Origin of the sequence: Brassicibacter mesophilus (genome assembly GCF_050433385.1) — a bacterium.
Taxonomy (GTDB): Bacteria; Bacillota; Clostridia; order Tissierellales; family Proteiniboraceae; genus Brassicibacter; species Brassicibacter mesophilus.
Genome location: NZ_JBNPXI010000022.1, coordinates 1 through 57,671 on the forward strand (window position 1 = coordinate 1; position 57,671 = coordinate 57,671).

At 30.3% G+C, this 57,671-nt stretch carries 40 protein-coding genes, 1 rRNA gene and 1 riboswitch; of the genes, 38 read left to right on the top strand and 3 right to left on the bottom strand.

Annotated features, from left to right (window positions below):
- From rrf to HNR33_RS18245, 20 genes are all read left to right on the top strand, one after another.
- Positions 1–90 (top strand): 5S ribosomal RNA (rrf, locus tag HNR33_RS18150); the annotation flags it as partial.
- 290 nt (positions 91–380) lie between these two features.
- A complete protein-coding gene (locus tag HNR33_RS18155) occupies positions 381–881 on the top strand; it encodes a thioredoxin family protein (RefSeq protein WP_429086117.1) in 501 nt (166 codons plus the stop codon).
- Positions 882–1,086: 205 nt separating this feature from the next.
- The gene (locus HNR33_RS18160) at positions 1,087–3,420 is read left to right on the top strand and encodes a vitamin B12-dependent ribonucleotide reductase (protein WP_429086120.1); all 2,334 of its coding nucleotides are present in this window, start codon (positions 1,087–1,089) and stop codon (positions 3,418–3,420) included.
- Between the two features lie 312 nt (positions 3,421–3,732).
- Positions 3,733–5,169 carry an SIR2 family protein gene (locus HNR33_RS18165; protein WP_429086123.1) on the top strand — a complete coding sequence of 479 codons (1,437 nt, stop codon included), beginning with the start codon at positions 3,733–3,735 and terminating at the stop codon, positions 5,167–5,169.
- Between the two features lie 92 nt (positions 5,170–5,261).
- A complete protein-coding gene (locus HNR33_RS18170; protein ID WP_429086125.1) occupies positions 5,262–5,951 on the top strand; it encodes a TIR domain-containing protein in 690 nt (229 codons plus the stop codon).
- A 281-nt stretch (positions 5,952–6,232) separates the two neighbouring features.
- Positions 6,233–7,708: a type I restriction-modification system subunit M gene (locus HNR33_RS18175; RefSeq protein WP_429086128.1), complete on the top strand. Its 1,476-nt coding sequence runs from the start codon at positions 6,233–6,235 to the stop codon at positions 7,706–7,708.
- A complete protein-coding gene (locus HNR33_RS18180) occupies positions 7,701–8,894 on the top strand; it encodes a restriction endonuclease subunit S (protein WP_429086131.1) in 1,194 nt (397 codons plus the stop codon). Before HNR33_RS18175 ends, HNR33_RS18180 begins: the two co-directional genes overlap by 8 nt.
- A 17-nt stretch (positions 8,895–8,911) precedes the next feature.
- Positions 8,912–12,316 (top strand): DEAD/DEAH box helicase family protein, encoded by a 3,405-nt coding sequence (locus HNR33_RS18185; RefSeq protein ID WP_429086134.1) that lies wholly within the window; start codon positions 8,912–8,914, stop codon positions 12,314–12,316.
- Between the two features lie 74 nt (positions 12,317–12,390).
- Entirely contained in the window at positions 12,391–13,086 is a 696-nt protein-coding gene (locus HNR33_RS18190) for a hypothetical protein (protein ID WP_429086137.1), read from the top strand.
- A 655-nt stretch (positions 13,087–13,741) separates the two neighbouring features.
- On the top strand, positions 13,742–15,610 hold the full coding sequence (locus HNR33_RS18195) for a TnsD family Tn7-like transposition protein (protein ID WP_429086139.1): 1,869 nt from the start codon (positions 13,742–13,744) through the stop codon (positions 15,608–15,610).
- 317 nt (positions 15,611–15,927) lie between these two features.
- Positions 15,928–16,743: a TnsA endonuclease N-terminal domain-containing protein gene (locus tag HNR33_RS18200; protein ID WP_429086142.1), complete on the top strand. Its 816-nt coding sequence runs from the start codon at positions 15,928–15,930 to the stop codon at positions 16,741–16,743.
- A complete protein-coding gene (locus tag HNR33_RS18205; RefSeq protein ID WP_488167844.1) occupies positions 16,736–18,880 on the top strand; it encodes a hypothetical protein in 2,145 nt (714 codons plus the stop codon). Before HNR33_RS18200 ends, HNR33_RS18205 begins: the two co-directional genes overlap by 8 nt.
- Positions 18,880–20,367 (top strand): AAA family ATPase, encoded by a 1,488-nt coding sequence (locus tag HNR33_RS18210; RefSeq protein WP_429086147.1) that lies wholly within the window; start codon positions 18,880–18,882, stop codon positions 20,365–20,367. Before HNR33_RS18205 ends, HNR33_RS18210 begins: the two co-directional genes overlap by 1 nt.
- A 125-nt stretch (positions 20,368–20,492) precedes the next feature.
- A complete protein-coding gene (locus HNR33_RS18215) occupies positions 20,493–22,343 on the top strand; it encodes a TnsD family Tn7-like transposition protein (protein ID WP_429086150.1) in 1,851 nt (616 codons plus the stop codon).
- Complete coding sequence (locus HNR33_RS18220) at positions 22,333–22,554, top strand: hypothetical protein (protein WP_429086153.1); 222 nt, start codon at positions 22,333–22,335, stop codon at positions 22,552–22,554. Before HNR33_RS18215 ends, HNR33_RS18220 begins: the two co-directional genes overlap by 11 nt.
- Positions 22,555–22,708: 154 nt before the next feature.
- Complete coding sequence (locus tag HNR33_RS18225; RefSeq protein ID WP_429086156.1) at positions 22,709–23,740, top strand: dCTP deaminase domain-containing protein; 1,032 nt, start codon at positions 22,709–22,711, stop codon at positions 23,738–23,740.
- 4 nt (positions 23,741–23,744) lie between these two features.
- Entirely contained in the window at positions 23,745–24,173 is a 429-nt protein-coding gene (gene dut, locus HNR33_RS18230) for a dUTP diphosphatase (RefSeq protein WP_429086159.1), read from the top strand.
- A gap of 548 nt (positions 24,174–24,721) precedes the next feature.
- Positions 24,722–25,462, top strand: coding sequence for a hypothetical protein (locus HNR33_RS18235; RefSeq protein ID WP_429086162.1), 741 nt, complete (start codon positions 24,722–24,724; stop codon positions 25,460–25,462).
- 604 nt (positions 25,463–26,066) lie between these two features.
- Positions 26,067–31,907, top strand: a complete 5,841-nt coding sequence (locus HNR33_RS18240) for a tandem-95 repeat protein (protein WP_429086270.1) — start codon at positions 26,067–26,069, stop codon at positions 31,905–31,907.
- A 405-nt stretch (positions 31,908–32,312) separates the two neighbouring features.
- Complete coding sequence (locus tag HNR33_RS18245; RefSeq protein ID WP_429086273.1) at positions 32,313–32,501, top strand: GNAT family N-acetyltransferase; 189 nt, start codon at positions 32,313–32,315, stop codon at positions 32,499–32,501.
- A 215-nt stretch (positions 32,502–32,716) separates the two neighbouring features.
- On the opposite strand, the gene HNR33_RS18250 is transcribed toward HNR33_RS18245, so the two are convergent.
- Together HNR33_RS18250 and HNR33_RS18255 are read right to left on the bottom strand one after the other, a co-directional pair.
- The gene (locus HNR33_RS18250; protein ID WP_429086165.1) at positions 32,717–33,475 is read right to left on the bottom strand and encodes a protein-glutamine gamma-glutamyltransferase; all 759 of its coding nucleotides are present in this window, start codon (positions 33,473–33,475) and stop codon (positions 32,717–32,719) included.
- Entirely contained in the window at positions 33,472–34,464 is a 993-nt protein-coding gene (locus HNR33_RS18255; RefSeq protein WP_429086168.1) for a hypothetical protein, read from the bottom strand. The genes HNR33_RS18250 and HNR33_RS18255 overlap by 4 nt, the downstream gene beginning before the upstream one ends.
- A 231-nt stretch (positions 34,465–34,695) precedes the next feature.
- Positions 34,696–34,784: riboswitch (cyclic di-GMP riboswitch) on the top strand.
- Positions 34,785–34,895: 111 nt separating this feature from the next.
- Between HNR33_RS18255 and HNR33_RS18260 the strand changes: the two genes are divergently transcribed.
- The 10 genes from HNR33_RS18260 to HNR33_RS18305 all read left to right on the top strand — a co-directional run bounded on the left by HNR33_RS18260 (position 34,896) and on the right by HNR33_RS18305 (position 48,430).
- A complete protein-coding gene (locus tag HNR33_RS18260) occupies positions 34,896–37,427 on the top strand; it encodes an ABC transporter substrate-binding protein (RefSeq protein WP_429086170.1) in 2,532 nt (843 codons plus the stop codon).
- Between the two features lie 163 nt (positions 37,428–37,590).
- On the top strand, positions 37,591–38,592 hold the full coding sequence (locus tag HNR33_RS18265; protein WP_429086172.1) for a hypothetical protein: 1,002 nt from the start codon (positions 37,591–37,593) through the stop codon (positions 38,590–38,592).
- Between the two features lie 76 nt (positions 38,593–38,668).
- Positions 38,669–39,256 carry a signal peptidase I gene (gene lepB, locus HNR33_RS18270; protein ID WP_429086175.1) on the top strand — a complete coding sequence of 196 codons (588 nt, stop codon included), beginning with the start codon at positions 38,669–38,671 and terminating at the stop codon, positions 39,254–39,256.
- Between the two features lie 323 nt (positions 39,257–39,579).
- Entirely contained in the window at positions 39,580–40,515 is a 936-nt protein-coding gene (locus tag HNR33_RS18275; protein ID WP_429086178.1) for a DnaJ C-terminal domain-containing protein, read from the top strand.
- Positions 40,516–40,526: 11 nt separating this feature from the next.
- Positions 40,527–43,118, top strand: a complete 2,592-nt coding sequence (gene clpB, locus HNR33_RS18280) for an ATP-dependent chaperone ClpB (RefSeq protein ID WP_429086181.1) — start codon at positions 40,527–40,529, stop codon at positions 43,116–43,118.
- Positions 43,119–43,445: 327 nt separating this feature from the next.
- Positions 43,446–44,408, top strand: a complete 963-nt coding sequence (locus HNR33_RS18285) for a glycerophosphoryl diester phosphodiesterase membrane domain-containing protein (RefSeq protein ID WP_429086183.1) — start codon at positions 43,446–43,448, stop codon at positions 44,406–44,408.
- A gap of 20 nt (positions 44,409–44,428) precedes the next feature.
- Complete coding sequence (locus tag HNR33_RS18290) at positions 44,429–45,097, top strand: hypothetical protein (protein WP_429086186.1); 669 nt, start codon at positions 44,429–44,431, stop codon at positions 45,095–45,097.
- Positions 45,081–46,145: a hypothetical protein gene (locus HNR33_RS18295; protein ID WP_429086187.1), complete on the top strand. Its 1,065-nt coding sequence runs from the start codon at positions 45,081–45,083 to the stop codon at positions 46,143–46,145. The genes HNR33_RS18290 and HNR33_RS18295 overlap by 17 nt, the downstream gene beginning before the upstream one ends.
- On the top strand, positions 46,109–47,074 hold the full coding sequence (locus HNR33_RS18300; RefSeq protein WP_429086190.1) for an AAA family ATPase: 966 nt from the start codon (positions 46,109–46,111) through the stop codon (positions 47,072–47,074). The genes HNR33_RS18295 and HNR33_RS18300 overlap by 37 nt, the downstream gene beginning before the upstream one ends.
- 42 nt (positions 47,075–47,116) lie before the next feature.
- Positions 47,117–48,430, top strand: a complete 1,314-nt coding sequence (locus HNR33_RS18305) for a DUF58 domain-containing protein (protein WP_429086193.1) — start codon at positions 47,117–47,119, stop codon at positions 48,428–48,430.
- Here the strand turns inward: HNR33_RS18305 and HNR33_RS18310 are convergent.
- The gene (locus HNR33_RS18310; RefSeq protein WP_429086196.1) at positions 48,427–49,377 is read right to left on the bottom strand and encodes a stage II sporulation protein M; all 951 of its coding nucleotides are present in this window, start codon (positions 49,375–49,377) and stop codon (positions 48,427–48,429) included. The two genes, HNR33_RS18305 and HNR33_RS18310, sit on opposite strands and share 4 nt — an antisense overlap.
- Positions 49,378–49,449: 72 nt before the next feature.
- Here HNR33_RS18310 and HNR33_RS18315 point away from each other — a divergent pair, with 72 nt between their 5' ends.
- From HNR33_RS18315 to HNR33_RS18350, 8 genes are all read left to right on the top strand, one after another.
- Positions 49,450–50,160 carry an RDD family protein gene (locus tag HNR33_RS18315; protein ID WP_429086199.1) on the top strand — a complete coding sequence of 237 codons (711 nt, stop codon included), beginning with the start codon at positions 49,450–49,452 and terminating at the stop codon, positions 50,158–50,160.
- Between the two features lie 146 nt (positions 50,161–50,306).
- Positions 50,307–50,909, top strand: coding sequence for a TetR/AcrR family transcriptional regulator (locus HNR33_RS18320; RefSeq protein ID WP_429086202.1), 603 nt, complete (start codon positions 50,307–50,309; stop codon positions 50,907–50,909).
- Positions 50,910–50,990: 81 nt separating this feature from the next.
- Positions 50,991–51,842 (top strand): ABC transporter ATP-binding protein, encoded by an 852-nt coding sequence (locus HNR33_RS18325; protein WP_429086205.1) that lies wholly within the window; start codon positions 50,991–50,993, stop codon positions 51,840–51,842.
- Complete coding sequence (locus HNR33_RS18330) at positions 51,842–52,546, top strand: fluoroquinolone export ABC transporter permease subunit (RefSeq protein WP_429086207.1); 705 nt, start codon at positions 51,842–51,844, stop codon at positions 52,544–52,546. Before HNR33_RS18325 ends, HNR33_RS18330 begins: the two co-directional genes overlap by 1 nt.
- 1 nt (position 52,547) lies before the next feature.
- Positions 52,548–53,267 (top strand): ABC transporter permease, encoded by a 720-nt coding sequence (locus HNR33_RS18335; RefSeq protein WP_429086210.1) that lies wholly within the window; start codon positions 52,548–52,550, stop codon positions 53,265–53,267.
- Between the two features lie 142 nt (positions 53,268–53,409).
- On the top strand, positions 53,410–54,198 hold the full coding sequence (locus tag HNR33_RS18340) for an ABC transporter ATP-binding protein (RefSeq protein WP_429086211.1): 789 nt from the start codon (positions 53,410–53,412) through the stop codon (positions 54,196–54,198).
- Between the two features lie 2 nt (positions 54,199–54,200).
- On the top strand, positions 54,201–55,877 hold the full coding sequence (locus tag HNR33_RS18345; protein WP_429086213.1) for a hypothetical protein: 1,677 nt from the start codon (positions 54,201–54,203) through the stop codon (positions 55,875–55,877).
- A gap of 320 nt (positions 55,878–56,197) precedes the next feature.
- The gene (locus HNR33_RS18350) at positions 56,198–57,292 is read left to right on the top strand and encodes a GerAB/ArcD/ProY family transporter (RefSeq protein WP_429086216.1); all 1,095 of its coding nucleotides are present in this window, start codon (positions 56,198–56,200) and stop codon (positions 57,290–57,292) included.
- Positions 57,293–57,671: the final 379 nt, after the last annotated feature.

A 57,671-nucleotide genomic window follows, 5' to 3' on the forward strand; every position in this document is an offset into this window, starting at 1 on the left:
CCTGTTCCCATACCGAACACAGAAGTTAAGCCTTCCAGCGCTGATGGTACTTGGGCGGAGACGCCCTGGGAGAGTAGGACATCGCTGGTTCTTTTTATTTTTTGGATAAGTATTATTAGGATAGTAATTACTTGAACTAAGAGATGTATATAAAATATTGAAAGCATAAAAATATAAACCCTAGCATAATCCTTGATTTCGATAGGATATTGCTAGGGTTTTCATTTTCCATTCCCACTTTATACAAGTTGTAATTAAAAAATATATATATTATAATTTAAGAAAATACTTAATACAATTAAATAGAAGATAATAATTACTATTATATAAATATCAAGAATATAATTGGTCTTGCATTATTGAAAATGGGGGTGTATTTTATGGATATTTATGAATTGTTTAAGAGCGGACTATCTTTTGATGCTTTTGTGAGTACAGATACTGGATCATATAGAGATAGAACACTAGAGATATTTAATCAAATTAATTTTGATGAAGAATATATACATAAGATAAAAAACATAAATAGAAAAATAAATGTAATCATTTGTGCTGAAATGTGGTGTCCAGATTGTATGATAAATGTCCCGGTTTTAGAAAAAATGAGAAAATATAATGACAATATCAATATATCTATTGTAGGAAAAGAAGGAAATGAAGAGTATTTTAAAAAATACGCACATGGTGAAAGTGTAAAAATACCAACGTTTGTTTTTTATGATGAAGATTTTAATGAAATAGGAAGCATAATTGAGCATCCTAAAAAAATAAAGGATATAATAGCAAACGGTAATCAACCAAACATAATAGTGGCAATGAGAAAGTATAGAAAAGGTGAATATGCACAGGAAACATTAAAAGATATATTAGAAATTTTATAGGGCTTAAAGGCCCTTTTTATTTTTGGATTTTTAAATTTATCATAAAACAATACTACTAAAAGAAAAAATCAATATAATTCGTTTATAGGACTAATAATTATCGAAATCAGACATAAATGACTTTGACACTTGCATATGTTAATGATACAATATATCGTACCGAACATAAATGACAACACTAAATATAGTTGCTGGAGGGGTATTAATGCAGTTAAATGATAATGCAGTTAAAGTATTAGAGAGAAGGTATTTGACTAGAGATGTCAATGGCAATGTTATAGAGACACCTGAAGAGATGTTTAGAAGAGTGGCAAATCATATTGCTAAAGCAGATAGCTTATACGAAGAGAACTCAGATATTAATAAAACAGAAGAAATGTTTTATAACATGATGACTAATGTTGAATTTATACCGAACTCACCAACATTAATGAATGCAGGTAAAGAGTTAGGACAGTTATCAGCATGTTTTGTACTTCCTATAGAAGATTCAATGGAAGGAATATTTGATGCTATTAAGAATGCAGCACTTATACATAAAAGTGGCGGAGGAACAGGTTTTAGCTTCTCTAGGCTTAGACAAAGGGGTTCAACAGTTAGATCAACAGGTGGTGTGGCATCTGGACCAATAAGCTTTATGAAGGTATTTAACTCTGCTACAGAGGCAGTAAAGCAAGGAGGTACCCGAAGAGGTGCCAACATGGGAATATTAAGAGTAGATCATCCAGATATAATGGAATTTATAAGCTGTAAAAAAGATACATCTGAAATTACTAATTTTAATATTAGTGTTGGATTAACTGAAAGATTTATGGAAGCTGTAGAAAATAATAAAGATTATGAGTTAATTGATCCTCATACAAAAAAAGTAATTGGAGAATTAAATGCTAGAGAAGTATTTAATCATATAGTTGATATGGCTTGGAATAATGGAGAGCCAGGTATAATTTTTTTAGATAGGATAAATAAGACTAATCCAACTCCTGCATTAGGAGAAATAGAAAGTACTAATCCTTGTGGTGAGCAACCACTATTACCTTATGAATCATGTAATCTTGGTTCTATAAATCTAGCAAAGATGATAAAGAAGATAGACAATGTATACGAAGTGGACTATAATAAGTTGAAATCAACAGTAGAGAAATCCGTTCATTTTCTTGACAATGTTATAGATGTAAATAAGTATCCTTTAATTCAAATAGATGAAATGACTAAAAGCACTAGAAAGATTGGTCTAGGGGTTATGGGATTTGCGGATTTACTATTCTACCTAGGATTGCCATATAACTCAAAAGAAGCAGTTGAGTTAGCAAATAATATAATGAAATTCATAGATGAAGTATCTAAGAAAAAATCAACTGAATTAGCTAAGCAAAGAGGAGCATTTCCTGAATATGAAAAGAGTATCTATAGAGAGAAGGGAATACTTTTACGAAACGCAACAACAACTACAATAGCACCTACTGGAACTATAAGCATTATTGCAGGTGCTAGCAGTGGTGTAGAACCATTATTTGCAGTTTCGTTTGTAAGAAATGTAATGGATAATGACAAGCTTTTAGAGGTTCATCCATACTTTGAAAAAGTTGCTAAGGAAAGAGGCTTCTATTCAGAAATATTGATGGAAAAAATAGCAGAGGAAGGGACACTAGCTCATATAGATGAGATTCCTGAAGATATAAAGAAAATATTTGTTACTGCTCATGATATATCTCCAATATGGCACATAAGGATGCAAGCTGCTTTTCAGAACCATGTTGACAACGCAGTTTCGAAAACAGTTAATTTTAAAAATGAAGCAACAAGAGAGGAAGTTGAGCAGGTATATACATTAGCATATAAGCTTGGATGCAAGGGAGTAACAATTTATAGAGATGGTAGTAGACAAAATCAGGTTTTAAGCACTGTAAAGAAAGAAGACAAAGCGAATGAAGCTGAAGCAAGAAATACTTTAGCAATTAAACCAAGGATGAGACCTGAAGTTACTGAAGGCATGACAGAAAAGGTTAGAATAGGCTGTGGAAACCTATATATAACAGTAAATTATGATGAAAACGGAATATGTGAAGTATTTACTAATGTAGGAAGAGCAGGAGGATGTCCAAGTCAAAGTGAAGCTACAAGTAGACTTATTTCAATCGCACTAAGATCTGGTATGGATGTAAAATCGATCGTAGAGCAATTAAAAGGTATAAGATGTCATTCAACATTACGTCAAAGAGCTACTAACAAGGATATCAAAGTATTATCTTGCCCAGATGCAATTGGCAAGGCTCTAGAAAAAGTCATGAATGAGTATGTTGATGTAGATAACTCATCTGTTAATGATATAGTTATGGAAATAGAAAGAGAAGTGAAGGAAGTATTAAGTCCGCAATGCTCTATAGATGAAGAAGTAGAAATAAGTAGTGAATTATCAGCTAGCTTAGAAATTCAGGTACCAGCAGGTAAAAATATTTGTCCTGAATGCGGCAATAAGGTTGAACATGAAGGCGGATGTATGATTTGTCGCAATTGTGGATTTTCTAAGTGCGGTTAATGTTTTAGCAAAATAAAGTTGGGAAGAGTAAAATAAAGTCGGGAAGAGATAAATAAAGTTGGGAAGAAAATTTACAACTTTTAAAAGAATAAAATACCAAGATAATATCTAAATAGAAGAAATTTTCATAATAAATGTCTAATAAGTCATCTAGGGAATATTCACAATAATATAATCCTAGATGACTTATTTAATTTGGATTTGGGACAGGTTTACTAAACAAAAGAAGTTTAAAGGGTATAAAATGATCAAGTTGATATTATTAAATATGAAACAGTTATTAGAAATGAGACTATAATAGGGAGGTAATACATGAGTAGTATTAGCATACAAGAATTTGAAAGAGAGTACTTGAAGGCACTTAAGAACGAAAGTGCTGCGGTGTTCGCTGGGGCAGGAATGTCAAGAGTTTCAGGTTATGTTGAATGGAAAGAATTGCTTAGGGAATTTGCTGAAGATATTAATCTTAAAGTAGAAAAGGAAGATGATTTAGTATCCCTTGCACAATATTATTATAATCAACGTGGTGGAAACAGAAGCATAATATCAAATAAGATAATTGAAGAATTTACTAAAGAGACTAAACAAAATGAAAACCTTGAAATTTTGACATCATTACCAATAGAGAAATACTGGACAACTAATTATGATTCACTAATTGAAGATACCTTAAAGAATTATTCTAATAGAAAAGTTGATGTTAAGCGTACAGTTGAAAATCTTACTACTACTTTACCAGGTCGAGATGCAATTGTTTATAAAATGCACGGTGATATAACACAACCTCATAATGCTGTTATTATAAAAGATGACTATGAATCATATAACGAAAAAAGACAACTATTTACAACAAGTCTTCAAGGTGATTTGGTATCAAAAACTTTCTTGTTTATAGGGTTTAGCTTTGAAGACCCTAATTTGATTTATATCCTCAGTAGAATAAGGATTCTATTAGGCGAAGAGCACAATAGGATGCATTATTGCTTCATAAGGGAAGTAAAAGAAAGTGAGTATCAAAACCATGAAGACTTTATTTATGACAAGACTAAACAAGAACTCCGTATTCAAGATTTAAAAAGATATGGGATATCTGCAGTTCTTGTTAAGGAATACTCTGAAATAACTGAATCACTCAGAAGGATTCAGTTCAAGCATAATCTTAATAGTATTCTAATATCAGGTAGTGCTGAGATATATGGGGATATGGATGAGGATAAAGCAGGACAGTTTATTTATACGTTATCCAATCAACTTGTAAAGAGAAATTTTAAGATAGTTACTGGATATGGTAAAGGGATCGGAACATATGTTGTTTCGGGTGTCTTAGAAGAAGTGTATGAGAATAAGTATGGACATGTAAGTACTTATTTAACCCCAAGACCATTTCCGTTTATTCACAAAGGAGATATAGATATTCAAGAGATAGCAAAAAATTATCGAAAAACTATTGTTGATGAATGTGGTGTTGTAATATTTATTTTTGGCAACAAGACAGATAAGGAGACTGGAGAAATTGTAAATGCATCTGGTGTTTATCAAGAATTCAAAATAGCTAATGAAAAAGATAAGGTTATTATTCCAATTGGTTCAACTGGGTTTATGTCGAAAAAAATTTTAGAAGAAGTTGAAAACGATTTAGAAAAATATTGGTATTTAAAGGACTCAATAGATGTTTTAATGGATGAACTAGATCCGGTAAAAGTTTTTGCGGAGATATCAAAAGTAATTACAAAAGTAAAAGGAGCATAATTATCGCTATAAGAAGCCGCAAGTCTTGTAGGAAAGAGTTGCTCTCCTAGATATTTGTTATTAAATGATAGAAGGGGTAAGGAGGTTAAAATATGGGATATAAAATATTTATATCTTATAAATATGCTGATAATGATGTTAATCATATAGTTGGTGAGTGGTATGAAAATAATACAGTGCGAGATTATGTTGATAAACTTGAAGAGTATCTAAATGACAAGTCAGATCATATTTATAAAGGTGAATCGGATGGAGAAGATTTGTCTAAACTGAGTGAAGATTCTATATGGAAGAAGTTAAAAGACAGAATATATGATAGTACATTAACTATTGTAATGATATCAAAAAATATGAAAGAGTCGTGGGAAGTAGATAAAAATCAATGGATACCTTGGGAAATATCATATTCCTTAAAAGAAGTATCTAGGAAAAATAGAAGCGGTAATTCTGTTTCAAGTAAAACTAATGCAGTGATAGCAATAATTATACCTGATTCAAACAATTCTTATGAATATTATACATACAATAAGAATTGTTGTGATAGTGGTTGTAGAATGCTTATGACCAATACCCTATTTGGAATATTAAAAAATAATATGTTCAATATGAAAGATGCTGAAACAAAAGAATGTTCTGACGGGTCAAAAATATATTATGGAGATAGTAGTTACGTAACTTCAGTAAAATGGGATGATTTCATAAATAATATAGATGCATACATTGATAAAGCATATGAACTACGTGATAATATTGATAATTATGAAATATTTAAAGAAGTTTAGTTTTTATGTAATAATCTACGACTAACTAATATATAGTTCAATGGTAAAAATAGAGAGATACTAAGAATTAAGATTAGCAGTGAAAATTTAAAAGTGGGTCAAGGTTAATTAATTGGAGAATTAATTAATCTTGACCTCTAATTATGCCCATTGTTTTTATTTAACAGTTATCCTTTGTATCAACAAAAGAAGGAATTGTAGAGGTGTTTGTGGAATTATTTTAGATATCGATCTACTAAATATAGCAATAAATCATAATGCAATTAAAAGGAGAATCATAAATGATAACAGGACAAATTAAGAATAAAATAGATAAGATATGGACTGATATATGGGCTGGAGGAATTACGCAACCCCTTACAGTAATCGAACAATTGACATACTTAATGTTTATTAGGTCATTAGACGAGAAGGAAATGGAAAATGAGAGCATAGAGAATTTAGGTGGCGAAGTTCCTAACAAGATATTTCCACAGACTCCTGATGGTAAAGATATGCGTTGGTCTAAATTTAAATATAAGGACGCTAGGGAAATATTCGAAATTGTAGGACAAAAGATATTCCCATTTATCAAATCTATGAATAATAATAAAGAATCTGCATTTTCTAGATACATGGAAGATGCTATATTTCTAATTCCAACACCACAGGTTTTACAAAAGATCATAACTGGATTAGATGATTTATATGATCATGATATAAAGGACTTAGACATGCAAGGAGACTTATATGAGTATATGCTCGGCAAGCTATCAGTCGCAGGTCAAAATGGCCAATTTAGGACACCAAAGCATATTCGTGATATGATGGTTAAATTAGTGGCTCCTATACCAGGTGATAGGATTTGTGACCCAGCTTGTGGAACAGCGGGGTTTTTGGTTTCATCAGCTGAGTACATCAGAAGAAAATATGAAAGTGAAATGACAGCAGAACAGTGGGAAAAGTTTGAGGGAGATGCTTTTTCAGGGTTTGATACAGACCGAACTATGCTTAGACTTTCTGCTATGAACTTGATGCTACACTCAATTTCTAATCCACATATAAACTACGCAGATAGTGTATCAAAGCAAAATGAGATTTCTGATGCTTATGATGTTATTTTAGCTAATCCACCATTCACAGGAAGTATTGATAAAGAAAGTATTCACGATAACTTAAAAGCAATATGTGATACCAAGAAGACAGAACTACTTTTTGTTGCATTATTTATCCGTATGCTGAATATGGGTGGAAGATGTGCTTGCATTGTGCCAGATGGAGTATTGTTTGGTTCAACAAAAGCCCATAAAGCACTAAGGAAAGAACTAGTTGAAAATCAAAATCTACAAGCTGTCATTTCCATGCCTACTGGTGTATTTAAGCCATACTCAGGAGTTTCCACTGCTATACTAGTATTTACAAAAACAAATGCAGGAGGAACAGAACAAGTCTGGTTTTATGATATGAAGTCTGATGGATTTTCTTTAGATGATAAGAGAAATAGTTTAGGTAATGAAGGAGATATCCCTGATATAATTAGTAGATTCCATAATCTTTCAGATGAAAAAGATAGAAAGAGAATAGGGCAAAGCTTCCTTGTAGATAAGGAAGAAATAAAGAACAATGAATATGATTTGTCTATTAATAAATATAAAGAGATAGAATATGAAAAAGTAGAATATGACACACCAGAGGTAATTATGGCTCGTCTTGATGAATTAGCCTTGGATATAAGTTCCAGTATGAACGATTTAAGGGGGCTATTAGTGAATGAATAAATGGAAAATGGTGAAACTTGAAGAAGTATGTTCCTCAATTATAAGAGGCCCTTTTGGCAGTGCTCTGAAAAAAGAATTTTTTGTACAAAAATCTAAAGATTCTTATAAAGTATATGAGCAAAAACATGCAATAAAAAAAGAACACGAAATAGGTGAATATTATATAGATGAACATAGGTATAATCAATTAAGCCGATTTAAGGTGAGACCGAATGATATAATAATAAGTTGTTCAGGTACAATAGGTGAAATGTTTCAGTTGCCACAAGATTGTGAAGAAGGAGTAATAAATCAAGCACTTTTAAAACTGACTTTAAAAGATACTATTAATAGTAGTTTTTTTCAATACTTTTGGAAGTCTTCTATTAAAACATTGAATAGTAGAGGAAGTGGTATCAAAAATATTTCATCAGTAAAGCATATTAGAAAAATGAAAATTCCATTGCCACCACTTAAGGAACAAAAACATGTTTCAGATATTTTAGATAAAACACAAGAAATAATAAATAGTTATAAAAGACGATTTGAAGAGCTAGATAAATTGAATACAGCTATTTTTAATGATATGTTTGGTGATATCAGAGATAACAAATTTAAGAAGAAGACTTTGCCTAAATTAGTGAAGAATAGCAAATATGCAATTAAAAGAGGACCATTTGGAGGTTCACTTAAAAAAAAGGATTTTGTTGAGAGTGGATATTTAATATACGAGCAAAGGCATGCTATACATAATGACTTTGAATATGAAAAATATTACATAACACAGGAAAAGTACGATAATATGATTGCCTTTATGGTTCAGCCTAGAGATTTAATTATTAGCTGTTCGGGAACATTAGGAAGAATTGCTGAAATACCACCAAATGCTAAGAAAGGTGTAATTAATCAAGCATTATTAAAGCTAACATTAGATGAAAATATTATGAATAATATATTCTTCATGAATTTATTTCGTCACGATGTAATGCAGGATATTATATTTGGTATTAGTTGCGGAAGTGGCATAGCAAACTTTCCTTCAATGAAAATCATTAAGAACATAGATTTTATTACACCACCTATAGAACTTCAAAATAAATTTGCAGCAATAGCAACCAAGATAGAAGAACAAAAATCAATTGTAAAACAATCTATTACAGAAAGTGAAAACCTATTTAATAGTCTTATGAGTAAATATTTCGATTAAAGAAAGCAGGTGATTATATGGCAACAAATTTTGGATTTCTTAAGAACTCAACAGAATATCAGCTCTTTGCCAGTGCATGTATTGATGCAGAGAATGTATTATCAACTTCCCCTGCTATGTCAGCGGTTGGAAGCAGAAAAGCATTTGAATTAGCTGTGAAATGGGTGTATTCTGCGGATTCAACTGTAAAAATGCCATATAAGGATAACCTGCAAGCTTTAGTTCATGAGGAGTCATTTAGGTATGCTGTTAACCCTTCAACATGGAACAAGTTGCAGTACATTATAAAGATTGGAAATATCGCAGTACATACAAGTAAAGCCATTTCCAAGAATGATGCGATTCTTTCATTATCTATCTTATTTGAATTTGTTGAATGGATTGACTATTGCTATGGTATGGACTATGAGGAAAGGAAGTTCAATGAAAGGCTAATTCCAGAAGCTAGCCATAACCAACAGTTAGCAAAGAAAATTGAAGCTAGATTATTGAATGAATTAAAGAACTTTAAAGAAGAAACTAATAAGTTAATAGATGAAAAGGATAAGGAGATTGCAAGACTTGTTGCAGAGCTTCAAAAGAAAAGTGAAGGAATTACAGCTAATAAAGAAGAACACAAGGCAGAAAGAGAGTTTACACCAGAGGATTTATCTGAATATGAAACAAGAAAAAAATATATTGATGTAGACCTAAAAGCACTGGGATGGAGATTCTCTCAAAGTAAAAGAAAAGATTGTGTAGAAGTAGAAATGCCTGTTGTTGGGATGCCTAAGGAATTAGGTTCAGGTGAAGGTTTTGTAGATTATGTACTTTGGGGAAAAGACGGAACACCTATTGCTTTAATTGAAGCAAAGCGAACCTTCAAAGACGCAAGAAAAGGTACTCATCAAGCTTGGTTATATGCAAACTGCATTGAACAAATGACAGGACATAGACCTATTATATTTAATACTAATGGATATGACTATTTTATTTGGGATGATAAGACAGGACCACAAAGACGGGTAAGCAGTATATTTTCAAGAGATGACTTACAAAGACTGTTTAATAGACGGTTTACAAGAAAGAAACTTAGTGAAATAGAAATTGACGATAGAATTACAGATAGATACTATCAGAAACAGGCAATTAGAGTTGTGTGTGATAATATTGAAAGAGGGCATATGAGATCTCTTTTGGTAATGGCAACTGGAACAGGTAAAACCAGAACTTCTTCAAGTTTAACTGATGTTCTATCAAGAGGTGGATATATAACGAATACTTTGTTTTTAGCAGATAGAACAGCTTTAGTAAGACAGGCAAAGGATGATTTTAAAAACTATCTTCCTGATATGTCCCTTTGCAACCTTTTATCTAATAAAGATGATAAAAACGCTAGAATAGTATTTTCAACTTATCCGACTATGCTAAATGCTATAGATAGAATTAGAAATGCAGATGGTAGTAGATTCTTTACACCTGCACATTTTGATTTGATTATTGTTGATGAAAGTCATAGAAGCATCTTCAAAAAGTATAAGGCTATTTTTGACTATTTTGATGCATATTTAGTTGGTTTAACAGCAACCCCAAGATCAGATGTGCATAGTAGTACCTACGAATTCTTTGAGGTTGAGAAAAATGTACCTACCTTTGCTTATGATTATGACACAGCTGTTTATAAGGATCATGTATTAGTACCCTTCCACAATATAGAAGTTACCACTAGGGTTTTGTCAATCGGGATTACCTATGATGATTTATCAGAAGAAGATAAAGAAAGGTATGAAGAAGACTTTACAGATGAAGATGGAGAAATGCCAGATGAAATCCCTGCACCAGAGATTAATGAATTTATTTTTAATCAAAAAACGGTTGACAATGTGATTAATGATCTTATGACAAATGGATTGAAGGATGGGAGTGGGAATAGATTAGGAAAGACTATAGTTTTCGCTCAAAATAAAAATCATGCACAGTATATTGTGGATCGTTTCAATAAACTATACCCAGAATATAAAGGAGAGTTCTGTAAGCGAGTTGTATGTGATGATGATTATGCTCAGGACTTAATTACACAATTTAAAAATCCATTAAAAGAACCACATATAGCAGTATCAGTAGATATGTTGGATACAGGGATTGATGTAAGAGAAATAGTAAACCTAGTATTCTTTAAGCGTGTGAGGTCGAAAATTAAGTTTTGGCAGATGATTGGCAGAGGCACAAGGATAAGACCAGACTTATTTGGGAAAGGGAAGCACAAAACTTGTTTTTATATTTTTGATTATCTGAAGAATTTTGAATATTTCAGAGAAAAAAAGAATGGTATCGAAGGAAGTTCAAATATCTCAACACATGCCAGTATTTTTACTAAAAAAATAAAATTAATTTTTCATATGCAAGATGCAGCTTTTATAAATGAAGAATATCAAGATTTTAGAAATAAGTTAGTAGATGATGTTTCTGAACAAATCTCAAGGCTTACAACTGATAGAATAGATGTTCAGATGAAAAGGAAATATATAGATAAATATAGAGAAAAAGAAGCATTTATCTGTCTTACTGAACAGGACAAATCAAACCTGATAGACAATATAGCTAATCTTGTAACTATGGATGATAATGATGATAAAGCTATTGGATTTGATAATTTAATGTATGGATTAATGCTATCTCAGTTAGAAGGTAGTAAGGGTTTTACAAGATTAAAAAATAATACTATTTTAAAAGTATCTATACTTTTAAAGAAAACTACTATTCCACAGGTTAAGGCAAAATTACCTATACTAAAAGAAGTAATTGAAGATGAGTTCTGGGATAAATCAGATATTTTAAACTTTGAAATAATCCGTATAGACCTTAGAGACTTAATGAAGTTTGTAGTAACAGATGGTAGAAATATAGTATATACTAACCTTGAAGATGTAGAAACTGAACGTACTGAACTTAAGGAATTTGAACTTAACTATGACTTTGAGGATTATAAGATGAAAGTTAATAAATATATAGAGGAACATAAGAATAATATAGCTATTCATAAATTAAGAAACAATATTCCCCTTACTCAAGAGGATTACAAAACTTTAGAAAAGATATTTACAGGTGAACTTGGAACCAAGGAAGATTATGAAAATAACTTTAAAGACACTCCTTTTGGCTTACTTGTACGAAGAATTGCCAAAATGGAGAGAGATGCAGCTATGAAGGCGTTCTCAAGTTTTATTAATGAACATAACCTTAATGCTAATCAGATTGTATTTGTAAATAAAGTGATTGACTACATAGAGCAGAATGGCTATGTTGAGAATGTAGGTGAACTTACTAGACCACCCTTTGATAAGCCTCAAAGCTTCATTAAATTATTTGACCCTGAGAAGCAGAAGAAGTTTGTTAATATAATAAATAAGGTAAAAGAAAATGCAACCAAAATTATAAGCTAATATTAGAGTCCTAGAATAAGCATATAGCATATCTAGGACTTGTATTATTGAATAAAACAATAGGGAGAATTTGTATGTTATCTACTTACGATATTAAAAAAATGTGTGCTCCACCAACAGATAATAAAGCTTACTACAGACCTATTCTATGTAAGGGAGAAATATCAAAAGTTGACATATTGTTTGTAGGAACTAATCCAGCTACTCCTATATATCCTAAAGACATGGATTTAGATACTTATGTTGATTTACTAATGAATTATGAAAAGTTTATTAATTATTATAAACAGTGTAGAATTAAGGACGGAAAATCAGAAATTTCTAGGACACGCATAGGAATGGATTCGTTTTTAGGTTGCCTATCAAATATCACAGACTCTGTAATCGCTGAAACTGAGGTGATTCCGTATCCTACTAAAAGTCTAAAATTACTGAAGAAAGAACCTTTAGATATAATTGAGAGAGGCAAAGAAATGTTTTATGAATTACTTATGGAACTTAAGCCTCGATTATTGATTCTACATGGTAAAAAAACGGTAGAGTATGCTAATGAAATATTAATACAAAAAGGAGTTCTATTTGAAGATAGTATTAATTTGGATCAATCTATTGAAGTAATGGAAAAACAAATACCACTTTGTAGTTTCAGATATAATAATGAAAAGATAGCAAATATTATGGCTTGTAGGCATTTTATGTATTATGGTTCTAAGGGTAACTCCTTTAAAGTATTTAGAGAAAACATATTAAATATACTACAAGATAATTAACAGAAGAAAACTTTATATGATCTAAATATAATAACATGATTAATATTGATTAGTCAGCAAAACAAGGAAGTGGAGTTAAATTTAATTCCACTTCCTTGTTTTTTTAATCCTAATTTGTGATAGTTAGATATAAATGCTTATTCCTTTAAAAGTTTATTATCAGCTGTAAGTGTTGCAATTACTTAATATAAAAAGAAGTGTTGTAATAGAAAGAAGTAATCATTTTAGATTAATCCCAAAGTGTGATTTCAACTGCAATAAAATATTGTTCCGTATGAAATATACTTTGAAGACTATGCAATAATTTCAACTCAAATTATTAATTTTGCTAGTAATATACTAAATGCTATTACAATAAGCCCTCTACCTATAAAAAGTAAACCTCTATGACCTTTCATAAATACCACCCCATGAAATCTTATAGTATTTTTTCTATATATATTACATTAAATTATATAAATTACTCTAATATAGTAGGTTTAAAATAATTTAGTATATTAGTAAGCCTAGTATTTTGAAATTTCGTATACTATCAAGATAATTGTTATTGTATTAGTGATTCATTAGAAATATGGATTAAATTGGTATATTTTATGAAATATAACAAATAATAGTTTGGATTTTATATTCAAAACACCAAGAAGAAGGGATTAGTATGATTTCAATATTTCCATCACCATACCCAGATGAAATAATAAATAATATTTTTTATAGATACCACATAATTAGTGGAAATACATCAATTGAACAAAGTCTTAATGATTTGTTCGCGAGACTATCCTATACTCACCTATCAGATTTTCCAGCTAATACTGGAAATCTATGTCTTCAACTTAATGAACTCTACACTCCTGAAGAATTTATATATAATTATACCCCATTTCCTATATTCACAGTTTTTCTGTCTGAAAAAAAAGTTTCAAGTTATATTTCACAGACGAAGTCAAATAAAGCTTGTAGTTTGAAGATGAAATTATATGATGAGTCAAAGCTAGTTACTAAAAGAAAATATATTAAGATATGTAGAAAGTGTATGGAAGCAGATAGAAAAGAATATGGAGAAGCATATCCCCATAGAATTCATCAAATTGAAGGTAATTATATTTGTCATATTCATAACGAAATACTAGAATATTATATAAAACCTAAAAATAAAAGTAAATGGGCTTTTATAGATATTAATGATGTGGATTTAATAAAAGAGTCCATTGACATTACAGGAATAGAAAAAGAAATACGAAATATATCTAATGATATTTTGTTTATTATTAAAAATTATAGAAGTTTTCCAAGTATAGATGATATTCTTAAAAAATACAAAATAGCTTTGTATAAAGCTGGATATATTAGCTATAGTGGGAAAATAAATCAAATGAAACTTAGTGCAGATTTCTTGCAATATTATTCTAAGAAATTTCTTGATTTATTATATTCAAATATAGAAATTGAGGATAAACGAAATTGGATAAGAAAGATAACTGGAAGTTCTATATCTAAGTACAAAGTCCATCCAATTAGACATATATTATTGGTAAGATTTTTGTTTGGAAAAGCAAATAAGCTTCTTTCTTATAACGAAAAAATACATACATTTGGAGAAGGACCTTGGCCTTGTTTAAACCCATCGGCTTACCATTATAAGGAGAAAGTTATTTATGATTTTAAACTTAGCAAATATGGTGAATTGACTAACCCTATAGAAGTATTTACGTGTAATTGCGGGTATGTTTATTCCAGTAAAGAGATAGATAAAGAAAACTTACCCATAAAAAATAGAACACTTCAATATGGATATGTATGGGAGTTAGCATTAAAAGAGTATTTAATAACCAGGAATTATAGTATTACAGAAATAGCTCAAATGATGGGATGTCAAAATCCAACTATAAAAAAAATAGCATGTAAATTAGGTCTTGATATTTATTTAGATAATCAAGTTAATATAGAAAAATATAAAAATTCTTCTATTGAAAATAGAAATAAAAATATAGAGTTAGAAAAAGAATACATAAAAACAATAACCGAGTATATTAAAATGACTCCAAATGTTACAAGAAATGAAATTCATAATAAGTTTAGAAGTGAATATATTTGGCTGTCTAAAAATCATAGAGATTCCCTAGAAAAAATATTACCTAATCCTGTCCCCCGAAAAAAGAATAAATGCATAATTGATTGGGAAAAACGTGATAGGGACTTCTATATCAATGTTAAGAAAGCTATTGAAGATATAAAACATGAAACAAAACCAAGAAAAATAACAATTACAGCAATTGGTAGAGAAGTTGGGTATGAAAAGTTAAATAGAATAGTAGATAGCCTTCCAGAAACAAAAAAGTTACTACAAGATGAATTAGAAACAACAGAACAATTTGCAAAAAGAAAAATTGACTTTATAGCAAAGAAAATAAAAGAAAAAAATAAAAATTTAACTAAAATGAAAATATTAGAGGGAACTGGAATACGTAGTCCATTAAGCAATGAAATCGAAGATTATATTATAAACGTATTAGATAATCAATAATGTAATGATAACAATGTTTTGACCGTACAATAAATAACTTGATATTAAAGTAAAAGATGGCAATCACAATTGATTGCCATCTTTTACTTTTTGAGATAGCAATACAGAAATATTTAAAAATTAATTATATATACATAAGAGCACAACAAATATATTGTATATTTTTTAAGTTACTTGGAAATAATAAATAATTTATAAATTTTTGGTATATTAATTATTTTTTTTGTTAAATATATGGGGATAAATAGAAACTGATACTTGATTAGTTGTAAAAAAATATTAATTATTGTTAATTCTGATGGGAGGAATAATTGAATATGCCTAAGCAGAGAAAGACTGATAAATATAGGCAGTTGGAAAATCGAGGAGTAGGAAGAAAGGAAGAATATCAACCATTTTATAAAGTCCATGAATTTGGATCAAGAGGCAGAGTACATCGGATAATGGGATGGATAACTAGAAGAGTCTATCAATTAATGAGTGACCTAGAATTATATTATTTTCTAATTAGGCAATGGGATGGTGATAATATTATTGATATTAGAGAACAATTTCCATTGTTACCTTTGGAAGAAACATTGCAAATAGCGGAAGAAGAAGGTATTATACATCCGCCTAGAAGTAGAAAAAATAAAACAGTTATGACTACTGATTTTGTTATAACATTTAAAGAAGGAGGACTCTTGAAGGATATTGCTATCGCAATAAAATACAATAGTGATGCAGATAACTCAAGAACAAAGGAAAAGTTAAGACTTGAAGAGCTATTTTGGAAAAAGAAAGGCATAGATTGGAAGTTAGTAACAGATAAAGAAATACCCAAGAGAAAGGGACAAAATATTTACTATATCTATAACAGCTACTTTTGGGCTGAAGAAAAAGGTTTAGGTGTAGAAAAAATACAAAGACTAACGTACCAATTCCTTAACAAATTAACTCATAACAATCTAAATATTTTACAAAGTATCAATGAATTTGAGATAGAGAATTGTTGGGTTACAGGAGAAGGTTTAAGTTTTTTTAATTTATTGTTAACAAGGAAGATCATAAGTACTGATTTAAATAAAAAATTTAATTATCATACCATGGATATTGTGATTAATGATGAAGAGGTATGGAAAATTGATGTATAGATATTTTATGGTAAATGACATTCTTCAGTTCACAGATAACAATGACATGGAAAGAATATTGTGGATAGACCCTAACTATGAGTATTGTTATACAATCGACATATTATCTAATAGTTTAAAAATTGTGATTAGACCCATAGAAGAACTAAATAGCTGGGGTAAAAACAAGGAAATTTTTATAAAAACAGAAGATCCAACATTTAAGGTTATTCTTGAAGAAGAAATAAATGATGAAAATATAAAAAGACGAGATGAGGCATTAGATATTGTTAATTTTGTTGTAAATGATGCAACTGAACCCGATATTTATAATCCACATAGTAGAAGAAAATCTATATTAAAAGCAACTAAAAAGTTTAAGATTGGTGAGAAAACTATTTATAAATATCTTAGAAAGTATTTGCAATCAGGGAGAATAAAGAATTCATTATTACCTGAGTTCAGTAATTGCGGTGGGAAAGGTAAATCAAGAAGCTCTCTTAAGAAATTAGGAAGACCTAGAAATTTTTTCTATGTAACAGGAGAAAGGAAAGGAATTAACATTGATGATAATATAAGAAAGATATTTGAAACAGGTATTACTAGATATTATAATACTCCAGAAGAGTTATCATTGCCACAGGTTTTTAAACGAATAAAGAATGAGTTCTTTATTAAAACAGTTATAGAGGATGAAAAAATTGTAAAAAAGACACTATCCGATGATCAAAAACCTACCCTAGGTCAATTTTTATACTATTTTCATAGTGTAAGAGATAGAGACCTAAAGAAAGAAATTGTATCAAGAAAAAGTGAGAAATATTATCTAAACAACTGTAAAGAACTAAAATCAAGTTCAAAGTTTGAAACTATTGGAGCAGGTTTTCGATATCAGATTGATTCTACTGTAGCAGATGTATACTTGGTAAATAGATTTGATAGAAGTTCCATTATTGGTAGACCAGTCGTATACATAGCAACAGATGTATCAAGTACATGTACAACAGCTTGTCATATTGCATTAGAAGGTCCAAATTGGAATGGAGTTGCTTCACTAATCTATAATATGATGGAAGATAAAGTTGAGTACTGTAAAAAATTTGGCTTTGAAATACATCCTGACGATTGGAATATCAGAGGACTTCCTAGGGTAATTTTAGCAGATAGAGGAGAAACTATAGGACCAATTGCGGAAGGTATTATTGAAGACTTAGGCATATCTCTTGAAAATACTCCACCATACTTTGCAGCTGCAAAAGGGTTGGTTGAGCAGTATTTTGATACTACTAATGAATTTATAAGAGAATATTCTCCTGGGACAATTAAGAAACAATTTAGAGAAAGAGGAGATAGAGATTATCGTTTAGATGCAATATTAGATATAAATCAGTTTACTCAATTAATATTATGTTCAATAATTGAAAGAAATAAAAGAGTAATGAGTAACTATAAATTATCAAAGGAAATGATTGCTGATGGAGTAAACCCAATTCCTATTGAAATTTGGGACTGGGAAATCAATAATAGATCTGGAAATCTATTTACCATACCTGATGAAAGATTGAAGTTAGGCTTGATGCGTAAGAACAAAGCCATTGTAACAGAAGGAGGTATTAAATTTCAAGGCAAACTGTATACCTGTGAGAAGGCAGTAAGTGAGCACTGGTTTGCAAAAGCGAGAACACAAAAAAGTTGGTACGAAGATATTTGTTTTGATAATAGAAATATGACTCACATTTATTTGATTAACAAGGAGAGTTACAGGTTAGAAACATGTAAATTAAGAGAAGATTATTATGAATTATATGAAAATATAAGCTTCGAAGAGTATGAAGACCTAGAATTTATGAATACAGTAAAGGTTGGCGAGTTAGGGGATTATTCAGACCAAGTTAAAGTGGATTCAAATGAAATAGCTGAGAATATTATAAGTGAAGCTGAAAAGATGACCAGTAAAGCAGACAATAAGAAAAAGAATACGAAAGGTATTAGGGAAAATAGGAAAAAAGAAAAAGTGATATATGGAAAAGAACAAGCATTAAAATATGGAGAAATAGATAATGAGGCAAATAGCGAAATTATTCCTAACGAAGAGATTGATGATTCTGTAAAGATTCAAGTAAGGAAGCTTAAAGAGATATTAAAGAAGGTGAAATAATGGGAACAAAGTATTGGAAGAATTATAAAGGTACACAATATGATGATTATAATAATCAAGGATTATTCTTGTATAACAGTCAAGTAGATGCTAGATATATAGAGCAAGATGAACCTACTTTTAAAGGTAATTTACTAATAGAAGCATTACCACCAGTATTGAATTTTGAACAGTTATTTGAGAGGGTTAGAGAATTTCCTATATATGCAGATAGTGAATGTGATTATTCTAAGGAGTACAGGCTAGGAGCTATAGGAAGGCTAGAAAAATATGTACTCCCATTATCACAGTATCAAGAGATACATAACAAAATTTCTATAGTAATGAGAAACGGATATGTAGGTAAAAAGATAATGGAGCCCAAATTCATAAAGGATTTGAACAACTCTTCTAAGCTTGTTAAATCAACTAATAAAGAATTAGAAGAATATCAAGAAGCTAAATGCATGATTAGAAATGATTTAGGTGCTCAATATGGATTTTCTGTTTTTGGAATAAGTGGTGCAGGAAAAACAACTGCTTTAAATAAGATTTTATGTATATACCCACAATGTATTGTTCATACAGGAACAGATGATAATAGATATTTGTTTAAACAAGTTCCATGGATAAAAATAGATTGTTCCCATAATGGTACAGTGAAAGGTTTATGCCAAAACTTTTTTAGTAAGATGGATGAGGTGTTAGGAACAAATTATTTAAAACAATATGGTGGTAGAGGATTTTCTATTAATAGAATGCTTGTTAGTATGACCCATGTTGCACAAAAACATGCGCTTGGGGTGCTAGTTATAGATGAAATCCAACATTTAGCGAATTCAAAAGGGAAAGCAGGCAACGCTTTAGACTTTTTTGTAACCTTAATGAATGAAATAAAGATTCCAATTATTAATATTGGAACATATAAAGCTGTACAACATGTATTAGCTAAAGAATTTACTCAAGCCCGGAGGAGCTCTGGCCTTGGAGAAGTAGAATTTATACATATTGAACAAGGTAGTGAAGGTGAATGGGACTACTTTATTGAACATTTGTGGAACTATCAATGGACTAAGGAAAAGGTAGACATAACAGATGAATTTAAGCATGTAATGTATGAAGAAACAATGGGTATACCAGATAGAGTAGTAAAACTGTTTATGGCTTCTCAAATTAGAGCTATTCTTGATGAAAAGGAAAGACTAACAACTGATTTAATAAAGAAGGTTGCACAAAAACATAGTGTAGAAAACTTATATGAAAATAAAAAGTATACTTTAGAACAGAAAGAAAAAATAAAGAGAATTCGAAAAGAACAAAAAGAAAAGAAATTTAAGAAGAAAAGAGATTTAATTAATAATATAGTTTTCTACTTTTCTCAGTTAGGCTATGAATATAAGTTTTTGTATAAAATAGCAGAAAATACGGTAAATAGATATGGAGCAGATGAAGATATTGAATCTTTAAAAAGAAAAGTAGCAGAAGTAATTTTTCACAAAAACAATTAGAAGGAAAGAAATAAAAGAAGTTTATAAAGATATTAGTTGAATAGAATAAATAATTAACAAAACTAATTAAGCAACTTTGAGAGACGACAAAACGTCTCTTTTTTAAGTTGTTAAGGAGGAAAAACATGATAAGTATCATACCTAGGCCATATTTAAATGAGATAATATATAGTTGGATATTCAGATATCATTTTCTAAATGGAAGCTTTAGTAGTACTCAAACATTTAAAGAACTGTTTAACAGAGAAGTAGTCTATTTAAACTTACTATATCCAACATATTTAGATTGTTTAGTTTCAAAGTTGCCGAAAAGTTGGGAAGTGACTCCAGAAAACTTAATATATAAACACACAATATTTTCTTTTTTTAAACCATTTCTATCGGAACATAGAGTAAAGAAAACTATTGGGATTATGAAGAAAGGAGATACATCAAAACTTAGTTATTATATGGGAATAGAGGCAGGAGAGGTATTTAAAAATAGAGTAATTAAGGTATGCCCTATATGTGACGAAGAGAATACTAATAAATTTCAAGAGACTTATTTAAATAGAATACATCAAATACCTGGGAATTATATATGCACAAAACATAATACAGCGTTAAAGGAATATATTATACCAGACCATGCTAAGGATACAGAATTCATTTCTGTTGAAAAGTGTAATTTAAGTGATTACAGCATGAAACATATCTATAATGAATTGTATGAATTATCAAAGGAAATAGATTTAATAATGGATGGAACTTTGAAAAATTATGATATAGATAAGATAAAAGAAAAATATCGTAAAAAATTGGAAGTGGAAGGATACAAAAGTTTAAAAGGAAGAGTAAATCAAAAGAAATTAATGAGAGATTTTTTAAATCATTATTCAGCAGAGTTATTAGAAAAACTACAATCACCTATTTATGAAAACAAGAGCGACTACTGGCTTAAATTAATAACTCATAAAAGCTACAATTATCCTATTCATCCAATGAGACATTTACTATTCATTAAATTTTTATTTGGCGGGGTCAAGCAATTCGTTGACTTTGAAGAAGAGTACAAGCCCTTTGGAGAAGAGCCTTGGATATGCTTAAATCCTGTAGCTGACCATTCTGATGAACCTGTGATGCAACAATGTGAAGTAAAGAAGAGATATGAAGGGAAAGGAAAACATATTACTCTAGGAACATTTAGATGTGAATGCGGATTTGAATACACGATAAGAGAATCTTACTATAATAGTGGCGATATATATAAAAAAAGAAGAATTATCAATTTTGGTCATATCTGGGAGGACAAGCTTAAGGAATTGCTTTCTCAAAACAAATATAGCTTAAGGGAAATTGCACAATTGATGGGAACAAATAAAACTACAGTTGGAGAATATAGAGATAAAATAACTAGCCCTCTGATATCACCAAATAATAATACAGATAAAAAAAGCAAGAATTTGAAAATCTATAAAGAAAAAATTAAAATAGCTATTGCAGAAAATAATGAAATAACTAGAACAGATATAAGAAATCAATTGAGTAAAGAATATTTATATCTTCGCAATAATGAACCTGAATGGTTAGAGAAGAATCTACCTGAAATAATTAAATATGTACCTCCAAATAAAGATTTAAGTAAAAAGGATAAAGAGATGAAAGAAAGAGTTATTACTGCAATTCAAGAAATACTAAAAGATGAGGGTAAGCCTAGGAGAATATCACTTGCATATCTTGCAAAGAAAGTAAATTATAGTGGTATAAGGAGTAAAGAGCTGTTAAAGAAGCTACCCCTAACTAGGAAAGCTATCGAAGATAATATGGAGTCTATAGAGGAATATAAGAAGCGTCGCATTAGATATATTATTAAGCAAATGAACAGTAATAACGAAAATATTACTTTAAGTAACATCATACGTCATATTAACTGTCAAGCTATAGGCTATGAGAAGATAAAGAGATTGGTTAATGAATGGTTGAATGATGAAAAGTAATACTGAACAAGTTTTCCTATTAAAGTATGCTTTTGTGGTGGAGAGACTTTATAATGTATTATCGATATCATTCAGATGCTTAATAGCTAAGAGAGAAATGAATGTTCAAATTGAAGAGGTTGTAATATATTTAAAAACGAAATTAGCTGATGGCGAGAAATTATTAGGATACGATGATAAATTGTTAGAGGTAACTGATTTTCAAGGCTAGAGTTTATGCTTTAGTCTTTTTTATTAAATGTCGATATATGACGAACAGTTTTGGAAGGAATTACTGAACTTTATTAGAAATTATATTAGAGCTAATTTAAATTGAAAAGCAGGATAAGTAAAAATAAAATTCTTAAAATAAAAGGGTGTTTATAATGGAAACAAGTATTGAGTTAACAGGATTCTTATCTGATACAAATATTAAGGATTATATAAAAAATAAAAAAATAGCTATATGCCCATATGAAGAAGAAAATTTGACACCATTAGGTTATAACTTAACTCCGACAGAATTTATATTTTCTACTAATAATAAATTATTAGTAAATATTAATAACGATAATGACGAGAAGTATTGTTATATTGAGCCTCATGATACAGTTTTAATTTTGACCAGAGAGGCAATTTGGGTTTCAAATGAAATTGCAGGAACATTTCATTCAAAGGTAGGGGTTGTATCCCAGGGATTTGGCCATATATCTACTACACTAGATCCAAATTGGCAAGGACCTTTGCTGATATCTCTAAACAACCCCACTAATCAAAAACTAAAATTTGTTATAGCTAAAATTAGTGATCCACAAAACAAATCTGATGAGTTATCATTTAAATATTGTTCTTTTGTAACTTTAATATTTTATAAACTAGTTTCGCCTACAACAAGCGACCATGATAACCCTTCTTGTAGATTTGACTTATTAAATAGAGTTGTAATAGAACCAAAACAATCTTTATGGAGCAAAATATTATTTGGCAAAAAATATAGAAAGCATTATAATGAACTAAGAAAGTTTATTAGTAATATAGGTAGTATAGATTTTATCAAGCTAGGTATAAAAGGGGAAAATGATATAATCAATGCTGAAGATTTTGAGAAAAAATATGAGAAATTTACTGAAACTATCAAATTTTATACTGATGCAGCTCATTCTGCAAACAAAGAAATTATTAGCATAAAATATTTTAAAACAAAATTAAAAAAAATAATTCTATTTATTATATATATACTACCTTTAGGTTCATATCTATACTTAGGATGGAAATTAGGTATTAGAAATGAAAAACCATCTACAGATGGATATATGTTCTTAGTATATATAGCAGCAATAGTACCACTTGTAATTGAAACTATTAAGCCCATGTTTAATATTATCACTAAGTACTTTATTAATGAAAGGGGAATATAAAACTATGAATATAAAAATTAAAAGAATAAATAATTCAGCTAAGTTACCAGAATATGCACATGATGGAGATGCAGGAATGGATTTATTTTCTATTGAGGAAAAAGTCATTGAAGCTGGTGAAGTAGCTTTAATACATACAGGAATTAAGATAGAGTTACCTCAAGGAACTGAAGCTCAAATAAGACCCAGAAGTGGGCTTGCGTTAAAGAATTCAATAACTGTACTTAATACACCAGGAACAATTGATGAAGGGTATAGAGGCGAAATAGGAGTTATATTAATTAATCATGGAAAGGAAAGCTTCAAAGTTGAGAAAGAAATGAAGGTTGCTCAAATGGTAATCAAGCCAGTATTTAAAGTTAAGATTTTAGAAGTTGATGATTTATCTGATACTGAAAGAGCTGAAGGAGGATTTGGTTCTACGGGAAATTAAATAAAAGTGTAATTTTCTAATATAAAGTTATACTAATTGCAGAAATATTATACAATACTAAAACAGAAGGCATATGTATTTCTAAGTGCTTAGTAGATGTACTTTATAGAAAAAGAATTATGCGAAAAGAATAGTATTTGAAGCCCTTGAAGAGAGCTTTCCTGATATTAGTACTAATTATGGATTTAATAATAAGAAGAGAGAAAGTATAGTAGTGAAAGCATTTCAAATGATGCTATACTAGAGTTGCTTGGTTTTTTTTATGAAGTCAGCAAAGAAACTAAGACAGGTAAATATGAGGATAAGGAAAAATTCAAAGATTTTATGAATTAGTAATCGATAAAACTCTAAAATAGGAGTTCTTAGATATTATAAAGAAAGAATAAGAAATAGAAAGTTGAAAGTAAATATAAAAGAGTTAATAAAAGAGACTGGAAATTCCAGTCTCTTTTATTAACTAATAATTTATAGAAAATGAAGGAAATTGAAATTTTATGTCGTATTTATGAAATATAACTAAAATTTGGAAGATGAAATGGGAGGTTAGAATGGAAAAGCAAGATTTAAATATATGGATTTTATTTAAGGAAGAATACTCAGTTGCTCTTTTTAAACAAGAAAAACTAAAGAAACTAAGAATATTTATGATCATTATACTTATTCTTCAAATAGTAGTTTTATTACCACTATTTATTACAAAACCCAAATTCATATTAGCATATATTCCCACAGTTATAATAGTTTACTTTATAATGACTTTCTTGATATGCATATTGAATGAAATACCCAAAAAAGCTGTACTTGGTGGTATTAAAAAAATACTGGAAGAAAGTGAAAAATTATTAAAAGAGGATCTAGAAGAAAGTACAATCCTTGGAGAAAATTCGATTGAACAAATTAAAAATAATATTAATATAGAAAATGTCCCCAAAAAGTTAGTATTAAATACATTGTTATATAGATTAAAACAAAAGAATATACAATTATTAATTACTTTTCCTATAGTCGCGACAATGACATTTAAATCTTTACAATTATTACCTAGGTATTTGTTCGATTTTGTTAATCTATTCAATTTTAAATGGTTTAATGATATTAAGAGTGCATTTGATGCTGCATATAATAATAGTTCAATAGGAAGTTTAGTAGATTTATTTCCACTTTTTTTTATAGCATATCTATTAACTATTTATTATTTTGAAGTTGAAAGAATAAACTTGGTTATTAATAAAATTGAATATATAATTAGCAGTATTGATTTAATAAATGAAGAAGAAAATATTAATTAATATTATGTTTTTTAGGTTGCCCTCATAACTATGTTTTTGAGATAGATAGTATATAATAATAGATTGATACTCAAAATCATAATGATCAATTTTCTTGTATATATTTTAATAATGATAATGGCGTCTAAACGAAATTTCTTTCCAACTTTATTTTCCTATTTTTCTTATATAAATAATACAAAATATAAATTTCTTCCCAACTTTATTTTTTCTTATATATAATTTTTCAACGAAAAATGAAGTCTTAACAGGAATATTTCTTCCCGACTTTATTTAACTATAACAGTTAATTCCTTCACATATTATCAAGTAAAATAGTAAATAATAATTTGTGATAAAACAGGCCATTAATTTGGCCTGTTTTTTAATCTTAAAAGATACAAAAAAAGTAAAAAGGATTTTATTTAAATATGTGGAAGTATTAAAGATTATGATTTCAATTTTATATTTAAGAATATTAATTTAAAATATAGAGAAATAGAAGTATGAATAAAGTTTAAAAGCGAATCTTATCTTAAAAACACTGAAAAGTCTGAAATTGCTTAAGTAGCGTTTTTAATAAAGATAATATGAAGCATCAATAAAAAGGGGGATTATAAATTTGATGAAAGTATGTAAAAAAATATTTTTGATTTTATTGCTTATGGTTTTTATTGTAGGACAGTATCAAAATGCCTATACAGTAGATATTGGAACTAACATAGTGACTAATGGTGATGCTGAAGCCATAGCTGATTGGACAAACCCTGAAGGTAGATGGAGTAGCATGTATCCTCCAACTTATGGTGGAACTAGTAGTCCTCAAGGGGCAAACTGTTTTGAACTTTATAATGCTCCAGCTAATGGCCTTAATCTCCAAAAAGAGCTTTATCAGATAATTGATGTTTCAAGCTTAAGTACTAAAATAGACAATAATGCATTAGAGGTTGATGCTAGATCATATATATTTAGGGGATATGATTCAGGTTCTATTTTGCCAGAAGCTGCATTAAAGATAGAAGCTCTTAATTCTTCTGGTGAGAATCTAGATACTTTTTCGGTTCAAGAAACAGGTCCTATTTCTCAATGGGTAAACAAATCTATCAATTCTCAAAAGCTTCCAGTGGGTACTAGGAAATTGAAGGTTGTACTATATGGAGATGTTAGGCCAGACTCTTATGTTAGATTTGATGATATATCATTAGTTTTAACAGTATTGAATATTCCGCCAACAGTAAACTCTAGTACTAAAACTGAAATGGAAAATTCAACATTATCATTTACACAAACAGATTTCACAAACAATTATATTGACAAAGATGGAGATAGTTTAACTAATATACAAATAACTTCATTACCTGATAATGGTACACTGAAGCTGAATGGCGCAAACATAGCAATAAATCAGGTAATACCAGTCGCAGATTTAAATAGTATAAATTTTGTGCCAAATGCAGATTGGCATGGAACCACATCTTTCAAATGGAAAGGGTATGACGGTGAGATATATTCATCAAATGAGGCTACATTAACGATTCAGATCGAAGCAATTGTAGATTCAGATGGAAATGTTTCTGCTAGTGCTGTGATAGATGAACCTGTACCTATTTCTACCACAATTGATACGACAGGTGAAGCAATAGATATATTTGACTTTACCATATCAGATGGTGGTAGCAGAGATGGTTTGCCACTAAGTATTACTGAAATTTCAGTTAATGTTAGTGGAACATCAACTGATGTTGAAAGAAATCAAATCACATACAGATTAAATGGAGCTGATGCATCCAATGTAACAGGTACGTATAATGATGGCTTACATACAGTTACATTCTCTGATCTTAGCATATCTGTAGCTGATGGTGGTAGTGAAACCTATACAATCAATACATATTACAATGATAATACTAACCTTACTGAAGGTCATACACTAATACTATCAGTAGATGGGGATACAGACTTTACTGTTGATTTATCGGGTACTCAAATGGGGGCAACAGCAGCTGTCACTAATGGCATTGGAAGCACGGTTGATGTTATCGCCACCCAATTAGCTTTTGACACTCAGCCTAATAGTTCAATATCAGGGTCTGCTTTTGCAACTCAACCAGTTGTAGCTGCCCAGGATGACTTTGGTAATATAGATGTAGATTTCAGTGAAATAATAACACTAACGGAAAGTAGTTCGGGTAGTTTAACTGGTGGAAAATATACCTATGCTGCATGTGGCATAGCTACATTTACTAACTTGAACTACACAGCTACATCTGACCAAGAAAGCTTTACATTGACAGCCAATGACCAAGATGATGTAGGTACAGATTTACCGACAGTTGATTCTAATACTGTTACCTGCGATGTAGTAGCACAAAAACTAATTTTTACAACTGAACCTCTCCCTACAACTGTATATAGTGGAGAAGCAATGAGCTTTACTACAGTACCTGTTATTCAGGCAGTAGATGCAAGTGATATTGTTGATAGTGGATATTCTACTAAAATTACTATCTCAACGGTAAATGGTGGGGGTAGCGCTACTTTGCTTGGAACTGGAGACTCAGATACTGATAGTTCAACAGTTACACTTAGCCCTTCATCTGGAGCAGCTACATTCACTGGATTAGAGATTACATATACAGCATCAGGGTTTAGTAATGAAGCCTTTAAGTTAATAGCTTCATCAGGAGGATTAATACCTGCTTATAGTGATGAATTTACAGCGATAGTAAATGTTCCACCATCCTTTGATGAAGGAGATACCCACATTATAGATATTGATGAAAATACACCAAATGATACAATTATAACCACATTGGGTGTAACTGATAGTGATATCGGAGCTAATCTCACCATTAGCATTACAGGTGGAAATATAGGAGATGCTTTTAGACTTTCAACTGCATCAGAGACCAGTACTGGTGAGAGCATACCAATTGATATTATTGTGAATAACAGTAGTGAATTGGATTATGAGACAAGGACGTCCTATGACTTGACGATAGAAGCAAGTGATGGGATGAAAACTGATACCATAACTGTAACCATTAATCTTAATAATCTTAACGACAATAGTCCATGGATAACAGCTGATTCCTTCTCAATTGATGAGAATAGTCCTAATGGAACATCAGTAGGAAAAGTAAAAGGAAGTGACCTAGATGGAGATGTATTAATCTATAGTATAACTTCAGGTAATGATAGCGGAGCTTTTGCTTTGGACAGCAGTACTGGAGAAATCACAGTAGTAGATGAAACAAATCTGGATTATGAGACTACGACAGAATATCTGCTAAATATATCCTGTTCTGATGGTATAAACGATGGTTGTGCAGATATTACTATTAATATAAATAATATAAACGATAATGTACCGATAATCGATGATCTAACGATAAATATTAATGAAAATACTGAAAATGGCACAGTTATTGGCACAGTAACCGCAAGTGATGCAGATGGTAGCTTAAATCCCAATATATATAGTTTTATCAGTGGAAATGAAAGCGAAGCATTTTCTATGAATTCTGATACAGGACAAATTACAATTGCAGATGAAACGAAGATAGACTATGAATTGACAACTTTGTATTCTTTAATAATAGAAGTTACAGATGGAAGTTATACAGATACAGCAACCGTGACTATAAATGTAAAAGACCTAAATGATAATTCACCAACGATAACAAATATAGGGAATATATCAATTGATGAAGATAATTCAACAGGTCAAATAGCTTTTACAATAGGTGATAAGGAGACAAGTGCTTCAAGTTTACTGATAACAGTTACATCAAACAATCACGATTTAGTACCAAATGAAAATATAACTTTAGCAGGAACAGATGAAAATAGAACAATAGAAATAACTCCAGCAGCAAATGAAAATGGAACAGCAATGATAACAGTGAAGGTTAGTGATGGAGAAAAACAAACAAGTGAAAGCTTTGTAGTAACAGTAAATCCAGTAAACGATAAGCCAATTGCAAATGATGATAACTATAGTACGGATGAAGATATACTATTGGTTATAGATATAGTAGATATTTTAGCTAATGATTTCGATGTAGATAAAGATGATGAGATAAGTATTGTATTATTTACTCAGCCAAGTAATGGAACAGTAACATCAACAGTCTATGGTACGGTATATAGCAGTGTATATAATGAAATACATTACACACCTGATTTGAATTTTGTAGGGATAGATAGTTTTACTTATACAATAGAGGATAAATCAGGAGCAAGGGATACAGCCAATATAAAAATTAATGTAGGCTCAGTAAATGATGAACCCATAATAAGCTCTATTTCAAATATAATAATAAATGAAGATGAATCGATAGAAATAGGCTTCTCAGTAGATGATGCAGAAACTAATCTAAATGATTTAGATATATATGCAACATCATCAAACAACATACTGTTACCAACAGAAAATATATTCTTTAGTGGTAGTGGAGAAAATCGAATAGTAAAATTAGTACCTGAAAATAACAAATATGGGGATGCTACAATAAGGATATTTGTAAATGATGGATTAAATGAAATATATGAAGAATTTACTTTAAATGTTAACTCAGTAAATGATATACCATTGGCAGTAAATGATAATATAAACACAAAAAAGGATACTTCAGTAACAATAGATGTACTATCAAATGATAGTGATATAGAAGGAGATACATTAAACATAATAAATGTAACTCAAGGCAGTAACGGAACAGTAGTAATAAACACAGACAATACAATTACATATACACCAAAGAGTGGATTTAGTGGAACAGACAGCTTTGAGTATACAATAAGTGATGGAAATGGTGGAGAAAATAAAGCAACAGTAAATATAACGGTTAATTCTACAATAAAATCCAATAATGCTAATCTAAGCAATATAGCAATAAGTAGTGGGAATCTCTCTCCTGACTTCAGTAAGAATATTACACAGTATCAAGTAAATGTAGAAAATAGTGTAAATAACATAATGATAATGCCAACAGTGGAAGAAGCACATTCAAGAATAAAAGTAAGTGGAGAAGAAGTGATAAGTGGTAATTCATCACAAGCAATAAACTTAAATGTAGGGTCAAATACAATAAATGTTGAAGTAACAGCAGAAGATGGAGTAACTAAAAAAACATATACAATAATAATAAAAAGAAGTAAAGCTTCAAAAGATGATGACGATGATGAAGATGATGAAGAAAATCCTCAACCGAAGTTAGAAGATATATTAATAAATGGAAAAGCAGAAGATATGGCAACAGCAGAAGTACTACATGAAGATGGGAAAACTATATTAGAAGTTACGATTGATGATGAAAAAATACAATATAGGCTAGAAAGCATAGGAAAGAATAGCACGGTAGCAATACCAATAAGTGGAGATTTTGATAGAGTATCTGGCCAATTAAATGGTCAGACAGTAAAGAATATGGAAGCAAAGGAAGCAGTATTAGAAATAAAAACAGAGAATGCATCCTATATTCTTCCAGCATCGCAAATAAATATAGATAGTATATCCCAAGAGATTGGCTCTGAAGTAGAATTAAAGGATATAAAAGTAAAAATAGAAATATCAAAACCATCAGAAGATATAGTAAAGATAGTTGAAGATACAGCTAATAAAAACAACTATCAAATAATAGTTAAGCCAATTGAGTTTAACATATACTGTAGTTATGAAGATAAAACAGTAAAAGTATCAAAGTTCAAAAGCTATGTAGAAAGAATGGTTAAAATTCCAGATGGAATAGATCCATCTCAAATAACGACAGGAGTTGTACTTAATGATGATGGTACATTTACTCATGTACCAACAACAATAGTTGAAATTGAAGGAACATATTATGCAAGGATTAATAGCTTAACTAACAGTACTTACTCAGTTATCTATAGTCCAAAGACATTTAAAGACGTAGAGAATCATTGGTCAAGGGAAGCAGTAAATGATATGGCATCAAGACTAGTAATAAATGGGGTAAGTGAAAATATATTTGAACCAAATAGAGATATAACGAGAGCAGAATTTGCAGCAATAACAGTAAACGCATTGGGACTAATGAGAAAGGGAGAATCAAAGGAAATATTTGTAGATGTAAAGGGTAATGATTGGTATTATGATGCTGTAAGTAAAGCTTATGAGTACAAATTAATATCAGGCTATAATGATGGAACATTTAGACCTAATGATAAAATAACAAGAGAAGAGGCTATGGCTATTATTGCCTCAGCAATGAATTTAACTGGATTAAATAGTCATATTTCTGAAAATGATATTGATGCTATATTAAATAACTATAGTGATGGTAATAATATATCAACTTGGGCTAAGGAAAGTGTTGCAAGATGTATCATACAAAATATAGTTACAGGTTATGATAATCAGTTGATGGTCAAAGAAAACATAACTAGAGCTGAAACTACTACGATTATACAAAAAATGTTAAAGGTAGCGAAGCTCATATAATGTGGAGAGTTAAGTTGACCAAAACCAATATGTTCGTTTTTGCTATCAATATGTTCTTTTCCCAGTAAATCTGAATATATTTCTAGATAAAATTGCATATAATAATAAGTTATGAGAAACAGGTCATTAAATTGGCCTGTTTTTTAATAGAATCAAAGGTGCGGTCTAGGATGTCCTCATTAAAGAAGATAATTAAATTTATGAGAATCGCAAGATATCTTATTTTATGTTTTATACCGGGGCAAGAATGGTTGTAATGATATATCAATGGGATCACCCTGTGGATAAAATTACATATTTAGTTTTAATTCAGCAAATAGAAAGCTTAAAATAAAAGTTAACTCAATTATTCAACAGCCATTACCTCAATCTACGTTAGATGCTGGAATACATCAAATATATGGAATTGCATGGACTGGTAGAGGGCTGGCAAGAAATATGTTGAGAATAGCTATCCAGTTCGGAAAGGATAGTGGTCTGCCTAAGGCATCGCTTGAAGTAGATGTAAAAAACAAAGATGCTTTAACCCTTTATACAAATGAAGGGTTTGAAAAGCTGTATGGACTTGCAGTATATCTCTATCATCTACAGTAAGATAGCAGATATAACTTAACAAAGAGAATTAAGCAAAGTAGTGAATTAGTCTTTTTATGAAGATATTTTATTAACAACAATCATAAGAACATGAATAGAGTACATGTCAACTCGAATCATCTATACACAATGCTTACTTTAAAAAAATATAATCAATAGTCAAATAATTAACTTAAAAGACAAGGTAAAAGGTACTTTTTACCTTGTCTTTTAAGTTAAACATAACTATAGTATATATAAGCCAAATGCTTAAAATTTGGATGAGTTGCTGAATTTATTAAATAAGCTGACCTTCTAGATCCTTCTTTTCTATTTTCATTTAATTCTCTTATTATTTGTTCTCCAGTTAATATTCCCATACCATGCCCATAATATCTTCCATTTCCCAAATCTATAGCATTTTCACCTTGTAATTCAGGGGTTAGAGGATTTACATCGGGGTTTTTAAAATATCTGCAATCACCTGGTAAATAATCTTCTTCATTCACATAATATCCAATATCAAGATTCTTATCTAGATAGCTCCAGTTCATTAAATGTATACTTGAAAATAACTTATTAAAAAGTTCCTCAGGGAATATATCAAGAACTGCTTTATAAAACACAATAACCATAGCTGTAGCACATTCAGTGCCATATTTTCTACCATTCATAAAGATATCATTTATTGCTTTACTAGGAACTGCATTTCTTTTTAGTAAAAATCCTCCTTCTCTAGTAAGTTCCCAAAAGTTAGTATTACAATAAGCTTTACGAAAGACTTTAAATGCTAATCCACTTCTATTCAATCTTATAGATGCATTAACAATATTTGAACGAATCTTAAGCTCAAAACGTAGCTCATCTAATGAAGAATATCGATACACCTTTGAACTTTCAGATAAAATATTTATGATTTTTCGTTCAATAATATTTGCAGGATAGTTTTCGATAATATTATTTGGAGGGATTATTCTACCGTTTATCCTAATCATAATGACCCTCCTTTAGCTTTTGCTATATTGATTTGACTAGCTATAGGGTATCTGATCCATTCTTTCCACCATGTATTGTCTTTACGATATGTCATATAAGAAAAGCTTGAAAGAAGGGTTTTAGCATCATTATTTAGTTTTTTAAACGAATTTAATACATTGTTTTCCTTATTAGTTAATGGATCAACAAATTCTCCAGTATCAATTAATATTTTTTTACATAAATACTTAGCTTCTAAATTTACTTCATAAGGGATAGGCTCACTTGTTAGCTGAAAACTCTCACCTGTATAATATAAAAATGGACTGTTTTCTTCAAACCATTTTATAAAATATGTGTATTTTTCCTCGTTGCTTTTTGGGCTATTTATACTTATACCGGGGATAAAGCTTAAAAGCTTATTTGCCAGCCTCACTTCTTTTTTATCTGTGGATTTTAAATGCTCTGCTAATAAATAAAGACTCTTAAGTTCGCGTGATTCAAAAAGTGCCCATACAAGATCGTGAATATAGAAACCTCTTTTGTATCGGTCAAAAACTAAATCTACTATAATTGGTAGCTCTGAATTATCATTAAATGATTTTATTAGGAGTATAGCAGCTTTATCTAATACTTCGTCGAAATCATTATTAAGCCCATCATCAGTATAACCACTTTCGAGTATCCATTTTAAAGTAGTTTGAGTTGAATGAGTATGTTCAGATGACAGGGTAGTTGCAAAAGAAATATCCTTTTTCTCATCTCTTATTCCATCAATAAATCCCAGTGCTACTCTGTTTTTATAGCTTAGTTCTTTAGTGATGTTAAATTCATTAATTTTATCTTGTAGCAAAAACAATGAAGTAAAACTTACATTTTGTTCATTAATTAATTCTACGGCTTTTTTAATATTTTTTTTAGCAGTTGAATCAAAAAGGTCTTTCATATTTTCAGTGCCATTATCTATCCTTGTTTTATCCAAAAGGTTTGTAATGTTTATTTGATTCATTGAACTTTATACCCCCTTGCGTTTAGATGATATATTATATAATATTGCTAAACTAATTTTGTGTTTATCAAAGTGCAAAAAAATATTATAAATATGTTAAAATAAATAATAAAATTGTATTAGCTAAATTGTTTAAAAATTGAGATAAGTAAATCTAAAACAAAAAACGACAAAATACTATGATATAATGTAAGGATATTAGTGCTATTTTAAATATGTTGAAATATCAAAATTTGATAAAGGCAAACTTATTGAAAGATAGGGACGCAAAGCCAAGGACCTAAGGCAAGGAAAGCTTGTTATGGTAGCCGGTTGCCGAAAAGCAAAAGATATGTCTTTTTATGCCCTTTTCGGTATGAGAAGACATTTTTTGTAGCAAGAGAATATGTATTTAAGAAACAACTATATTTTAAAATAGGGAGGTAGTTACTTTGAAAAGGAACAAAATTTTAATTTTAAGTTTAATTACTCTTTTAATTTTTTCATCATTCCCTGTACAAGCTGATGACAGCAATTTACAGCATAATGACAATAAAACATATGAGCAGTTAGCTGAGCTGTCTGAATCCATAGTTTTAATTAAAGCCTATAATGAAAAGGGAGAGGTTGAAAAATTTGGATCAGGAGTAGTTATTAGTGAAAATGGTCTTATTATAACAAACTATCATGTGCTTGAGGGTGGAGTTTACTTCGGTGTAGTTATGGAAGGTATGGAAGAAGGTTATGAATATGGCACAATAAATGTATTAGGGTTATCTCAAGAAGCTGATTTAGGACTGATTAAAATAAATGTACCAACAAAACCATTAAATATTGGAGCTACTGAGAATTTAAAAAAGGGGCAAAAGGTAGTAGCAATAGGAAACCCTTTAGGTTTTGAAAATACAATTTCTGACGGTATTATTTCTGCTATTAGAGACTTTGATGGAGTAGAAGTAATCCAGACAACAACACCAATCTCTCCAGGAAGTTCAGGAGGTGCACTCATGGACATGAATGGAGATTTAATTGGAATAACTACGTTAGTTACAGTAGATGGACAAAATTTAAACTTTGCAGTATCAAGTAAACATATATTTGAATTGTTAGAAGATAAAAATACAAAAATGAACATGGAAATCTGGGGACAGAATGGTCTGTTTGAATATGGTGATTCTTCTATTGTATTTGATACATTTAACTACCATCATAACAATAAACACATAATAAACTTAATTTCAAATAATGAAACTAAAATGGACTTCAGTATTTTTATTCTAAGTGAGAACTTTAGAAATCAAGTTGAAGAATTATATATAAATAACATACAAGAAATTGCAAAAAAATATGAGATTAAAGACTATGAATTTAATTTGTTCGCAGGAGAAAGTACATTTACATATCAATACTATAACGGCAAAATAAAGAATAAAAAATGGACATATCCTAAGAATGATAGTAAGTCAAAAGAGAATATTTTAAAGATTAACTTAGGAAATGAAATATATTCACTAGATCATCAGCTTACCATAAATTCGGATGAATATCATATAATAAGCAACATGTTTGAAGGCTTAATGACTGAAAAAAATGGAGAAATGCAACTCGCAATGGCAAAAAATTATACCGTGTCTGATGATGGAAAAACTTATACTTTTTATTTAAAAGATGCTAAATGGTCTGATGGGGAGCCAGTAAAGGCTTCACATTTTGAATATGCGTGGAAAAAGGCACTAAATCCAGATGAGTTTGTATTCGATGCATTTAAATTATATTGTATTGAAGGTGCACAGAATTATAATGAAGGTACAGGAAGAATAGAAGATGTTAAAATTAAGGCTATTAATGACAAAACATTACAAGTCAAACTAACTCAGCCAACTCCATACTTCGTAAAGTTAATTTCTTTACCAGTTTATTTACCACTACGAAAGGATATAGTTGAGCAATCACCATATGACTGGGCTGAAAATCCAATAACAGCAATTAGTAATGGGCCATTTCGATTAGAAGAGTTTGAGGAAGGAACCAAAGTAACTCTTGTTAAGAATGATGAATACTATAATAAGAGTGTTGTAAAGTTAGATAAAATTGAATTCTATATGTTTGAAGATGAAGATATAGCAATAAGTGCATATAATGCAGGAAGGTTTGATGTAGTAGAAGATATTTCTTTACAAAATATATCTAAAATAAAGGATAAAGATAAGGTTGTAAAAAAGTTTTCTAGTATGAGTACATGGTATTTTAAGCTTAATACAACTAATTCTCCTTTTGACAATGTTAAGGTAAGAAAGGCTCTTTCACTTGCCATTGATAGAAAAAGCATAATCGATAATGTCTTAAAGAATACAGATAAGCCAGCTACAGGGCTTGTTTCTCCAGGTATATACACATCAGAAGGAAATGATTTTAGAGATGTGGCTGGAGATTATGGAATAGAAGTTGACAAAATTAAAATGGAGGAAGCCAAAAAATTATTAGCAGAAGCTGGATATCCAAATGGCGAGAATTTTCCAGAGAGTACAATTCTATGTAGTAATAATGAAACAAACAAAGCGATATGTGAAGCAACAAAAGATATGTTAGAAAAAACTCTAGGCATTAAAGTCAATATAGAGATTGTAGAATTTGGTACTATGCTAGAAAGAGAAGCTCAAGGGGAGTATATGATAGTATTCTCTGGATGGACGGCAGATTACCCTGATCCAATGACATTTCTTGAGCTAATGACTTCAGATATAGAAGGTGGCCAATCTGGATGGCTAAATGATGAATATAATAAATTAATTGATGAGTCTAATAGTGCTAAAGATAAAGAAAGAGATGAAATGCTAATCGAAGCCGAAAAAATATTAATTGAAGATTCAGTGATTATTCCTATTTTTTATGAAACTGATAATGTGATAGTAAATGAAAATATCAAGAATATAGATAGGACAGGATATGGATATTGGTATTTTGGCAGAGTAGAAACAAAATAGATCGATTAGGAGCAGACTATGATATGGCCTGCTTCTTTTTTTGAGAATTAATGATTAAACTAGTAAGAAGGAAATTTCTAAAAAAAATAGAACTATATTACAATAGAGATGAGTATTTATAAACAGAATATTTCTATTATAAAATATATAGGAGGAAGCGTTAATGAAAAAAATCATTATCGTATTGTTTTTTCTTTTAATAACATCTGTTGGATGTCAGAAAGAAGTAGCTCAAGACAACCCAGAAATAGATGTTGAAGAACCAATAGTTGATGAAGAAAAGGGTGCAGATAATGAAATAATCAGAGAGTTTTATGTTATGGTAAGAGATGAAAAAAGCTCAGATGATTTGATGAAATTTCTAGATGAAAATATAGAGAAAGTACATAACAAAGAAAAGCAGAACGAGATGCTAGATACAATGTTTAAAGGGTATAGACAGGAAACAATAGAAATTGGGTTAAATGATTTTAAAAAATGGATACAATACTGCGAAAAGTATATATATGGCTTAGACTTTAACAACCAGCAAGATATTGATAAGATAGAAGATACTGATAGCGAATTTAAAGCTATAGTACAGGATAGCTATGATAAAGGATATACATTTTTGTGGTGGGGAGGAACTTTATGGATAGGGCCTGATTACAAAATGCTCTTAGATAAATATAGCAATTATATGAGTGAGCCTTTACACGCATATATATCTACATATGCAGACATAATATATGATCCAATATTTAAAATAAAAGGATATACGTATGATTCTGAGACTCCAAAGGATATGATAGAGCTTTTAGTAAGTAGTGATGAAGTTATAGAAAGAATGTTAAGACTAGAGAATGTGTTCCACAAATATCCAGATGATAGACCGTTTTGGGAGATGGAAATGCTATATGAGTTTCATTTAGGTACGTTTTTACAAGGACTTCCAGTTTTTATTGAAGATGAAAATGAACTAATAGAAATATATAGCTCATATAAAGTAGAATATCCAGATACTAATTTAGCACCATATATGGATGAATATATAGAATTACTCAAATCTGACAGCTTTAAAGAATACAAGAAAGCATGCGAAAATAATGTTGATCCTGAAGGACGTTGGGAATTTAGAGATAAAGTAAGTGAAATTATTCAAGAGATAAAGCAAAAATATGATTGATGTTCAAATTATTTTTGTGATACATTTAAAGATAGTCAGAGTTTTAAAGCTGAAGATGAAGAGAGGGTGAATACTTATGGACAAAAATATTTTTATAAGAGAGCTTCTAGAATGGGTAAAAACAATATCGTTTGCTTTTATTGCAGCACTAGTTATCAACATTTTCATTTTTGAAATGACAGCAGTTAATGGCGTTTCTATGTATCCTACTTTAAACAATAACGATAGATTATTTGCTGTTAAGATAAATCAATTATTTGAGAAGGTACCAAACCATGGTGATATAGTTATTGTAGATGGAAATACTAAGAGAATAAGGACTTTTAAGGATGAAGTTAAGGATAGTGCAATAGTAAGCACAATAACAAGGAATGAAAATAGAGATATGCTGATAAAAAGAGTCATAGGAAAGCCAGGAGATGTATTAGAATTTAGAGATGGAGAGATGTACAGAAATGGAAAGCTTTTAGAAGAAAACTATATTAAAGAGAAAATGAAAATGGAAGATTTTAAAGTTGTAGTTCCTGATGATCATGTCTTTGTTATGGGGGATAATAGGAATGACAGTAAAGACAGTAGAGTGGTTGGACCTATCCCAATGAAAAATGTAAGAGCAAAAGTGTTGTTTAGAGTGTTTCCATTTAGCAGAATGAATAAATTCTAGTATTTTCAAGTTTAACATATCCAAGTTCAAATCTAAATATACTTGAATATGAATAAAATAGAACGTTCATGTGTTGAAGATTTTTAGAAGGCTATAGGCATGCTATTACCTGTTTTATTCATATTCATATTTCCATATCATATGTCCATAGATTAATCTCAAAAATAGACTGAATAAACATATATGAACATATACATATTAATACTATATTAATACAAAAATACTTAGGTAAAAATATTGATTTTTCAATAAAAAAAGCATATAATATAAAATGAAGGTCAAAGAAAGTCAAAGTAAAACTTTGGTACGAGGTGAATGATTATATGAAATATAAAGATTATTATGAGACACTTGGAGTTACTAAGAGTGCGTCTAATGACGAGATAAAAAAAGCATACAAGAAGCTAGCAAAAAAGTATCACCCTGATTTAAATCCAGGAGATAAAACGGCCGAAGAAAAATTCAAAGAAATAAATGAAGCATATGAAGTATTAGGAGATGAACAGAAAAGAAAGAAATATGATACTTTTGGACAAGGATATAATTTCCAGAATGGTGCTGATTTTGATCCTTCTCAATATGGTTTCGGAGGATTTAATGACGGAAACGCAGACTTTAGTGATTTTTTCAATATGTTTTTTGGAGGAAACCAGAGCTTTAGCTCAAGAAGCTACAGTACTAGTGGATTCAATATAAAAGACATGTTTTCAGGCAGAGGAAGGCATAAAAAAGGTGAGGACGTTGAAACAGAGATTGAGATAGATATTAGAGAAGCGTATGAAGGTGCCAGCAAAACCATAGGCTTTACTTCTAATGGAGAAACAAAAAAAATATCAGTTAAGATTCCATCAGGGATACTGCCAGGCAAGAAGATTAAACTAAAGGAGCAAGGCGGCAGAGGTATAAATGGTGGAAGAAATGGAGATTTATATTTAAAAGTAAAGATTAGAGATAATGACGAGTTTAAATTGGAAGGACTAGATTTAATAAAAGACGTAAAGTTGTCTCCGTGGGAAGCAGCATTAGGATGTGATATCATAGTTCAAACGATAAAGGACAAAATAAAGATAAAAATTCCTTCAGGTATTCAAACCGACGAAAAGATTAAGCTTAAAGGCTTAGGATATAAAGACATGAATGGAAACAAGGGAAACTTATATGTGAAAACTAAGATTGTTAATCCAAAGCATATGAGTGAAGAAGAAAAAAAACTTTATGAAAAACTAAGCCAGATATCAAACTTTAATCCAAGAAAATAGAGGTGATAAGTATGAATCTTGAAAAATTTACTCAAAAATCAACAGAGGCCATTTCAAAGGCTACTGAGCTAGTAATAAAAAATGAAAATCAACAGATAGAGGATATTCATTTGCACTTAGCATTATTAGATCAAAGTGAAGGACTTATTCCAAAATTGATACAGTTTATGGGAGAAAACCTTGACTTTATTAAATCGGATGTCGAAAAAGAGATAGAAAAGCTTCCAAAAGTTTATGGACAAAGTGTGAGTACACCATATCCTAGCAGGGTATTGACTAAGATATTGATAAATGCTGAGGATGAGGCAAGAAAGTTCAAGGATGAATACATTAGTGTTGAACATATATATATTTCTCTTCTAAAAGAAAGAAATACTATTTCTGAAAAGGTATTTAAAAAGTATAATATAACACTTCAAAGATTTTTAGAAGTGCTAAATAAGGTCAGAGGAAATCAAAACATAACCTCAGATAACCCTGAAGACACATATAATGTACTTCAAAGATACGGAAGAGATTTAGTAGATGAGGCTAGGAAGGGTAAGCTTGACCCTGTTATAGGAAGAGATGGAGAGATAAGAAATACAATAAGGATATTATCTAGAAGAACAAAAAATAACCCTGTACTAATAGGGGAGCCAGGTGTAGGTAAGACTGCTATAGTAGAAGGTTTAGCACAAAGGATAGTAAATGGAGATGTACCGGAAGGATTAAAAGATAAGACTATATTTTCACTTGATATAGGTGCTTTGATAGCAGGTGCAAAGTTTAGAGGAGAATTTGAAGAAAGGCTTAAAGCTGTACTAAAAGAAGTCGAAAAATCAGATGGGAAAATAATACTGTTTATAGATGAAATTCACAACATAGTTGGTGCAGGAAGAACAGAAGGGGCTATGGATGCAGGCAATATCTTAAAACCTATGCTGGCTAGAGGTGAGCTTCACTGTATAGGAGCCACTACATTAAATGAGTATAGAAAGTATATTGAAAAGGATGCTGCCCTTGAAAGAAGATTTCAAAAGGTTATGGTAGACCAACCTACAGTTGAAGACACTATTGCTATACTTAGAGGGCTTAAAGAAAAATATGAGATTCATCACAAGGTTCGTATATCAGACAGCGCGGTTATTGCTTGTGTTATGCTCTCAGACAGGTATATAAGTGACAGATTTCTTCCTGACAAAGCTATAGATTTAATGGATGAGGCAGCTTCTATGCTTAAGATGGAAATAGATAGTATGCCATTTGAGCTAGATGAAATTAGAAGAAAAATTATGCAGCTTCAGATAGAGGCGCAGTCATTGAAAAAAGAAAAAGATCAAGACTCATTAAATAGACTTGAAAGCATACAAAAAGAAATATCGCAGCTTGAAGAAAAATCAAACGAATTAAAAGCACAATGGGAGCTTGAAAAGGAAAATATAAACAAGATAAGTGACATTAAGAAAGATATCGAAGCAACGAAGCTAGAGATTGAAGAGGCAGAAAGAAAATATGATTTAGAGCGAGTAGCATTTTTAAGATATGGCACGCTTTCTGAACTACAGAAAAAGCTTGAAGAAGAAAAAGCAAAGCAAAATAATAGAAAAGAAAATATGCTCAAGGAAGAAGTAACAAATGTAGAAATAGCAGAGATAGTTGCACGATGGACTGGAATACCAGTATCTAAGCTAGTAGAAGGTGAAAGACAAAAGCTTATTCATTTAGAAGAAATACTTCATAAAAGGGTGATAGGTCAGGATGAAGCAGTCAGAGATGTATCAAATGCTGTTATTAGAGCTAGAGCGGGACTTAAGGATATATCTAAACCAATAGGCTCATTTATATTCCTCGGGCCTACTGGTGTAGGAAAAACAGAGCTTGCTAAAACAGTAGCAGAGGTACTATTTGATACAGATAAGAATATCATAAGAATTGATATGAGTGAGTATATGGAAAAACACTCTGTATCAAGGCTTATAGGTGCGCCTCCAGGATATGTTGGGTACGATGAGGGAGGGCAGCTTACTGAAGCTGTTAGAAGAAAGCCTTATAGCATAGTTTTATTTGATGAGATTGAAAAGGCACACCCAGAAGTATTTAACGTGCTGCTACAGGTACTAGATGATGGAAGACTTACAGACAATCAAGGAAGAACAGTTGATTTTAAAAATACTATTATTATCATGACTTCTAATATAGGTTCGGATTATTTGATTAATGGAATAGATGAAAAGGGAGAAATTACTGAGCGTACAAAAGAAATGGTAATGGATAGAATGCGCTCAAGCTTTAGACCAGAGTTTTTGAATCGTATTGATGAGGTAATAATGTTTAAGCCATTATCAGAAAATGAAATATATAGGATTATTGATTTGATTCTTGAAGATATAAAGGAAAGAGTCAGAGATAGACATATTGAAATAGATCTTGCTAACAGCGGAAAAGAGTATATTTTGAAGCATGCTTATTCACCTATATATGGGGCACGTCCTATTAAGAGATATCTCCAGAAATTTATTGAAACTGAAATAGGTAAGATGATAATTAGAGGAGAAATAAACGATAATGACAATATAATAATTGAAGCTAGAGATGATGAATTGATAGTTAGAAAGCAGTGATGGTTTTAAGAGAGAATACAATATTATATAGTAAAAGCAATATAAACATTATCACAAATCATGATTTATGCGAAACTAATAGAGAAAAATAGGTATATCTCTATTAGTTTTTTTTACCCATAGGAAAGTTCTAATCTACATTAATATAAACTTTCCGTTAAATGGGTTTCAAGAAAGGCTTCCTTAATCTATTAATGCTTCAATAGAAGCCTTTTTTATTTTAGTGCTAAAGAAGCATAAGTTATAAATTACATATTATAGGGATATATGATAGAATGGTTATAGTGTTTTTATAGTAGATTATTACATTATATGAGGAGTGATGGAATGGATTTTTCAAGGTTTTCAATCATGTCTATAACAGAAATACTAGATAGAACATTTGATATTCATAAAAAGAATATAGGTACTTCTGCTTTATATATGTTTGTGCTTAGTATCATATCTATAGTAGTTGGATTAATATTTGTTTTTGTAGGAATGGTGCCATTAACAATGATAATGGGAAGTATTTCGATGTTAGGATATGGGGCTTCAGATGTGCAAGTGTTTATATGGATTGCAGTTATGTTTGTCGTTCTCGGGGTAGTATTTTATGCAATAGAGCTGGTTAGGCAATCTGGAGTTATTATAATAGGTTCAAATGGATTTTTAAAGAAAAAAACTGATATTGGAAATGCTATGGAAGGGATGTTTAGGAATATACCACGTATGTTGAGTGTAATACTTGCTGGAACGCTGTTGTTCATACCCATAGTAATTGTTTTTGGTGGAGTAATGATAGCTTTTATTAAAAATTATGAAATAACTTATAGTGTATTTTCCCTTATAGGCATTATAGTATCTGGACTTATTTTATTAGTATGGTTTATATACTTTATGACTGTACATATTTATTCTGCTCATACAGCTATAATAGAGAAGCTTACGTTTTTTAAAGCCTTAGAAAGAAGTAGAGCGCTTGTTAAGAATAATTTTTGGAAGACGCTAGGTAGCTATGTATTGTTTGTTCTAGTAGTTGGGGCTGTATCTTTTTCTATTTACACAGTCTTAGGGATTATAGCAGGTATAATTTATCTAATATTAGGTTCAAGTGGCATTAACCAGAATTTATTAACTATGCTTCTGATGTTAGGGAATATATTGAGGATACCTATTCAGATAATTATTTCATTGTTTATTGGACCATTAACAGGAATATTCATAACAATTCTTTATTATAATCAAAGATTTAAGAAAAATGGTCATGACATAGAATTAAATCTTATGGAACTAAAGAATACCAAGTAAAATAGTAGAGGAGAAGGAATGTGAGAATGTCAATTATACCTCCAACTAGAGAACAGTTTGATATTACGATAAAAGAAATACTAGGAAAGCTTGAGTATCGTCATTTAAATAGAGATTGTACTGATTTACTTGAAAGAATAAGAAATAGTATAGAAAACTGGCTAGAAAAATGGCTGAAAAATAGAAGTTTTCAATATGATAATTTTGAGAATATATCACACTCGTTATCCAACGGTTTTATTGTTGCTACAGTCATATTAATTGTAGTCGTAATTATAGTTATCTTTTTACTTTTAAGAAAAATGGTAGGAAAGGATACAAAGGTTAAGAAACTCTATGGAGAAATTATAGATGAAAAAACTACAGCGGAGATTCTAATAGACAAGTCGAATAATTGTAAAGATAATGGTGATTACAGAGATGCTGCTAGATATAGCTTTATAGCATTATTAGTTAAACTTAACGAAAAAAACTTGCTGTATTTAGATGAAACAAGAACAAATAACGAAATGGTACAATCTTTAAGGAAAAATAGATTTAAATATATAGAATTGTTTGAGAAAGTTGTTAACCTTTTTAATGCGGTATGGTATGGTCACAAACCTATGAATGAAGACAAGTTTTCATCATGGGAAAGCTTAATGGATGTTTTATGGAATGAGGTGATGAGTATTGAAAAGGCAAAATAAGAAGGAGATATACTTAATACTCATATTAATTCCTATATTTTTGTGGTTAAGCTTGAATTTTACAACTGACAGTCATAAAATACAGAAGCCTTACTCTATACTGAATAAAGGTAAAATCGGTACAAGTGTTTTTTACGAAACTCTGAAGAAGCTGGACTATCCTGTTAAACTAGTAGTTTCAGATATTAAGCAGCAGAAAAATAGTGTACAGATTGTTGCGCTTTCAAGCAGTACATCTAAACTAGATATAAATGACGACCAAATAAAAGAATGGATTGAAAATGGTGGTAAGCTTATATATTTAACTGATAGATTGTGGGAAGATATTTTAGATTATGGAAATAAAATTGATACATACTCTATAAATGCAAACACTCTGGGTATAGTGTATTCGTATGGAAGCGGAACGATTATTCTAGGAAGCACAGAGCTTATAGAAAACAAAGCTTTAACAAAGGACACAGAAGGTGCTTACTGGCTACTATGTCAAATTGATAAACTGCGGTATGAACACATTGCTTTCAATGAATACTATCAATACTCTGGCAACGAAAAGCCTTCGTTATGGAGAGATACACCAAATGGAATCAAGGCCATATTATTTCAACTGTTAATATTTGGGTTTATAATCATTTACTACAAAGGAAAAAGATTTGGTAAACCAAAACCTCTTTATGAAGAAGTTGAAAGAACAGAGAACGAATTTGTTTACGCTGTGGCGGCGTTATATAAAAAAGGACAATGCAGAGAGATAGTGCTTCAAAGCTTTTATGAGGAGCTTTTGATTAAAGCTAAAGGATATTTTGGCAAAGATGTAGATATAGTCAGAGAAAACCTAGTTGAGCTTTGGGAAAATGAGAAATTACCAGAGCTTTCTAAGGTAAAAAAAGTTTATGATTTTATTGGTTACGAAATGAATAAAGGAAAGAAAATAAATTCGAAAAAAATGCTTGAAATGATACTTATCATTGAACACTTAAACAGAATACTAGAAAGAAGGAGAGAGAGTCGTTGGAAAACGTTGAAAAAGGATACACAGAGAGCTTAGTTAATAAGATTAACGAACAGATAAAGAAAGTAATAGTTGAGCAGGATGAAACGATTAAATATTGCTTGGTTGCATTACTTAGTGGAGGACACGTTTTATTAGAAGGAGTTCCAGGACTAGCAAAAACACTTTTAGTTAGAGCATTAGCAAAAACAATGAGTATTGATTTTAAGAGAATTCAATTTACACCTGATTTGATGCCTTCCGATGTAACTGGAACAAAGATTTATAATATGCAATCAAGAGAGTTTGAACTGAAAAAAGGACCAATATTTACAAATTTTCTTTTAGCAGATGAAATCAATCGAACACCTCCTAAAACTCAAGCAGGACTTTTAGAAGCTATGGAAGAGCAAACAGTATCTATAGATGGTGAACTCATTGAACTTTCTAAGCCATACATGGTATTTGCTACACAGAATCCAATTGAGTATGAGGGAACTTATCCGTTACCAGAGGCACTTGTTGATAGATTCTTAATGAAGCTCATTGTAGGATATCCATCGATAGAAGCAGAAAAAGAAGTTTTACTTAAATATCATAAAGGCTTTACAAGTATTGACCTAGACAGTGCCGGTGTGGAAGCAGTGTGTAATGCAGAGGACATACTGAAATGCAGAAAAGAGTTAAGTAATGTTCAGGTTGATAATCAACTGATTGACTATATAGTACAGATTGTATCTGAAACAAGAGGATATTCTTCTATCGAAATCGGTAGTAGTCCAAGAGGATCTATAGCCATGCTCCAATCAGCAAAAGCCTATGCTGTAATAAATGGGCGTGATTTTGTTATACCAGAAGATATTAAGTTTGTCACACTTCCTGTGTTAAGACATCGTATTATTCTAAAGCCAGAGCTAGTTATTGAAGGAATTAAAGAAGATCAAGTAATCAATAATATCCTAATGCAGGTTAAAGTACCTAGATAAAGTGAGTTTTATTTCAGAAGACTAAAGGGTCAGGTGATTAGTTTGACAGTAACAAAGCGTTTTATTTGGATGATTGGAGCAGGTATAGTTGTCACTTTTATTTCATATTTTTTTAGCATATCATTGCTTGTATTTATTATTTATAATATTCTATGCTTTACTTTATTAACTATAGACTATTTTACAACACCATCAAGTGATGTGTTTGAAATTGAAAGAGTAGGAGAAGAAAAGCTTTCACTTTATGCAATGGAAAAAATAAAATTTAGGGTCTATAATAAGAGTGATAAAGAAATGTATATAGAGATTGTTGATGAAGCTCCAGAACTTTACTTTGAAGTTCAGGAGAAGAGTATTAAAGGCAGTGTTTTACCACATAGTAAAGAAATCTTTGAATACGAGGCTATACCAAGAAAAAGAGGGGCTTTTAGCTTTGGGAGTGTTCATGTTAGATATGAAGGTAATCTCAAACTTTGCAAAAAACAGTTTATGTTAGCCCTGAAAAAGGAATACAAGGTATATCCGAATCTTAAGGATTTAAAGAAGTATCGACTAGCAGCATATAACAGCATGGTTAATCAATCAGGACAAAAAGTAATGAAGATGTTAGGCAATGGAACTGAATTTGAAAGCCTCAGAGAATATGTTTCAGGAGATGAATACAGGAAAATTAATTGGCAAGCTACAGCAAGAGAAAACAAGCCTATTGTAAATCAATATGAGCCGGAGAAGAATCAACATGTTTATACGTTTATTGATACAGGCCGTTCTATGAGCTATTCTGTAAAAGGCTACAAAAAACTCGATTTAGCTATTAATACTAGCCTATTACTTTCTGATATTGTAAATCAAAATGGTGATCAATCAGGACTTATGGTATTTAATACTGAGGTAAACAATTTTGTAATGCCTGGCAAAGGAAATATACACAGGAACAACCTTATGGAAGCTCTTTATCATATAGAGCATACTAACGAAACATCTAATTATGATGAGGCATTTTACTATTTTAAAACAAAAGAAAGAAGAAGAAGTCTTATCTGCATATTTACTGATTTTGATACTTTAGAAGAAGCAGAAGATATGATGAAGGTATTACCTGTATTATCTAGAAATAATATAGTTATGATTATCTTGATAAATGATGAAAAGCTTCAGGAAATTGCATCAATATCAGTAGAAAAAGAGGATGATTCTTATAAAAAAGGAGTAGCTTTAGAAATGTTAAGAGAGCGTAAAAAGATGATAAATATACTTAACGCAAAAGGTATTATGTGCATCCAATGCTCTCCAGAAAAAATATCTATTGAAGTCATTAATAAATATTTACACATAAAAAATCGGATGTTTTTTTAGACATCCGACTTAAAATATGGAATAGCAAAATAAATTATAAGACCTATTAAAGTCAATGCTGCGAATATTAGCTTACTGAGTGGAGAGATATCAAGTGGAGTAAAAAAGCCTTCAATTATGCCAGCAATAACTAAAAGGAATGCAACTCCAAGCATTAGGCTTACAGCATCCTTAGAGGCTTTGATAATAGAGTGCTTTCTAGAATACTCATTTGGTATCAATATAGAGCGAGCAATAATAAGACCTGCACCGGCTGAGATAAAAATGGCAGTTAGCTCTATAATTCCATGTGGTAATATTAATGACCAATAATTTAATGGAGCTCCAAAATGATATACTAACCCTGTGAGAGCTCCCAACAGTGCCCCATTGAAAAACAATATATAAATTGTTCCTAGGCCAAGAGTAATGCCGAAAGCAAAAGCTCTAAGTGATACTGAAATATTGTTTACCATTATGTAGCTTGACATCAATGGATAGTCCCATTGATTAGAAGTATCCATATTCCAGTCAATGTTATCTATCATTGCTTGTGGCAGGAAATATGAAGCACTTTGAGGATTAGCATTTACTAATACCATACTTATACCAAATCCGATTAAGAAAATGAGAAAGGATATGATAATATAAGATCTTAGTTTTTTAGCTTGTTTAGGGAATCCATAGCGAATGTAATAAAATACCTCAGAAAAACTATTTTTCTTCACAGCATATATATGATTATGAGCACGGCCAACTAATGCATTTAAATATGTAACTACATCACTATTTGGGAAATGAGTTCTTGCATATGCCAGCTGGTGGCTAGTTTGTCTGAAAAGGTGCAAAAACCGTCGCAACTCCTTAGATTCTAGTTTTGACATGCTTTTTTTATCTAAAAGCTCCACTGTATTTTTTAATGTAGTCCATGAAGATGAGTGCTTTTTTATAAATTGGTCTTGTTTCAAAGTTTTTCACCCCTTAAAAGATATTGTATCAGATACATAGTATATCAGTAAATATAAGAAAGGAGAGATATCGTGGAAACTATTAAAATTACAACTCCAGAAAACATAGAAGTTGAATATAGATTGGCAGGTTTAGGTTCTCGAGCTGCTGCATCGCTAGTAGATATGTTAATACAGTTTGCAGTAATAGGAGGCATTGCATTAGTAGTAGCTTTATCTGGATTTACATCTAGTGAGTTTTACCAGGAGTACGAAGGCTGGGTAATAGGTATCTCACTGATACTAATATTTGTAATAACATATGGTTACTTTATTATTTTCGAGCTAACAATGAATGGGAAAACACCAGGTAAAAAGATATTTCACCTTCGTGCTATTCGTAATAATGGGCAGCCAATAACAGCTAAGCATTCAGTTATACGCAATTTATTTAGAACTATTATAGATATGTATGGTTTTGGAGTAGTCTTAATATTTGTTACAAAACAGCATAAAAGAATAGGTGATTTTTTAGCATCTACAATTGTTATAGCAGAAGAGAAAAAAGAAATTCCTGCAATTATTGAACCAGATAATGATAGAGGAACAAGTTACAAATATTCAATAACACAGCAGGAATATGAGCTATTGAAGGAGTATTTTAATAGAAAAGATTCAACTAGTGAAGATGCAATTGAAATTAAAAAGTCTTTGGCTCAATACTTTATAGCAAAGCTAGGAGTAGAAGTTGAGCAAGGCGGTTATGATAGACTGTTGAATGATTTGATTAATAGTATAGGATAGAAATATAGGGTGACAGAGAAATATCTTTATCACCCTATATTTCTATAATAATTTATTAATTAGGTTACTAAAGAAATCTACATGAATATGTTGCTAGTTTCTTACATCAATGATATAATAAGATAAAAACGAACAGGTGATTTTTAATGCAAGTACAAAAAGAAGAAGTAAGAGATGCAATTATTGAAAAAGCAACTATTGAATTTGTAAATCAAGGATTTGAAAAGGCTTCAATAAGAAAGATAGTAAAGGAAGCTGGTACTACAATTGGTAATTTTTATAATTATTTCAAAAGCAAAGAGGAAGTTTTTTATACTATTACAACTCCTGTGTATCAAAACTTTATTGAACTTATTAAAAATCATAAAGAAGATGAAGTAGCAAAAAAATATAGTCAGTTACCTATGAATGAAGAGGTATTGAGGCATGGTCTTACTGAGGTTTTAAGAAAATATAGTAAAGCTTTTGACATTGCTCTAGTGATACTAATAGATGGGAGCAAGGGAACAAAGTATGAGAATATCAAACAGGAGCTTATCGAAGTATTGTCTATGCACTTTAAAGAACATTTAGAAAATGATAGTAAACTATTTACTGGAAGTTATAACCAATATTTTGCACATGCTGTTGCTGCAGGTTTTTTAGAAGGAGTACTCGATATACTTCGATCTAACTATACTACTAATGAAAAGAAAGAACTTGTTATAGAGTATATTTTATTCCTAATTAATAGCTTGTTTAGCTATTAAATTTTTTAATTCAATAAAGAACGTACGTTACTTATTCGTCGATGTATTATAACCAATTTATTATGAAGGGGAAATGGACTTATGATTGATGTAAGAAATCTCGAATATTCATATTCTAGAGCTAAAAACCAAACGTTAAAGTCTATAGAATTTAGTGTCAACTCAGGAGAGATATTTGGGTTTTTAGGACCTAGTGGAGCAGGAAAAAGTACAACCCAGAAAATACTTACCGGATTAATCAAGGACTATAACGGCAGTGTAGTAGTCATGGGCAAGGAAATTAGAGAATGGAGTAAGAATTATTATGAAAAAATAGGTGTTTCATTTGAGCTGCCTAACCTTTATGGCAAATTGACTGGAAAAGAAAATCTCATGCTTGTTAGTTCACTTTATGATTGTAGAACAGCAAACCCACTAGACTTGCTCAGCATGGTTGGACTTGAAGAAAATGCTAGCTTAAGAGTATCTCAATATTCAAAAGGAATGAAAATGAGGTTGAATTTTATAAGAGCTTTTATTCATAATCCAGATTTGATTTTTTTAGATGAACCTACATCAGGATTAGACCCTGTTAATGCAAAGAACATTAAAGAAATAATTCTCAGAAAAAAGAAAGAAGGCAAGACAATATTTTTGACTACTCATAACATGACGGTGGCAGATGAACTTTGTGATAGAGTTGCTTTTATTGTTGATGGAGAAATAAAACTTATAGATTCACCTAATGAGTTAAAATTAAAATATGGAAGTCACTCCGTTAGAGTAGAATACAGCTCGGATGAAAATGAAGCATTTAAAGACTTTAATCTAAAGGATATAGGCAATAATGAAGATTTTATTAGTTTGCTGAAAAAGAAAAAAGTCAAAACTATTCATACTCAAGAAGCTACTCTAGAGGATATTTTTATCAAAATAACTGGGAGGACTTTATAATGAAAAAGCTTATTAAAAGCATAAAAGGAGACCTGTTTTTGCAATTTAAATATGGGTTTTATGCAGTTTATTTAGTTATAACTGTATTTTATATAATACTCTTAATAAAGCTTCCAGTAAAAGCATCTGAGGTTGCTTCACCGTTTATAATTTTTTCAGATCCATCGATACTTGGATTTTACTTTATAGGTGCATTAATTTTATTAGAGAAAGCGGAAAATACGATAGAATATTTAATTATTACGCCTCTGAAAATAAAAGAATATTTGCTTTCAAAGATGATTTCCTTAACCATATTATCTTTATTAGTTAGCATAACTATTTCAGTTTTTATATATAAATTTAACTTTAACATTTTTTTGCTAGCTATGGGAGTTACGCTAACATCGTTTCTATTTATCTTGATTGGTTTTATTGCTGTAGCAAAATTTCAAACAATTAATGACTATATATTAACATCGATTATATATATCACAATACTGTGCTTGCCTATCCTTGATTATTTTGGACTTTATAGAAATATCATATTTTACTTATTCCCAACAAAGGCTTCATTGCTTTTAGTAAGAGGTTCATTTGCTGGAATTGAACTATGGGAAGTCATTTACTCAACACTTTATCTTATTGTCTGTATTTTCATAACTTACAAATGGGCATATCGTTCATTCTATAGGTTTATAATTCTAAAACAAGGAGAAAGATAAAATGAAAAAAATAGTTGCCCTTTGTCGTAATGATTTCAAAAACATATTTAGAGAACCAATGCTTATGGCTATATTACTAGGACCTACTATTCTTTCAATAACCATGCATTTTGGAATTCCAATACTGTCTGAGTATTTACAACCTTATTTTGATTTAGAACAGTATTATAATATAATAACAGGATATCTGCTATTGTTTGTACCAATACTACTAGGAATGGTGTCAGGTTTTTTAATTTTAGATGAAAGAGATGAACATGTTTTTATGACACTGATAGTAACTCCACTTTCATTAGATGGATATATTTTATACCGAATTCTATTACCTATGTTAATAAGCTTGATATATACTACTATATTAGCAAACATTATTAATCTTACGAGAGCATTTCTTTTATTACTAATTCCTATAATTATTTTAGGCGCTATAGAAGCTTCTATTATAGCTCTTTTTCTAGCAGGATTTGCAGGAAATAAGGTAGAAGGGATGGTTCTTTCAAAAGCATTAGGGCTATTGATGCTTGCACCATTAGCAGGATATTTTATTAATTCTCCATTGAAATATTTTTTTGGAATAATACCATTTTACTGGCCAATACAGGCTTTAATAGGTATTGAAAGTAGTATTTTATCATATTCTATGCATATTGGAGTAGGACTGTTAGTGCACATGGTACTTCTTTTATCGTTAATAAACAGATTAAAAGCAAAGATGTTATAATATAATAAAAGCAGGTATTAGAGAAATGGCTTAATACCTGCTTTTATTGAAATTAGAACAAGTAAATTATACTTATTTAACTACTAAGTGTATAAAATCCATGGTATAATATACCATGTGACTAACTATCAGGAGGTTTAACATGAATATAGAACCAGTCGTGAGCATTAAGGATTTGAGGATAAATTATGGAGTAGGCTCGGAAGATATTTTGAAGGGGATTAATCTAGAGGTTTATCCAGGCCAGATAATAGGATATATAGGTCCAAATGGTGCTGGAAAGAGTACTACTGTTAAGATATTGCTTGGTATATTAGAAAACTATAGAGGAGAAGTAAAAATATTTGGCAAAGATATATCGCAAGAAAAGATTGAGTATAAAAGAAGAATTGGATATGTTCCTGAAACTGCTGAAATATATGAGAATTTAACTGCTTATGAATACCTTACATTTTTAGGTGAAGTGTATGGCATGGAGCTAGAAAGAGTAAATGAAAAAGGTAAAAAGCTCATGTCTTTGTTTGGAATAGAGGAGCACTATCACTCTAGAATATCTTCATATTCAAAAGGAATGAAGCAGAAACTTCTTATTATAGCGAGCCTAATACACAATCCAGATATATTATTTTTAGATGAGCCCTTAGGAGGACTTGACGCTAATAGTGTTATGATATTTAAAGAAATTTTAGCACAGCTTGCAGCACAGGGAAAAACTATTTTTTATTCATCGCACATCATGGAGATTGTTGAAAAAATAAGCCATAGGATATTATTAATAAATGGTGGGCAGATAGTTGCTGATGGAACGTTTAAAGAACTTAAGGAAAAAAGCATGGAGGGTTCTCTTGAAGAAATATTTAACCAGCTTACCGGCTTTAATAAGCATAAAGATATTGCTGATGATTTTATACAGACGCTACAGGAGGTATAGACATGAAGGACTTTATTTCCCTCAGGATACTTGATAAATTCAGCATTGTATTTAAAAAGCTTGGAATAAATTATAGTATGATGAGAAAAATATTAGAGCTTAAATTAACTATGGATGAAAGAAGAGTGCCTACCGCTTTATCTAGCTATAAAAATAAGAATAAAGATGGAAATTTGTTAAAAAAGTCACTTCTATCATACGGATTTTTAGGACTTATGATTATGGTTATTATTATTATTCCAGTTCCAATTTATGTTCAGATGAGTATTTGCTTTGGCATGATAATGTTCATGATAATGATGACTATGATTTCAGATTTCTCATCAGTTTTGCTAGATGTAAAGGGTAGAAATATTCTTTTGACCAAACCTATTGATCAGAAAACCTTTAATGCTGCAAAGGTAATCCATATTTTTATTTATATGTTTATTATAACTATGGTTATGGCAGGACCATCCTTAATAGCAGGAACTATTAAATATGGAATACTATTTTTTCTTTTGTTTATTTTAGAGCTTACTTTGCTAGCAGGCTTTGTTATATTTCTTACTGCATTATTGTATAGTGTTATCTTGAAGTTTTTTGATGGTGAAAAGCTTAAGGATATCATAAATTATTTTCAGATTATACTTTCTATAACGATGATTATAGTATATCAATTGATTGGACGTATGTTTGAATTTATAGACCTGAATGTATCATTTACTCCAAAATGGTGGAGTGCTTTAATTCCACCGGCATGGTTCGCAGCACCATTTGAGTTGTTTATTAATAATAATTATGAAAGCATATACATATATTTTGGAGCATTATGTATTTTGATTCCCGTAATAGCATTGGTAATTCATGCAAAGGTTATAGTTCCTCATTTTGAAAGCAACTTATCAAAGCTTAATAATAGTAGTGCTAAAAATGGCATATCTGCTGAAAGAAAAGGATATTTAAGTAAGAAAAGCTCTAAAATATTTAGTCATGGTAATATGGAAAATATATTCTATAGATTCACACAGAACATGTTATCTAATGAAAGAAAGCTAAAGCTTAAGATATATCCTAGTCTTGCTATGGCAGCAGTTTTTCCTTTTTTAATGTTGATTCCTTATTTTAGTGATTTCAGTTCTTTAAAAGGTGTATTTTCTAGAATGGCAGAAAGTAAGGCGTATCTTTCAATATATTTAGCCGTATTAATGCTATCCAACACTATAATGATGATATCAACAAGTGAAAATTTCAAGGGTTCTTGGATATATAGGACATTGCCAATAGAGTCACCTGGACCTATTTATAGAGGAGCATTAAAAGGGTATCTTGTAAAATACTGTATACCTATATATTTGTTTGTGAGCATAGTATTTTTAATAATATATAGATTTACAATTATAATTGATTTGATTTTAATCTTGATTGGCATGATATTGCTTACACTTGTTTTATTCAAGACCTCTAAGATGGAGCTCCCGTTTAGTGATGATATTCAAAAAGCACAGAGTGGTAATACTGGAGTGTTTTTTACAACCTTAATTTTCGTAGGTACATTTGTAGGCATTCATATCGCTTTAAGCAAAGTAAAGCTTTTATTGATAGCTTACACTGTTGTTGTACTTGTGGTGACCATATATTTATGGAAAAAGAGCTTTGATATGAAGTGGGAAGATGTAGTAGATAGTATTGAGAAGTAAGATAACCACTAAAAACGTAATAGCTTTTCTTATTCTTTTAAAAAGCCTTTTAGAGTCACATTCTAAGAGGTTTTTATCTTTCCAGTTATTTTTAGTACTGATTGAATATTTTCGAAGCCACTTCCACTTCATATTATTCTTTTTCTTGTAGAAATATTGGAATTTCTACGTTGCAATATATTATATAGTAACAGCATCTGCTTGAAAATTCAATCAATATAGCTGCGACAATAGTGAAACAATAGAGAGATACTGTAGTGAGTATTATTATTAGAAAGTAGTTTATACTAAGTATAAGAATGTCCTAGGAGGATTAAATAGTGAACAAAGAAACTATCTCAGATATGCAAGGTATATCACTTATTGTTCTTGCTATAATAGGAGAAGCTTCAATATTTGTAATGGGAATTGATGCTAAGAGAGATTTATGGCTAGCGATTATTTTAGCAATAATAATAGCGTTGACTACTGCTCTTATATATATATATATATATCTTCACAATGTGTTTCCAGGAAAAGATTTGTTTGATATTATTGAGATTTGTTTCGGGAAATTAGTGGGAAAAGGAATAATACTGTTATTTATTTGGTATGCTCTTTATTCATTAGAGCTGAGTTTATTAGATTATAGTTATTTTGTTAATACAGTTGCTTTTCCGGAAACACCTAAAATAGTAATACATATGATATTTGTAATTCTAATTATTTGGATAGTAAAGGGAGGGATAGAGGTTTTAGGAAGATGGTCAAAATTTTTCTTACCGATACCTATTATCTTAATATTTACTTCAAGTTTATTATTAATTCCTCAGATGAACATAGATAACATTCGCCCAGTACTAAACAATGATATAGATTCTATTTTGAAAGCTACTTATTATACGTATGTGTTTCCTTTTGCAGATATAGTATTTTTTTCTATAGTTTTATCTTCATTTAAAACAAAACAATCTCCTTATAAAATATACATTTTTAGTTTATTGATAGCAGGAATAGTAGTATTAGTTACCGGAGTGGTTAATATTTTAACTATAGGAGTAGATATGATTTCAAGCACATACTTTCCTTCTTATTTGACTGTTTCAAAAATAAATGTGGGAAATGTTTTACAAAGAATAGAAGTAATGGTATCTATATCGTTTTTCTTAGGAGGATTTATTAAACTAAGTATAGAATTATTGGTTGCGTGTAAAGGATTTGCTAAAATATTTGGATGTGAAGATTATAGATTTATTACAATTCCTATATCATTGATTCCCCTTAATTTTTCCCATTATGAGTTTGATAGTATAATGTATTATTTCGGGTATGCTCTTGAGGTATATCCATACATTACTTTACCTTTTCAAGTGATTTTTCCTATTAGTATACTTGTTGTGACAGTAATTAAAAAGAAAAAATTGGGAGCAAATTAAAATATGATATTTTTGTGACTAAAATTATATACTTATAATTTAAAGAATATCTGCTTACATAATTATTCTTTTATATAGTAAAATCTACTGATGATTTTATCACTAAGCTTTATAGCACGCAAATTAGTTCATGCTGTATAATTTCAGCAGACATAGTCCGTTTATTCAATCTGCATTTTTCCTTTAATAAACATATCTTTAATTTTATCAGAAGATGAGATAAGATTGTTTTATATTGGAAAGTTATCTACATTTTGTTTGCATAATCTCTTATATATTTTGTTAGTTACAGCTATTTAATAAATTTAATTTTTATCAAATAAATATCAGTAGGGATAGCTGTATGGATTGTAAAAACGATTGTTCTCAAAATAATATT

Coding starts and splice junctions, on each gene's coding strand:
- HNR33_RS18330 (WP_429086207.1), top strand. CDS start 51,842: ATGAAAAAGCTTATTAAAAGCATAAAAGGAGACCTGTTTTTGCAATTT.
- HNR33_RS18165 (WP_429086123.1), top strand. CDS start 3,733: ATGAGTAGTATTAGCATACAAGAATTTGAAAGAGAGTACTTGAAGGCA.
- HNR33_RS18170 (WP_429086125.1), top strand. CDS start 5,262: ATGGGATATAAAATATTTATATCTTATAAATATGCTGATAATGATGTT.
- HNR33_RS18190 (WP_429086137.1), top strand. CDS start 12,391: ATGTTATCTACTTACGATATTAAAAAAATGTGTGCTCCACCAACAGAT.
- HNR33_RS18155 (WP_429086117.1), top strand. CDS start 381: ATGGATATTTATGAATTGTTTAAGAGCGGACTATCTTTTGATGCTTTT.
- dut (WP_429086159.1), top strand. CDS start 23,745: ATGAATATAAAAATTAAAAGAATAAATAATTCAGCTAAGTTACCAGAA.
- HNR33_RS18225 (WP_429086156.1), top strand. CDS start 22,709: ATGGAAACAAGTATTGAGTTAACAGGATTCTTATCTGATACAAATATT.
- HNR33_RS18325 (WP_429086205.1), top strand. CDS start 50,991: ATGATTGATGTAAGAAATCTCGAATATTCATATTCTAGAGCTAAAAAC.
- HNR33_RS18185 (WP_429086134.1), top strand. CDS start 8,912: ATGGCAACAAATTTTGGATTTCTTAAGAACTCAACAGAATATCAGCTC.
- HNR33_RS18345 (WP_429086213.1), top strand. CDS start 54,201: ATGAAGGACTTTATTTCCCTCAGGATACTTGATAAATTCAGCATTGTA.
- HNR33_RS18195 (WP_429086139.1), top strand. CDS start 13,742: ATGATTTCAATATTTCCATCACCATACCCAGATGAAATAATAAATAAT.
- HNR33_RS18200 (WP_429086142.1), top strand. CDS start 15,928: ATGCCTAAGCAGAGAAAGACTGATAAATATAGGCAGTTGGAAAATCGA.
- HNR33_RS18210 (WP_429086147.1), top strand. CDS start 18,880: ATGGGAACAAAGTATTGGAAGAATTATAAAGGTACACAATATGATGAT.
- HNR33_RS18175 (WP_429086128.1), top strand. CDS start 6,233: ATGATAACAGGACAAATTAAGAATAAAATAGATAAGATATGGACTGAT.
- clpB (WP_429086181.1), top strand. CDS start 40,527: ATGAATCTTGAAAAATTTACTCAAAAATCAACAGAGGCCATTTCAAAG.
- HNR33_RS18285 (WP_429086183.1), top strand. CDS start 43,446: ATGGATTTTTCAAGGTTTTCAATCATGTCTATAACAGAAATACTAGAT.
- lepB (WP_429086175.1), top strand. CDS start 38,669: ATGGACAAAAATATTTTTATAAGAGAGCTTCTAGAATGGGTAAAAACA.
- HNR33_RS18265 (WP_429086172.1), top strand. CDS start 37,591: ATGAAAAAAATCATTATCGTATTGTTTTTTCTTTTAATAACATCTGTT.
- HNR33_RS18235 (WP_429086162.1), top strand. CDS start 24,722: ATGGAAAAGCAAGATTTAAATATATGGATTTTATTTAAGGAAGAATAC.
- HNR33_RS18240 (WP_429086270.1), top strand. CDS start 26,067: ATGAAAGTATGTAAAAAAATATTTTTGATTTTATTGCTTATGGTTTTT.
- HNR33_RS18180 (WP_429086131.1), top strand. CDS start 7,701: ATGAATAAATGGAAAATGGTGAAACTTGAAGAAGTATGTTCCTCAATT.
- HNR33_RS18205 (WP_488167844.1), top strand. CDS start 16,736: ATGTATAGATATTTTATGGTAAATGACATTCTTCAGTTCACAGATAAC.
- HNR33_RS18160 (WP_429086120.1), top strand. CDS start 1,087: ATGCAGTTAAATGATAATGCAGTTAAAGTATTAGAGAGAAGGTATTTG.
- HNR33_RS18340 (WP_429086211.1), top strand. CDS start 53,410: ATGAATATAGAACCAGTCGTGAGCATTAAGGATTTGAGGATAAATTAT.
- HNR33_RS18250 (WP_429086165.1), bottom strand. CDS start 33,475: ATGATTAGGATAAACGGTAGAATAATCCCTCCAAATAATATTATCGAA.
- HNR33_RS18220 (WP_429086153.1), top strand. CDS start 22,333: ATGAAAAGTAATACTGAACAAGTTTTCCTATTAAAGTATGCTTTTGTG.
- HNR33_RS18255 (WP_429086168.1), bottom strand. CDS start 34,464: ATGAATCAAATAAACATTACAAACCTTTTGGATAAAACAAGGATAGAT.
- HNR33_RS18275 (WP_429086178.1), top strand. CDS start 39,580: ATGAAATATAAAGATTATTATGAGACACTTGGAGTTACTAAGAGTGCG.
- HNR33_RS18320 (WP_429086202.1), top strand. CDS start 50,307: ATGCAAGTACAAAAAGAAGAAGTAAGAGATGCAATTATTGAAAAAGCA.
- HNR33_RS18215 (WP_429086150.1), top strand. CDS start 20,493: ATGATAAGTATCATACCTAGGCCATATTTAAATGAGATAATATATAGT.
- HNR33_RS18335 (WP_429086210.1), top strand. CDS start 52,548: ATGAAAAAAATAGTTGCCCTTTGTCGTAATGATTTCAAAAACATATTT.